The 57,671-nt window shown below is 59.6% G+C and carries 46 protein-coding genes (1 of these 46 running past the window's edge); 20 read left to right on the forward strand and 26 right to left on the reverse strand.

The genetic code is table 11. The annotated features are described in order from the left end of the window. Positions 1 to 159: 159 nt before the first annotated feature. The 5 genes from B0T39_RS15255 to B0T39_RS15270 all read right to left on the reverse strand — a co-directional run bounded on the left by B0T39_RS15255 (position 160) and on the right by B0T39_RS15270 (position 12,122). Positions 160 to 1,200: an IS481 family transposase gene (locus B0T39_RS15255; RefSeq protein ID WP_081548062.1), complete on the reverse strand. Its 1,041-nt coding sequence runs from the start codon at positions 1,198 to 1,200 to the stop codon at positions 160 to 162. Positions 1,201 to 1,339: 139 nt separating this feature from the next. Next, positions 1,340 to 8,083, reverse strand: a complete 6,744-nt coding sequence (locus B0T39_RS15260) for a hypothetical protein (protein ID WP_141111247.1) — start codon at positions 8,081 to 8,083, stop codon at positions 1,340 to 1,342. Between the two features lie 171 nt (positions 8,084 to 8,254). After that, a complete protein-coding gene (locus tag B0T39_RS25150) occupies positions 8,255 to 9,001 on the reverse strand; it encodes a hypothetical protein (RefSeq protein ID WP_141111248.1) in 747 nt (248 codons plus the stop codon). A gap of 241 nt (positions 9,002 to 9,242) precedes the next feature. Continuing rightward, on the reverse strand, positions 9,243 to 9,902 hold the full coding sequence (locus B0T39_RS15265) for a DUF4255 domain-containing protein (protein ID WP_081548066.1): 660 nt from the start codon (positions 9,900 to 9,902) through the stop codon (positions 9,243 to 9,245). Between the two features lie 9 nt (positions 9,903 to 9,911). Continuing rightward, positions 9,912 to 12,122: an ATP-binding protein gene (locus tag B0T39_RS15270; RefSeq protein ID WP_141111249.1), complete on the reverse strand. Its 2,211-nt coding sequence runs from the start codon at positions 12,120 to 12,122 to the stop codon at positions 9,912 to 9,914. A gap of 130 nt (positions 12,123 to 12,252) precedes the next feature. Between B0T39_RS15270 and B0T39_RS15275 the strand changes: the two genes are divergently transcribed. The 14 genes from B0T39_RS15275 (at position 12,253) to B0T39_RS15330 (ending at position 29,615) form a co-directional block, all read left to right on the forward strand. Beyond that, positions 12,253 to 12,702 carry a phage tail protein gene (locus B0T39_RS15275; protein WP_081548070.1) on the forward strand — a complete coding sequence of 150 codons (450 nt, stop codon included), beginning with the start codon at positions 12,253 to 12,255 and terminating at the stop codon, positions 12,700 to 12,702. 41 nt (positions 12,703 to 12,743) lie between these two features. Then, complete coding sequence (locus B0T39_RS15280; protein ID WP_081548072.1) at positions 12,744 to 13,787, forward strand: phage tail sheath family protein; 1,044 nt, start codon at positions 12,744 to 12,746, stop codon at positions 13,785 to 13,787. A gap of 60 nt (positions 13,788 to 13,847) precedes the next feature. Further along, positions 13,848 to 15,542 (forward strand): phage tail sheath family protein, encoded by a 1,695-nt coding sequence (locus tag B0T39_RS15285; protein ID WP_081548074.1) that lies wholly within the window; start codon positions 13,848 to 13,850, stop codon positions 15,540 to 15,542. Positions 15,543 to 15,694: 152 nt separating this feature from the next. Further along, positions 15,695 to 16,909, forward strand: coding sequence for a phage tail sheath family protein (locus B0T39_RS15290; protein WP_081548076.1), 1,215 nt, complete (start codon positions 15,695 to 15,697; stop codon positions 16,907 to 16,909). Beyond that, on the forward strand, positions 16,906 to 17,376 hold the full coding sequence (locus B0T39_RS15295) for a phage tail protein (RefSeq protein ID WP_081548078.1): 471 nt from the start codon (positions 16,906 to 16,908) through the stop codon (positions 17,374 to 17,376). The genes B0T39_RS15290 and B0T39_RS15295 overlap by 4 nt, the downstream gene beginning before the upstream one ends. Continuing rightward, entirely contained in the window at positions 17,373 to 17,546 is a 174-nt protein-coding gene (locus tag B0T39_RS25675) for a DUF5908 family protein (protein ID WP_176219567.1), read from the forward strand. Before B0T39_RS15295 ends, B0T39_RS25675 begins: the two co-directional genes overlap by 4 nt. Next, positions 17,543 to 18,259 (forward strand): CIS tube protein, encoded by a 717-nt coding sequence (locus B0T39_RS15300; protein WP_081548080.1) that lies wholly within the window; start codon positions 17,543 to 17,545, stop codon positions 18,257 to 18,259. The genes B0T39_RS25675 and B0T39_RS15300 overlap by 4 nt, the downstream gene beginning before the upstream one ends. Next, on the forward strand, positions 18,256 to 19,890 hold the full coding sequence (locus tag B0T39_RS15305; RefSeq protein WP_081548082.1) for a phage baseplate assembly protein V: 1,635 nt from the start codon (positions 18,256 to 18,258) through the stop codon (positions 19,888 to 19,890). The genes B0T39_RS15300 and B0T39_RS15305 overlap by 4 nt, the downstream gene beginning before the upstream one ends. 120 nt (positions 19,891 to 20,010) lie before the next feature. Then, a complete protein-coding gene (locus B0T39_RS25155) occupies positions 20,011 to 20,526 on the forward strand; it encodes a hypothetical protein (protein ID WP_141111250.1) in 516 nt (171 codons plus the stop codon). 158 nt (positions 20,527 to 20,684) lie between these two features. Next, the gene (locus B0T39_RS15310) at positions 20,685 to 21,113 is read left to right on the forward strand and encodes a GPW/gp25 family protein (protein WP_081548084.1); all 429 of its coding nucleotides are present in this window, start codon (positions 20,685 to 20,687) and stop codon (positions 21,111 to 21,113) included. Further along, entirely contained in the window at positions 21,113 to 21,532 is a 420-nt protein-coding gene (locus B0T39_RS15315; protein ID WP_081548086.1) for a hypothetical protein, read from the forward strand. Before B0T39_RS15310 ends, B0T39_RS15315 begins: the two co-directional genes overlap by 1 nt. A gap of 23 nt (positions 21,533 to 21,555) precedes the next feature. Then, positions 21,556 to 25,482 (forward strand): hypothetical protein, encoded by a 3,927-nt coding sequence (locus B0T39_RS15320; RefSeq protein ID WP_081548088.1) that lies wholly within the window; start codon positions 21,556 to 21,558, stop codon positions 25,480 to 25,482. Between the two features lie 142 nt (positions 25,483 to 25,624). Further along, positions 25,625 to 28,450 (forward strand): hypothetical protein, encoded by a 2,826-nt coding sequence (locus B0T39_RS15325; RefSeq protein ID WP_141111251.1) that lies wholly within the window; start codon positions 25,625 to 25,627, stop codon positions 28,448 to 28,450. A gap of 118 nt (positions 28,451 to 28,568) precedes the next feature. Next, positions 28,569 to 29,615, forward strand: coding sequence for a hypothetical protein (locus B0T39_RS15330; protein ID WP_081548090.1), 1,047 nt, complete (start codon positions 28,569 to 28,571; stop codon positions 29,613 to 29,615). Position 29,616: 1 nt separating this feature from the next. Here the strand turns inward: B0T39_RS15330 and B0T39_RS15335 are convergent, their stop codons facing one another. Then, complete coding sequence (locus B0T39_RS15335) at positions 29,617 to 30,579, reverse strand: reverse transcriptase/maturase family protein (protein ID WP_176219568.1); 963 nt, start codon at positions 30,577 to 30,579, stop codon at positions 29,617 to 29,619. 409 nt (positions 30,580 to 30,988) lie between these two features. Here B0T39_RS15335 and B0T39_RS15340 point away from each other — a divergent pair, with 409 nt between their 5' ends. The 4 genes from B0T39_RS15340 to B0T39_RS15355 all read left to right on the forward strand — a co-directional run bounded on the left by B0T39_RS15340 (position 30,989) and on the right by B0T39_RS15355 (position 35,216). After that, positions 30,989 to 32,221 (forward strand): contractile injection system tape measure protein, encoded by a 1,233-nt coding sequence (locus tag B0T39_RS15340; protein WP_141111252.1) that lies wholly within the window; start codon positions 30,989 to 30,991, stop codon positions 32,219 to 32,221. 156 nt (positions 32,222 to 32,377) lie between these two features. Further along, positions 32,378 to 33,541 carry a cell division protein ZapE gene (zapE, locus tag B0T39_RS15345; protein ID WP_081548093.1) on the forward strand — a complete coding sequence of 388 codons (1,164 nt, stop codon included), beginning with the start codon at positions 32,378 to 32,380 and terminating at the stop codon, positions 33,539 to 33,541. 12 nt (positions 33,542 to 33,553) lie between these two features. Continuing rightward, positions 33,554 to 34,135, forward strand: a complete 582-nt coding sequence (locus B0T39_RS15350; RefSeq protein WP_081548094.1) for a uracil-DNA glycosylase family protein — start codon at positions 33,554 to 33,556, stop codon at positions 34,133 to 34,135. 184 nt (positions 34,136 to 34,319) lie between these two features. Further along, the gene (locus B0T39_RS15355) at positions 34,320 to 35,216 is read left to right on the forward strand and encodes an alpha/beta fold hydrolase (RefSeq protein ID WP_081548095.1); all 897 of its coding nucleotides are present in this window, start codon (positions 34,320 to 34,322) and stop codon (positions 35,214 to 35,216) included. Between the two features lie 58 nt (positions 35,217 to 35,274). Here B0T39_RS15355 and B0T39_RS15360 read toward each other — a convergent pair whose 3' ends face one another. From B0T39_RS15360 to B0T39_RS15420, 13 genes are all read right to left on the reverse strand, one after another. Continuing rightward, entirely contained in the window at positions 35,275 to 36,549 is a 1,275-nt protein-coding gene (locus tag B0T39_RS15360; RefSeq protein ID WP_081548096.1) for an MFS transporter, read from the reverse strand. A gap of 138 nt (positions 36,550 to 36,687) precedes the next feature. Continuing rightward, entirely contained in the window at positions 36,688 to 37,647 is a 960-nt protein-coding gene (locus tag B0T39_RS15365; RefSeq protein ID WP_081548097.1) for a PDR/VanB family oxidoreductase, read from the reverse strand. A 51-nt stretch (positions 37,648 to 37,698) separates the two neighbouring features. Beyond that, positions 37,699 to 38,721, reverse strand: a complete 1,023-nt coding sequence (locus tag B0T39_RS15370; RefSeq protein WP_081548098.1) for an aromatic ring-hydroxylating oxygenase subunit alpha — start codon at positions 38,719 to 38,721, stop codon at positions 37,699 to 37,701. 19 nt (positions 38,722 to 38,740) lie between these two features. Continuing rightward, positions 38,741 to 38,971: a recombinase-like helix-turn-helix domain-containing protein gene (locus tag B0T39_RS15375; protein WP_081548099.1), complete on the reverse strand. Its 231-nt coding sequence runs from the start codon at positions 38,969 to 38,971 to the stop codon at positions 38,741 to 38,743. Positions 38,972 to 38,995: 24 nt separating this feature from the next. Beyond that, positions 38,996 to 39,970 (reverse strand): VOC family protein, encoded by a 975-nt coding sequence (locus B0T39_RS15380; protein ID WP_081548100.1) that lies wholly within the window; start codon positions 39,968 to 39,970, stop codon positions 38,996 to 38,998. 119 nt (positions 39,971 to 40,089) lie between these two features. Further along, positions 40,090 to 41,568, reverse strand: coding sequence for an aldehyde dehydrogenase (locus tag B0T39_RS15385; protein WP_081548102.1), 1,479 nt, complete (start codon positions 41,566 to 41,568; stop codon positions 40,090 to 40,092). A gap of 8 nt (positions 41,569 to 41,576) precedes the next feature. Next, on the reverse strand, positions 41,577 to 42,401 hold the full coding sequence (locus B0T39_RS15390) for an aspartate dehydrogenase (RefSeq protein WP_217806258.1): 825 nt from the start codon (positions 42,399 to 42,401) through the stop codon (positions 41,577 to 41,579). Positions 42,402 to 42,405: 4 nt separating this feature from the next. Beyond that, positions 42,406 to 44,058: a thiamine pyrophosphate-binding protein gene (locus B0T39_RS15395; RefSeq protein WP_081548104.1), complete on the reverse strand. Its 1,653-nt coding sequence runs from the start codon at positions 44,056 to 44,058 to the stop codon at positions 42,406 to 42,408. After that, positions 44,048 to 44,848, reverse strand: coding sequence for an SDR family oxidoreductase (locus B0T39_RS15400; protein ID WP_081548106.1), 801 nt, complete (start codon positions 44,846 to 44,848; stop codon positions 44,048 to 44,050). The genes B0T39_RS15395 and B0T39_RS15400 overlap by 11 nt, the downstream gene beginning before the upstream one ends. A gap of 12 nt (positions 44,849 to 44,860) precedes the next feature. Beyond that, the gene (locus B0T39_RS15405; protein ID WP_081548108.1) at positions 44,861 to 45,679 is read right to left on the reverse strand and encodes an IclR family transcriptional regulator; all 819 of its coding nucleotides are present in this window, start codon (positions 45,677 to 45,679) and stop codon (positions 44,861 to 44,863) included. Between the two features lie 17 nt (positions 45,680 to 45,696). Further along, a complete protein-coding gene (locus B0T39_RS15410; RefSeq protein ID WP_081548110.1) occupies positions 45,697 to 46,575 on the reverse strand; it encodes an alpha/beta fold hydrolase in 879 nt (292 codons plus the stop codon). Positions 46,576 to 46,586: 11 nt separating this feature from the next. After that, positions 46,587 to 47,342, reverse strand: coding sequence for an SDR family oxidoreductase (locus tag B0T39_RS15415; protein WP_081548112.1), 756 nt, complete (start codon positions 47,340 to 47,342; stop codon positions 46,587 to 46,589). A 46-nt stretch (positions 47,343 to 47,388) separates the two neighbouring features. After that, positions 47,389 to 48,273, reverse strand: coding sequence for a hypothetical protein (locus B0T39_RS15420; protein WP_081548114.1), 885 nt, complete (start codon positions 48,271 to 48,273; stop codon positions 47,389 to 47,391). Between the two features lie 297 nt (positions 48,274 to 48,570). Between B0T39_RS15420 and B0T39_RS15425 the strand changes: the two genes are divergently transcribed. After that, positions 48,571 to 49,119, forward strand: coding sequence for a cupin domain-containing protein (locus tag B0T39_RS15425; protein ID WP_081548116.1), 549 nt, complete (start codon positions 48,571 to 48,573; stop codon positions 49,117 to 49,119). A gap of 88 nt (positions 49,120 to 49,207) precedes the next feature. On the opposite strand, the gene efp is transcribed toward B0T39_RS15425, so the two are convergent. From efp to B0T39_RS15455, 6 genes are all read right to left on the reverse strand, one after another. Then, positions 49,208 to 49,771 carry an elongation factor P gene (gene efp / locus B0T39_RS15430; RefSeq protein WP_048411239.1) on the reverse strand — a complete coding sequence of 188 codons (564 nt, stop codon included), beginning with the start codon at positions 49,769 to 49,771 and terminating at the stop codon, positions 49,208 to 49,210. 61 nt (positions 49,772 to 49,832) lie between these two features. Next, positions 49,833 to 50,978 (reverse strand): elongation factor P maturation arginine rhamnosyltransferase EarP, encoded by a 1,146-nt coding sequence (gene earP, locus B0T39_RS15435; RefSeq protein WP_081548118.1) that lies wholly within the window; start codon positions 50,976 to 50,978, stop codon positions 49,833 to 49,835. A 318-nt stretch (positions 50,979 to 51,296) separates the two neighbouring features. After that, a complete protein-coding gene (locus B0T39_RS15440) occupies positions 51,297 to 52,598 on the reverse strand; it encodes a NupC/NupG family nucleoside CNT transporter (RefSeq protein ID WP_081548177.1) in 1,302 nt (433 codons plus the stop codon). A gap of 280 nt (positions 52,599 to 52,878) precedes the next feature. After that, positions 52,879 to 53,055: a cbb3-type cytochrome oxidase assembly protein CcoS gene (ccoS, locus tag B0T39_RS15445; RefSeq protein ID WP_081548120.1), complete on the reverse strand. Its 177-nt coding sequence runs from the start codon at positions 53,053 to 53,055 to the stop codon at positions 52,879 to 52,881. Then, positions 53,055 to 55,490: a heavy metal translocating P-type ATPase gene (locus B0T39_RS15450; RefSeq protein WP_081548122.1), complete on the reverse strand. Its 2,436-nt coding sequence runs from the start codon at positions 55,488 to 55,490 to the stop codon at positions 53,055 to 53,057. Before B0T39_RS15450 ends, ccoS begins: the two co-directional genes overlap by 1 nt. Before the next feature lie 108 nt (positions 55,491 to 55,598). Beyond that, the gene (locus tag B0T39_RS15455) at positions 55,599 to 56,264 is read right to left on the reverse strand and encodes a 7-cyano-7-deazaguanine/7-aminomethyl-7-deazaguanine transporter (protein WP_081548124.1); all 666 of its coding nucleotides are present in this window, start codon (positions 56,262 to 56,264) and stop codon (positions 55,599 to 55,601) included. A 168-nt stretch (positions 56,265 to 56,432) separates the two neighbouring features. On the opposite strand from B0T39_RS15455, the gene B0T39_RS15460 reads away from it, so the two are divergent. Continuing rightward, positions 56,433 to 57,419 (forward strand): NAD(P)H-quinone oxidoreductase, encoded by a 987-nt coding sequence (locus tag B0T39_RS15460; RefSeq protein ID WP_081548126.1) that lies wholly within the window; start codon positions 56,433 to 56,435, stop codon positions 57,417 to 57,419. 197 nt (positions 57,420 to 57,616) lie between these two features. Here B0T39_RS15460 and B0T39_RS15465 read toward each other — a convergent pair whose 3' ends face one another. Next, positions 57,617 to 57,671: the final stretch of an enoyl ACP reductase FabMG family protein gene (locus B0T39_RS15465; RefSeq protein WP_081548128.1), read on the reverse strand. 1,253 nt of this gene lie beyond the right edge of the window; 55 of the gene's 1,308 nt are visible here — the last part of the coding sequence; its start codon lies off the right edge, out of view; the stop codon is at positions 57,617 to 57,619.

A 57,671-nucleotide genomic window follows, 5' to 3' on the forward strand; every position in this document is an offset into this window, starting at 1 on the left:
CAGCATATTCCATTAGGGGCAGAGGCGACGGCCTCGTCAAAAGCCCGGATGTATGGCTGCAATCCCAACCTTGTTCTTGGCTTAAACAAAAAGATGGCTTGGCAAAAGGGGGCGTCCATGTATGACAGTCTCCCGTTTTGACGGCGCCTGGCTGTCAGATCAATTCAAGTTGTCTACCTTCTCCCTCCATTCCCGTTTGCCATCAATAAAGGTTTGTACGGGTGTGCGACCGCAACACATCTTGCCTTGGTGTGTGCGTTCCTGATTGTAGTAGACCAACCAAGTATCCAGATCGGCCTGTAGCTCATCGAGTTCCAGATAGAGCTTCTTGCGGAATGCCACCTGGTAAAACTCCTGCAAGATCGTTTTGTGGAAGCGTTCGCAGATGCCGTTTGTCTGCGGATGCCGCGCACGGGTCTTGGTGTGCTCGATATCATTTACCGCCAAGTACAGCTGGTAATCATGGGTTTCCGGCTTGCCGCAATACTCGGTTCCGCGATCTGTCAGCATACGCAATACCCCCATCCCATGCTCGGCAAAGAACGGCAACACCCGGTCATTGAGCAGATCCGCCGCGGTGATCGGCGTTTTGGTGGTGTAGAGCTTGGCAAACGCCACCTTGCTGTAGGTATCGACAAAGGTTTGCTGGTAAATCCGCCCGACACCTTTGATCGTGCCCACATAGAAGGTGTCCTGCGAGCCTAGATAGCCCGGATGCGATGTTTCAATCTCGCCATGCGCGACATCATCTTCTTGTTTGCGCTCCAGTGCCGCGATCTGCGAATCGGTGAGCACGATGGCTTGTTCAGCTACCAGATGTTCCAGAGCGCGTAGCCGCTGCTTGAACGATGCCAGGTCATGTCGCAGCCAGACTGAGCGCACACCGGAAGGGGAAACGAACACGCCGCGCTGGCGTAGTTCGTTGCTGACTCGCACTTGCCCATGCGCAGGCTGTTCCGTCGCATAGGCAACGACGGCCGCCTCTATGACGTCGTCTACGCGGTTCTTGGGATTGGGTTTGCGACGATTGGCATCGAACAACGCCTCGACGCCGCCATCAGCCACTGCGTTCTGGTAGCGGTAAAAAGTATCTCGGGACAGGCCCATTACCTTGCAGGCCTTGGAGACGTTGCCTAGCTCAGCTGCCAGGTTTAGCAGGCCAATCTTGTGTTTGATGATGTTCTGGTTGAAACTTGCCATGGGGTTACTCCTGCGCTTTCGCGCTGTCTTGATGAAGATTCGCACCTCTATCAAAACGGGTAACCCCACCTCTCGGCAAGGCCTGACTGTCAGATCAAGTCGGAACTTCTACAATTTAGTTTACCCGGAACACTTACATTCAAACAGCCCTCGGACCTAATACCATGGTTATTCTGTTGTACCCTTGAATACGTATCTCTACTATCTGTCTGTTAAACTCAGAATACGTGCTTAACATACGTGCAGTTGGCTGTACGTTGGGTGTGGTTAGCATTGCGTTAAATGCATCACTTGGCGGCTTAAGTTTTACCACTGCGCCTCCAGCCCATTTACTTTTGGGTAATATCAGATCCATTACTCTTTGCGTCTCCGTATTAGCGATCGTTTCCTGGGTGATATATTTTATGTTCTGCTGTAATTCCGGACTATCCTTTATAAACTCTCCCTGAAGTTCGTTCATGGGTAATGCATCGGGCTTATCTACGAGTTTTATATCCTTATCAAGCTTCCCCCACATCTCGTCCACAACGAGCACTTCGCCATTATCTGATACCCTGAACTCGTAAGCAGGTTTTTCGGCCGACCATACCTTGACATTAATATGCTTTCCAGGGATTTTGCTGACGTCCCCTTTATCATTCATAAATTCTACTGAATCTCTATCACTTTCTGGTGGTTTATACGATTCATATCTACTTGTATATCGTGTTGTAGTGTCTGGAGACACTTGTTTGCCTTGAGAGGTATAAAATTCATCATATTTCAGCTGGCCTTTCGTTTTTATATCCTCCCATTCCTGATAACGAGCACGGAAATGAGTGACGTTGCCGTGGTACCGTCCTTCAGTCGAAGTGAATGTTTTCTTTTTGTCCTCTATTGCACGGATTTCTTCTGCTTTTTCCAACTTTTCTTCCTTTGTGAATGCAGATATTTTTCTCTCTTTGTCCACTATATTACGTATCTCTGCTGCTCTATCTTGCAGCATTCCATTAGGTTCCTTGGGAGATTGCGGCCCAAATGTTAGCTGTTCAGAAACGGGGGGAGCGTGAGCTATGGCTGGCTTAGGTGCTACCATTTTGTTGACTGGAGGAAGAGGAGGTGGTTGTAGCATTTCATTATCGACGCCATTGCCGCTCCCCCTAATATCAAGCGTGAATGTTTCCTCTTCTCCTACTCCAATATGGTTCGTCTCACTCATTACTTTGGGCGATGACTTGAATTTAAATTCGTGAGCCTCTGAATTATAAATCCATCCGTAATCATGGGTAGCGGGGGGCTTAAATGCTGAAGGTATCCTGGCCTCAGCTGCCAAATCTACCGCACCTGTCGCAATGTCGTGCCCAAGCTGCAGGCTCGATATGAATGCTGCAGCATTACCCCCAATACGATCATCCGCGGTCATACCATCGATGCTATCATGTACGCCGATGACAATATTGCCAGCGCTGCCGATAACGGGCAGGTAGCCGAAGGAACTATTCCAAAATCCCTTTGCTGATTTCCAATTTTGCTGAGAAGATCCAAATACCTGAGTTTGATCGGCCCATTTAGCATTCTTTGCGTTAACAGCCTGGTACTTAGATGCAATACCATTGTCACCATCCGTTGCTAGGTTGCCATATTTCAACCCATATTCGCCCCCCCGCGACCTTGTATAATTAAATGTCTCTCTAACCGGAATTTGTTGATCTGAGACGAGATTGTAATACCCTTCGTACCGAACTTCATTTCCTCTAATCAAATTATCAAGAACATCACCCGCTTTGGGCCAATGGACATCTTTTCCTCCTTGGCTATCACTGGCATTGAAACTGTGAAGCAAGTTATCACGATTTTTTTCGGCCCAATTTGCAAAATCATCGTCCCCATGAATTTCGCTAACGGCACCGTTACGCAAATCAATCAACAATCCCTGATTGGGCCTATGCTCATAATTTCCGTCATACGGTGTGTAAGGAATAAATGCATACCCTGCCAGTGGATAGCCATATACGTTGGGAATAATAACTTGTCCATTGTGGTCCAGTGTCCGCGTCACTGCTGCTTGGCCTTCGGAACTCAATTGTTTAAAATTATCCTCATCGCGCAGCAGGCTTCCCAAGGTTGCCCGCAAAGTATGAGCATCCGCCTCCCCGGAGCGCCGGTCCAGTGTTCCCGTAGAGTCCCTCGTCGGTTTTGCTACATCTTCCTCCCAACGAGCTTGCAGTTTTTCGCCAATGGATTCTAAATCCTTGACCTTGCGCTCGTCTTCTGGTGATTTGAATTTCTCAGAAGAGAAATTTACTATGCCGCCTTTTTCTGGCTTATCGTGCACATGGAGACCCGCTGCGATTTCCCATGCCGCGTAGGTGCGCTCGGAGGTACCTTGCAGGTTTTTTGGCGAGTAGAGTCCCGTATAGGTCTTGTATGTGATCACGATCGGTTCGTTTGGATCGTACCCAGCTGCCATCAAGCCACCGCTGAAATAACCCGCGGGTGTTAGGAACGGTCGAGCGGTCAAAAATTTAACGTTTCTTTCAGCTTCGCTACCACTTTCTACGCTCGCCAATTGCGTTCTCACGCGATTGCCATAGGCATCTATACGCTGCTCCCGTTCCTGTTGGGAGAGAGATGAATCTGGCTGCATTTCGCTCGTCCCAAAGATCGTGGAAGCTTGAGATTGAATCGGACCCCACTGCGTTTCCTGAGGTAAGGGATTTTCATATTGCGACACACTTGTCCCGTCTTCCACGAATTCAAATGCCGGCCCTATTGTCCTGTCTTTCGAGAGACCCTCGAATCGCGTCCGGGATGTTTTTGTCCCGTCCTGAAGCAGTGATACAGACAAGACAGGCCGCTTGCCGGACAATTTCAGGAATCTTTCTCTCGCCCGATGAGACTTCAACTCAAGGTCATTGTAGGCGCTTTGCAGGCTCTTCCGCTCATAAAACGGTGTTTGCGGTGTGATTTTAGAATAATAGTCACGCTTATAATCTTCCGCCTTGGCAGCTGCTCGTTCCATCTTTTCTTCAGCCCGATGGATAGCGGACAATTTCAGGAATCTTTCTCTCGCCCGATGAGACTTCAACTCAAGGTCATTGTAGGCGCTTTGCAGGCTCTGCCGCTCATAAAACGGTGTTTGCGGTGTGATTTTAGAATAATAGTCACGCTTATAATCTTCCGCCTTGGCAGCTGCTCGTTCCATCTTTTCTTCAGCCCGATGGATACCGGACAATTTCAGGAATCTTTCTCTCGCCCGATAAGACTTCAACTCAAGGTCATTGTAGGCGCTTTGCAGGCTCTGCCGCTCATAAAACGGTGTTTGCGGTGTGATTTTAGAATAATAGTCACGCTTATAATCTTCCGCCTTGGCAGCTGCTCGTTCCATCTTTTTTTCAGCCCGATGGATATCTGCGTCGGTGATGGTTTTCTTCTTGCCGGACAATTTCAGGAATCTTTCTCTCGCCCGATAAGACTTCAACTCAAGGTCATTGTAGGCGCTTTGCAGGCTCTGCCGCTCATGAAACGGTGTTTGCGGTGTGATTTTAGAATAATAGTCACGCTTATAATCTTCCGCCTTGGCAGCTGCTCGTTCCATCTTTTTTTCAGCCCGCTGGATATCTGCGTCGATGATGGTTTTCTTCTTCTTCGGGGCTGCCGGCCCGGTTAAATCAGCATTATTCTCCGGCGAATAAAGGATACCGCTGTGTTCATCTTTGTCCATGCCATCCAATGGGCTGTCAATGAGTTTGTCACTCAAACCCATTGCTTCGGTCAAGGCGCTCTTCTGCTCCACACCAAGGCCCAGTAACCGGAGAATGAACTCGATCACATTCGACAGAATAGTACTATCCACAGTCCTTATGGATTTCAGGTGATCGATGAAGTCGCTCTCGCCGGAGTATAGCCCGGCCACGAACTCATCCATGCTTTCCAGGTAATGCAAAGTATTTTTATCATTCCCCTTATAAGCGTCCTTTGCTTTCTGGCGTAGGGCATCGATCTGTGCGGTCCATTGACCATGTTCTGATTCCGGATTCTCCCGTGCGTACCACAACTTATGTGCAGTCAGACTGTGGGCAATTTCGTGCATCCTTTCCCAGTCAGGTGAGTTAGCGCCTATCTTGATCGATTGGGTGGATAGATTGTAATGGGCACGCACCTTGCGGTTCGACTGCTCTATCTGAACATCATCATCGCCAAGCTGCGCCAGCAAGCGCTGTGCCATAGTCCGAATCTTTCGGTCTGAGGACTCATTTGCCATACGCTTCAACTCGTCTTTGGCGCTCAACCCAATGATATCCTCATCGCCTTCTTCTTTTTCACTCGCAACCTCCGATGTCGATTCGGGTTTTTCCTGTGCGGCATTGAGCAATGCGTCGGTATAGGCTTCGGCCGCCATTCTGCTTCCCACATCCAGCGCACTCCAGGGAGCTTCTCCTATAATATCCTTCGCTATTTGTTTTGCCGCACCTTTCAGCCCTCCCTCGTAAACATCTAGTGCAATCGAGGCAACCCCCAGCATCTCTGCCAGCCCCGGTGGAAGCGATAGCACTAGTTTGATTGCTGCTGTCTTAACACTCTCCCTTGCATATTCCCATTTCTCATCACTCACATCCCCCTCGCCACTCCGAATACCTTGTTGCCCCCTGCGGTTAATCCATGCCACTTTGGCTCCCGTAATGGCACCTTTAATGACAACTTTCATGGTAATACGCACAGGTAATGTGGCCAGATCCAGTCCCAGCTTTATGGGCAGGAAGGCCGCTGCCATAAAGCCCGTTCTGACCAGTTTTCTTCGCGACCAGTCTCTTATCGCCCGGTCTGTGCTTTTCATCCCTGCCAGTATCTCGGCCATGGTCACGGGGTAAAGTGTCGTGCCTTCAGCAGCATTTCTCACTTCAATTCGTAGCCGCTGAAGAAGACGTTCGCCGTCCGGGTCGGTGTCTTTGGACAACAGGGGAAGATAGTCCTTCAGCACCTCAAAGAACAAGATGTCATATTGCGTTTCGGCCTGCTCCCTGTCTTCCGGTGAAAGCTCTGCCAGATAGAGCTGTTTTTCCGACTCTGACAACACCCCCATCCGTCTTGCCAGCATGCCATGGCGAGAAAAGTTATTGATCGACCGCCCTGTCGCCTGGGTGATGCTGGTTTTCAGCTCATCTTTTACGTGCCCCAGATCCCGCGTCCATTTCACCACCTTCTTGTCTAACTCTTTACCACCCGCCACACCGTGTTCGGAAAGACGCACTGCAACTTGCTTCAGACCCTTTTCGATGCCAGCCAGTGTGTCGACAAACGCTTTTATCTGTGCATCAAAGTCACTGATGATGGACGCCGATTGCGGATCTTGAGGCGCCTCGCTTAATGGCGTTCTCAGCTGCGATAAAAAGGCGTTTTTCCCAGGATCCCCCGCCAGTGCCGTGAGGTTCACTAGCGTTTCCTGCAGCTGCTTTCTTGATTCTTCGGCTTTTTCCTTCCACCTGGCCGATTCAGCCGCCAGCTTCGCATCCAGGATCTGGTTGGCCTTCACCTGGGATAATTCATTACTGAGCCCACTGTCCAGTTCCACCGCATGTTGTAATGGACGGGCAGCCTGTTGCACTTTATATATATTAGATACGGTTTGCTGAATTTTATCCGAAAGGATCATGCCTGCCTGAAAGACCGCCTCGTTGGTTTTACGGGTTGCCTCATTCGTTTCGTAGTCATTGCCGTAGGGCAATGCATGTGCAGCACGGTGCTTATTTTTTTCTGCCTTATCAGACAACATGGCAAAAATATCCTTTACCCCCAGCGCTTTCTTCTTCCCCGCTTTTGCTGCTGTTATCAGGGGGTGGATGGCTTTTTTCGACAAGTCCTTTATTTCTTCTGTTACTTCTTTTTTTTGTTTGGGTAATTTGAAAGCATCGGGAAGCATCGCTGCCGAAGGCCGAATACTTTTCCCTACCACCTTAATGTCTTTGACAACCCTAGGCAAGACTTTACAGACATCACGGAGGTACTCGGCGAGCCTGTTGACCTCGTTGTCTTCATGTGTCTTCTTTGCATAATTATCGACCAGTTTTATGCCGCTCAGCAGTTTCTTCGCCTGGCCCGTCAGCTTCTCGCTCAGTGCTTCACGCTTCTGTCTCTCATCCCAGGTTGCCGAGTTCACTATTCTGCTAAATTTTATGTTCTCGGGATTGTCTTTGGTCAGGTTTCCACGTGTTTGAGCCTTGGCGTAGCTGCCCATGGAGCTGTCTGCATCTATTGGGGAAAGCTTATCGCGGAGATTACGGGAGGATTCCTCCAGAAAATCTTGCCATGATGAAAAATTTTCGTGATTGTCATTGGCGATTTGGATGAGATCCAGCGTCCCGGAGAGATACCCCGCCATCCTGTTGGCATGTTTAATCGCCTCATAATATTCCTGGGCATCTTCATCCCCCCCCTCCTCATGCAGGGCTAACTTGAATTTGACATATTCCAGGGAGTGGGCATACAGCCCTTTCTCTTTCTGGAACAGCCTGAGCTTATCCAAAAAGGCCTCTGCTGGCTGTCGCAGCTGCTCCACCCACCGCTGCAGCGGTTGTCTCAATGTTTGCATCGACCTCAGTTGTGACTGTAATGCATCGATGTCGGCGGCTTTGGGAAACAACATGTTGTGGCCGAACTGCTGAAATTCGAGGAACTCGGGAAGGTATTTGCTGAAAGTGGCCTTTAGGCGCGCCCTCGGCGCTTCCATGTCAGGTCCGGATGCCTCGCCAGGAGGCGTGGGGGGCAATGCCCACGGCCCCCCCCCCGGAGCGGACACCTGCTCAGTAGTGGAAGTATTTTCAAATCCTTCCTCTTCGTCCGATTCGGCGGATATTTTTTTTGATGTAACATCAGGCTTGTTTATAGCCTCATACACGAAATTCATTTAAGTACCTCTCGAGCATTTGAACAATCAATTTGTATTACCAAAAAAACAATTCTTCGAACAGTCCGCATCGGCCTGACTGAATCGCCCCGGCTTCTCTAGACACTTGTGAGCCGTTGGAAATATTGCTTCTCACACACTACTAATGTGTGATCGGGTAATCGAGACATATCAATCAAGCCCCTTCAAAACAGAGACAGTCAAGCCCAGTCTGAGCATCCATACTTTAAATTCATTGATGTCAGTGTCGTCGAGTGGGGTTTCATGGTAATTACTAGCTGACGATGGTTGCTCCGCCTTGTCGACCTTTTTATTCTCCTCGCTTTTGTTGATATTAATTTTCGATTGTAGCTCTTTTTTGTTTTCTGACGTCCAGTGGTTGCCGAGAGCCTGGGACGCTGTAGGTCCAATGTTCGCAGGTGTACTTGCCATTGACGAGTGAATGCTGTTATTTTGCGGAAGCTCATTGTAGAGTTTAAAAGCTGTAGTAGCGTTGCTTGTTAAATTCACGAGTAGCTTTATGAGTGTTGCTTTAGGAGGAGGCGTCGTATATATTTCTTCCGCTTCCCGTGAGCTATTTTTCAGATCATGTATGTTTAATCCCAGCAATGTTTTTTGGTTTTCCATTCGAATAGACGGCATATCATTTTCAATACCCGTGTCGTCACCATAGGCTGGTTGCTCGGATTTGCGTACTGTAGCGAGAAAGGCAGTAATGCCAGCAATGCTAGTGATGATGCCCGCCCACCCTTTTCTACCGAGATTGCAATTTGAAGAGTTGTTGTCGTTGTAGGTGTAGCTGTCGCTATTGATATCATCATCTGTCTCAGTTCTTTTAATATCGATTAGGGTATGGTCGACTTGCTCGTCGTTTTTCTTTTTAGAATCGTCTTCTAAAAGTTTTTTACTATCATGCATTTTGTGGTCTTGGTAAGTGAATGAAGCTGGGTTGAAATTGGCTCTATGTTGTGTTTGTTGCTTAAGATTTTCTCTTGTAAATGGGGAGTCAAGAGTATAAGATGCACGACAAGTTTTGGATGACGTTGTTTTAAAAGTTAGTCATGCATGAGCGCACTAGGGGGTGAGTGGTTATGGCGGCGGCCCGAAACTCTTTGGCCGTATATTCCTGGTTGTACCCTTTGTGCCGGTTTTAATTTGCCTATTCTATATTGTTTATTGCAGAATTTTTTTCTGGTGTCGATTTTTGCAATTCTAACCACCAGCCTGCTGCTTCTAATGTGTCATAGGTCTCATTCAGATCCGTTAGTCGTAGCGGCACCGTCACCGAGTAGTTAAGACAAAGCCGCGGCTTATTGCCCAACGCCTGCCAAAAATGACTCAGATTGCGCAACTCCTGCGGTGTGATCACTCGGGTGTAAGCGCCGGGCATCCCCTTCAATTCCCGATTGTTGACCAATGCATTCAACACCTGATTCATCGTGATCAAAGCCGGGCTGTCGTAATGGGAGGTGATGCCATAGCCCGCCGTTTCGGGTTTGGCTTCCCAATAGGTAATCAAATAGTCGCATTTGATATTGACCTGGCCGGCGGCCATGGCGCCGTTGTTGAACTGTCGGGTGATGCCGGTGCGCAGTTCCAGATCTTCTTGAATGCCATACAGAAATAGGCTGACGGTTGGCTGGGCTGGTGGAGTATCCGGGTCAGGCATATCGAAGCAAATCTTGACGGCGTCTCCGGGCAAGTAGGCTTTGACTGCGGCTTCCAGTTTCTGGTTGAGTGTCTCCAGCACTTTATCGCTGTCGATCCCGGGTTTATCGTTGAATGCGTTGGAGGTAGCTGTTGTGTAATGCGAATTCATGGGGTGTCCTTAATAGCGGGCGAGGCGGCCGGTTTTGGCCAGTTCGCGTTTGAGGGCGTGTTGGATGTGGGGCATGCCGATGTGTGGCTCGCCGGCATCGGCGGCCAGCCAGGTGGCGGCCAGCGCGATATTGCGGATATTGGCGCCAGTTACGTCCGCCATGGTGGCCAAGCGTTCAAAGTCCATGTCTTCGGCCAAGCGTACCTGCGTGGGCCAGGCGGCCTGCCATAGGCGGCGGCGGGTGGCATGATCGGGGTGGTCGAACTGGATGATGAAACTGAAGCGCCGGCTGAAGGCGTTGTCCAGATGTGAGCGATGGTTGGTGGATAGAATGATCAGGCCGCTATGGGTTTCCATGCGTTGCAACAGGTAGGCCACTTCGATATTGGCATGCCGGTCTTTGGCGTCCTTGCTTTCGCTGCGTTTGCCAAATAGGGCGTCGGCCTCGTCGAAGAACAGCACACCGCTATCCAGCGCCGCCAGATCAAAAATGCGCGACAGGTTTTTTTCGGTTTCACCGATGTATCTGTTGACGACTGTGGACAGGTCCACTTTGATCAGGTCCACCCCCAGCACGCTTGCCATCACTTCCGCCGCCATGGTTTTGCCGGTGCCGGAAGCGCCATGAAATAGGGCGCTGATGCCCAGTCCGTAATGCATCTTGTCGCCAAAGCCTTGCACTAGCGCATGCTCGCGTTGCTGGATGGCGGCACGCAATTCACTTAGTTGTTGCTGTAGCGGGACAGGGATGATCAAGTCGTCAAAACCGCGCTTAGGCTCAATACGCTGCGCCAATTCACCAAAGCTCTGCTGGCTGCGCCAGCGGAAAGCCTGGTGCAAGTCTGTGTGGCTGAGAAGAGCGAGGGGATCGCGCTGCTGACGATAGAGCTCCGCTTCTTGCAGGATAGAGGGCAAGCGTGGGGCGAGGATGGGGAAGCGTTGCGCCAGCGTGGTGAGTTCCACGTCGTCGGCTAGTGGGGTGCCCGTCAAGTGCATAGCCAAGACCTCCTGATCTTGATGCAGATTGCGGGGCGGCAGGCTCAACACCATTTGCGGTGCTTCGCCCAGCCAGCATACTGGCGCGGCGGTGTTTTGCAGCACGACAATGGGTGGGGAGCAAGTTTCCGCCAGCCTACCCAAGTGTGCGTAAAGCTTGGGGTGGTCTTTGGCCCACTCTGCTAACCCCTTCAGTACCAAGCATCCTGCGTGCAATTGCACCTCGCGCAAAGCGGCGGCCAGGAGCGGAACGGCATCATTTTCGTTCTTGGGCAAACGGGACAACTCCCACTCCAGCGCCGGCATATCAATGGATTGGGCCGCCTTAGCCACCAAAGCAGATCGGCCGCTGCCAGGCATGCCCTTCAAGCTCAGCCGCATTGACGGTTGTCGCAGTGCGGTTTGTAGTTGTTGCCGGCAAGGTTCCAGCGTACTTGCCAAGTGTGTGGGCGCTTGCAACCAACGACAGCTAGAGCGTAGTTCGGTGGGCAGGTAGTCATGCCCAATAAGATAGTGATGCAGGCTTGGCTCCAGCTTAAGCAAGGCTTTGCTATGGGTTTGCGGGGTGCCATCGCGGGGGTGTGACAGTTGCAATAAGCCATGCCGTAGCAATGGGGCATCCGGAAGCAGGCTAGCGACGTGACGCGCCTGCAATATTGGCGGTGGGCAGAGCACTTCCAGCGCAAACTGCACGGTGGGGAGAATCAGGCGGCCATGTCCCTGTACCTGGGCAAACTGGTCTTGATACTTCGTGTCGATAGCGGGCAATAGCGCTAGTAGCAGTAAATCCCGCTCTAGCGGGTTGAGGCCAAAACGCCTTACTAGCAGGCCTAGCCGAGTGTCGGCCTGCTCATCTTGTAGCTCCTCCGGTGCTTGCCAATTGAGCCGCGCCTCCAGCCACGGAGGTGGGGTGTCTTCATCGTCATATGGCCAGTCTGTTTCTAGGGCTGCGGCTTCTTGCTGTAGTTGTTGGCAGCGGGTTTGCAGCAGATGGTCTATGCGCTGGATCTGCGCCAGCAGCAAGACATAGTTGTGGTCAAACCGCTTATCCGAAGGGGTTTCGGATGTGTGGAAGCTCATAAGCAAGTGCTCGATGTAAAGGGTTGGGAAGTGTTTCATTAGCTCGCTTCTAGCGATGGAGAAAGAAGGGGCTGTGCGATTAGTGTCGGGGTTTAGGTTGGATGAGGGAGAGAGGAAGTCAGATTTCTGAATATTGGGAGGCAAGAGAGGTGATGGGGGCGAAGATGGGGACCGTTCCAATCGCCAAATGATTTGGCAGGCGAATGGACAGGTCGTTACTCCTTAATAAAGGCAAAAAACGACATCACCCACACTCATTGCAAGGAAATAAACTATGGCAACAGCGTCTGAGCAAATTGCAAGCGCATATCCGATTCCAACCTACCGCTATCGTGTGACAGTGGGTAATGAGGAAATGGCTTTCTCGGCTGTGTCCGGCATGGAAATCTCTCATGAAACCATTACTTACAAAGATGGCGTAGGTGGCAAATATTATATGCCGGGCCAACTTGCTCCGGTCAATATTTCACTCAAGCGCGGTGTGGTGAAAAGCAAGAGCCAGCTGTATGAGTGGATTAAGTCCATCTCGCTGAATCAGGTGGAAAAGAAAGATATTTCTATTAGTCTTACCAATGAGTCGGGTAGCGAGTTGCTGATTACCTGGAATGTGGCTAATGCCTTTCCCACCAAGCTCACCGCTCCAAGCCTGGATGCTACCAGTAATGAAGTGGCAATCGAAGAGATGAGCCTGATGGCGGATAGTGTAACCATCCAGTTTCATTGATCCTTCTCTTTAATTATTAATTCTGCTGAAAGCGAATTTTCATGCCTGTTATCCCGACTTATCCCGGTGTCTATATCGAAGAGCTGGCTAGCCAATCTCTGTCCATTGTAGGTGGTGCAACTGCAGTGCCGGTGATTGCAGTTAAAGACGAAGAAAAAAATATTCAGGGTGTAAACAAAATTGCTTCTTGGCTGGAGTTTATGGCCAAAGTGCAGGTCTTTGATCCGAATGATGTCCTGCATGTTTCGGTTAAAACTTATTTCGAAAATGGCGGCGGCTACTGTTATCTGATTCCTGTTAAGGAGTTGGAGGCAGAAGTGCCCAAACTAGACGATGTCACATTGCTGGTGGCGGCTGGCCAAGATATCGAGAGCGCCGCCAGCAAGCTGTGCGTAGCGGGTGCCTGCCGGTTTGCCATTCTGGACGGTAAGAACGACGCGAAGCCGGAGGCGCCGGATTCCGCCATCGGGGCATTTGGCGCTGTGTATTACCCGTGGTTGAAGGCGGATTGGACCGAGAAAGAAATTCCGCCCAGCGCGGCCGTGGCTGGTGCTTATTGCACGGTGGATCGTGAGCGTGGCGTGTGGAAAGCGCCGGCGAATGTGGCGCTTAAAGGCGGCGTTAAGCCGAAGTACAAGGTCAGCGATGCCACCCAGGGTGAGCTCAACAAAGGCAAAGCCTTGAACATGATTCGCGAATTCCAAGGCAGCGGCACGCTGATCTGGGGCGCTCGTACGCTGGAGGACAAAGACGACTGGCGCTATGTGCCGATACGCCGGCTGTTCAACAGCGTGGAAAAGGATGTTGCTAAAGCCATGCAGCCCATGGTGTTTGAACCCAATAGCCAGGCGACTTGGGAGCGGGTGCGTGGCGCCATCGATAACTATCTGCGCAAATTGTGGCAACAAGGGGCTTTGCTAGGAGATAGCGAAAAAGAGGCTTACTTCGTGCAGATCGGCAAGGGTGTCACCATGAGCGACGATGACATCAAGCAAGGCAAGATGATTGTCACGGTAGGTATGGCGGCGGTGCGTCCGGCGGAGTTCATCATTCTGCAGTTTACCCAGAGCTTGAACCAGGGCTAAGCGGCAAGGGCGCGGGAGGACTGTGTCACCCCCGCGTCAACATTGACAAGGAGAGAAGCCATGGGCGCACCAGGCGTGATTGTTAAGGAAACGGCAGCAAGGTCGCTGTCGGTGCAGGCGGGGGCCACAGCGTTGCCTGTGTTTATTGGCAAGTTCAAAACTAAGGATGAGTTGAATAAGCTGGAGGCAGGTCAATGTATTCCTATCCATGATTGGCTGTCATTTAGTCAGAAATTTACCAAAGTTGCTGCTGAAGTTAAGTTTGCAGGCCAGTCCAAAGCTAAAGGACTACGCAATAGAGTTAGCAAGAGTGAAGCGGGAGAGGTGGGCGTAAAAGAAATAAAGGGAGAGGCGTCTGTTTTTAAGGGGGAGGCGTTTTTTTTTGAGATTGTGCTGAATCAGAAGCCTGCTGATGATGGAAATATGTGGGTGGCTTTGGGGAAGGTGGAAAAGGAGGCTGTCAAAGATGCCCGGCTGATTGTTGGCGATAGAGAGCTTGTGCTTGAATTTGCTTCTTCTGCGGGTGGCCTGATTTCTGCGTCTGCGCCGTTGCCCAAGGATATGGGCAATGTCAGACTTCGTCTGAAGCTCGAGACAAAGACAGAAGAGGCTGATTTTTCTATTAAAGCAGCCGTTTCGAAAGATAGGCCGGAGGGTGCGGGTTGGCAAAAAAGCATTGCAGCCAAAGTGGTGCCTGTTGATGGTAATGTGGAAGCCGATATGTGCTTCAACTATTACGCTATCCAGCATTACTTCCAGAACGGTGGGGGCCCGTGCTACCTGCTGCCATTGTTGAGCAATGAAGAAAGTGAGTTGAGTGAGCTTCCTAAGGTTATCCAAACTCAGGCGCCTGATGCTGCTTTGCTGGTTTGCCTGGAAAGCGGAGAAGTCAAGAAGGCAGTTTATTCAAAATTGGATACCTTGTTGAAAAACCAACAAGGCTATTTTTTGATTGCAGATAGCCAAGAGAAAAGTGAGGCACCAAACACTACGCTTTGCCAAACCGCTAGCTACTATCCTGCGCTGCTAACTGATTTCTGTGCGGAGCTGCCGGCCGATATAGACATTACGCTTGATGGCTATAAAAGTAACGAAGGTAAGAAAATAGCAACGCTGGATGGGTTGAAAGTCATTAACCCAGATGCCCATGCCTTTGTTGTTGAAAAATTGGCTACCCAGTTTGGCAACGAGTCCATCACGCTGCCGGCCAGCGCCGCGGTGGCGGGGTGCTATGCACGCAATGATAGAGAGCGCGGTGTATGGAAGGCGCCAGCCAATATTGAGCTGCATGGGGTGCAAGCGCCAAGCGTAGTGGTGACGAATGAGGATCAGGATGGCATGAACGCTAAAGGTATCAATGCCATCCGTGCATTCAACGGGCGAGGTACCTTGATCTGGGGCACGCGTACCTTGGACGTGGATGGTGATGACTGGCGTTACATCCCGGTACGCCGGCTATTCAATAGCGTGGAGCGGGACATCAAGAAAACCGTGCAAGTCATGATGTTTGAGCCTAATAACCAAGCTACTTGGGAACGAGTGCGCGGCGCCATCGACAACTATCTACGCATGCTGTGGCGGCAGGGCGCTTTGCAGGGCAACAGCGAGCAAGAGGCTTATGTCGTGAAGGTCGGCAAGGGTGTCACCATGGATAAGCAGGATATTCAGCAAGGCAAGATGATTATCGAAGTGGGCATGGCGGCGGTGCGTCCCGCGGAGTTCATCCTGTTGCAATTCAGCCAGAATATGCAGTAAGTCGGGCAGGGCGCTGTCCCTGCCCCCCATTTCCTAAACGCTCCCTTCACTAAGCTTGCGAGGCCCGGCCCTGTGTCCGGCATCGTAGGGGTTGCTGCGCGCAGTTTTCATTGCGTGTCCGTGGGTAGGGGGTGTCGAGCAAGGAGTTAATCATGTTGAGGCCCATGCCCGGCGTGGATGTTTCAAATAAGGTGGTGTCCTTGGCCACACCGCAAAGCAACAGCGCGGTGCCAGTCTTCATTGGGTATACCCAGAAAGGAGCGGCCGGACGAATGGTTGCTATTGTCTCCTGGGAGGAGTTTCTGTCCATCTTCTGCGAGAAGGATTTCTCGCAAGAGGATAAGGCGGAACTGGAGGAGTCTGCGCTATACCAATCGTTGCGCTTGTATTTTGACAATGGCGGCGGAGAGTGCCATGTGCTTTCCGCTGGCTTGACCAGCGGTATGGGGGAAAGCGCCAGCGCTATTTCGAAGCAGCTGATCGCGGCGCTGACAGGCCCCGCGCTGACAGAAGACAACTCAGTGACCTTGCTGTGCGTGCCGGACATCCTGTTGCTGAATCAGGAGCCGGATTTTAAGCGCCCGTGGCGTGATGTGTGGCAAGCGATGCTGAATGTCAGCCGCGCCCGGCTAGGTTGTTTCGCGGTGCTGGATTTGCCGGGCTTGCCAACGGATGCCATTGGGGTGTTGGACGGTGCAGAGGCGTTGGATAACTTGGAGTTCGGCGCTACCTACTGGCCGCATCTTGAGTGCATGTATTTGAAAGGCGGGACGCGTGTGCTGGCGCCGCCGTCGGGAGTCATTGCCGCACAGGTGCAGCGTACTGACCGTGAACGTGGGGTGTGGAAAGCTCCGGCTAATGAGGCCTTGCAGCAGGTGCTCAAACCGCAATACACGTTGCGGGAGGGGGGGGAAGTGCTCGAGCAAGCATTGCCGGTCAACCTGATACGTTCTTTTGCCGGCCGCGGCGTACGGGTATGGGGGTGCCAGACCATGACCCCGTCGACTACCTCTCCATGGCGCTATCTCCAAGTACGTAGGCTGCTTGGCTATGTAGAGGCTCAGCTGTCCGCGCTGGCGCGTTTTAGCGTATTCGAACCCAATAACGAGATCACCTGGCTCAAGCTCAAAAGCTTGTGCCGTAGTTGGTTGCGTGAATTGTGGCTGAACGGTGCGCTATACGGCGCCAGTGAGGATGAGGCATTTCGTTTGTTTGTTGGCCTGGGCGAGAGTATGAGCAAGGACGACTTGCTGGCTGGGCGGCTGATCTTGCGCGTGGAACTATCGGCTTTGTACCCGGCGGAATACATCACGTTGAATCTACGCCTCACCATGATGGAACCGCAGGTTAGCAAGGAGCCGGCATGAGCGCATTGGCAAAGCTATTCGAGCCAGAGGTCTCCCACCGCTTCCTGGTCACCTTTTTCTTCAAGGGGCTGCCCAGCCCGCTGGATATCCGCTTTCAGCGAGTGTCTGGCTTGAGCAAGGGTGAGCTAAGCGTGAGCCCGCAGCATCAAGGCGGCGTCAACGCGACCAATCTTTACTTGCCGGAGCGCGTAAGCCATCCGCCATTGGTGCTGGAGCGGGGCGTGATGACGCCAACGCCACTGTCGCTGGCGTTTGACTATGTATTGAGCGGCATGGATACCGCGTATGTCGATGTGGTGATCATGTTGTTGAACCATCAATCGCTACCAGTCTGCAGTTGGACGGTGACCGATGCCTTGCCGGTGAAATGGCAAACCGGTGATCTGGACGCCAATAGTAATGCTCCGCTAGTCAACCGTATCGAACTGGTTTACCGCGACATGCAATGGTTGGGAGCTAAAGCATGATTGAGATTCAGGAGTTGATTATTCAGGCGCGCGTGGAGGACGGCGCTCCGGTTCCGACCGCAGGGTGGCCGCAGGTGGCGGCGACTCCGGCCGAACAGGAGGCCTTGATCGAACGAATCGCGGCACAGGTGCTGGCGAGCCTGAGGGACCAACAGGAGGATTGGGCATGAAAGGTCTTCTAGAGTTTGGATTGTCCAAACTGAAAATATGTGCTTATAAGGACCGTGAGCATCAGGTCAAGCTGGGTGAGATGCAGGTAATGTTTAACCCAGAAGCTTTGGACTTGAGCTATGGCATTGATTACGACGCGGACAACTATCTCAACGGCTCCATCAGCGTCAATCATTTCAAGAAGGTGCGGCCCGGTGAGTTGCAACTGGAGTTGTTATTTGATGCCAGTTTGCCAGGCAATAAGCCATCGGTGGAGTCGCAGCTGGCGGCACTGCAATCCCTTTGTTGTGAGACAGCACCAGGCACCTTGGAGACCCCCTATCTCAAAGTGGAGTGGGGCAAGATGCATTGGCATGGTCGGGATTATTTCGCTGGCCGCGCGGTGTCTTTGCAAACCCGCTACACCCGATTCGATCGCAAGGCCAAGCCACTGCGCGCCACGGTTCGGCTAACGCTGAGCGCAGACAATAGCCAGCCTCTGAAGCGGGCGGAGCTGGCCAAGCTGACCGAGAGGCAGGCCCGTTGCACCTTGTCCGATATGTCCTGCTTGCCTATGGTCGCGGCCACACTGGCCACGGCGGCCGGCACCGCCGGCGCCTATAGCTATCTTGCGGTGGCTAGTGCCAATGATCTGGACAGTTTGGACGCTGCCCAGCCTGGCGATACGCTGATAGCGCCGGCAGAAGTTGATCACTTGGAGACAAGAGCATGAGTGATCTGTACAAGGGCAAGGGGCAATCCGCGCCACCAGACATCAAGCTACTGTTTGGCACGGCCAAGCAGCCGCTGAAGACGTTGGCGCTGCTGAGCCTGAAAACTCGGCTGGCGGCTAATCAGATTCCCAATGCCAAGCTGGTGCTTAAACAACCAGGCGCTGCGATGGGCAATATTGATCAATTTACGGCGGATGCCAAACTCAGCCAGCCTGGTACGCCGGTGGTGATTCAATTTGCGGATGGCCGTGTACTGTTTTCCGGCGTTGTGGCAGAGCAGCACTGCCGTCAAACCCAGGCTGGTAGCGAAATGACTTTGCGCCTGTGCCACCCCTTGCAAGGGGCGCAGTCCAGCCATGCTAGCCAAGTTTTTGTCCAGCAAACTGACAAGATGGTGCTCAAGCAGTTGCTTCAGCGCTACCTGGAGAGTCAGAGCAAGATCAGTGGTCTGCCAGAGTTCACGCACCCGCAACTGGTGCAATATGAATGTTCGGATTGGCAATTCATCAAGGCGCGCCTGTTTGCCAATGGCGTTTGGTTATGGCCGGACGCGGAAGGCGGTGTCGCTATCATGCCGCCACAGTTGTCCGCTGCCAAACATACCTTGGTTCGTGATGTCTCCGCGCAGGCAGGGGTGTCTGGTCATACGCCTTTAGTGGAAGCGGCGGACTGGACATTTAATAGCCGGGAACTGATTAAGAAAATCGACTTCACCACCTGGAATGCGGGCAGGCAGCAAGCGCAAACCCGTCAATCCAGCTCCACACTATTGGGCAGTGGCGCGTGGGATGCCAAAGCCTTGGCCAATTTGGGGCCTCAGGCTCAATCATTTCACACTTCATGCAATCTGCAGGACGGCGAACAGTGCGCTTGGGCGACTGGTCGCCTGTTGGCGCTACAGGCTGCCAGCGTGCGCGGTCGCTTTACCGTCGCTGGCGGCATCGCTTACCAATTAGGCGACACTCTGGAAGTTAAGGGTTTTGGTGGGGCCTTTGATGGTAAGGGCGTGATCAGCGGTATTGAGCACCAACTGACGCCAGGCCGTTGGCGCACCACTCTTGCCGTAGGTTTGGATTTGCCAGCAGAAGCGGACCTGCAACTGCTGCCGGAGGCCCCTGGTTTGCAAATCGGCGTAGTGGCTGACTATCAGTCCGACCCGGACCGGTTGGACCAGCTGCGGATCAAGGTGCCAGCGCTGGGCGAGGAGCTATGGGCCCGCTTTGCCTCCCCTTACGCCAGCAAGGACAGCGGCGTGTGCTTCTACCCGGAACCGGGCGACGAAGTGGTGCTGGGCTTTTTTGGCGCCGACCCGCGCTTTCCGGTGGTGCTGGGCTCCATGCACAACCCTAGACAACCGTCTCCGATCGACCCGTTGAAACACCGCCAGCAGCGCGGATTGATTCTGCAAGCCAACGGCACCGTGCAACAGCTGCTGTTCGACGGCCAGGCCAAAAGCGCTGTGCTGCAGTCTGATCAGGACAGGCTGACGCTGAAAACGGGCATTACCGCGGACAGCCCGCAAGACATACGGGCCAAGGGTAAGAATATGGTCTTACAGGCCGAGGCCAAGCAGGAGTTGAGCGGGCAGCAGGTCAAGGTGAAGGGCAGCAAGGTGGATGTGGGGATGTAGTGTTGGTATAGGGAAATAAGCTGTTTAGAGGATGGGCGTTCGAAATGGATTGGACGATATTTTATAGGCCAAAAATAAAAGTGCTGCTGGGCCGAGCTTGGCTTTGATGGGAGGTGAAGTATGTATGATTTTGATATAAAAAAAGAAGTTTTCTTTACCGCGGAAGAGAGTGATTATGTTACGGCCGATGAGTTGCGTGATCAACCAATTGCCAGTCGGAGTGTGCTAAGTAATTTTCCTACTGTTGATAAAGCGTTGCAGAAAAGAAATAGAAAAAAACGATTTTACAAGGAAAAGGAGGTGAGGCTGCGGGAGGATCAGCCGCCTCAGTCGGATAGTGCCGCATCATGGAGATTTGATGACGACATTCCCCGTAAGGCATTTGATTGTTCCAAAATTAAATCGGTTCCTTCGAGTGCGATGAGAGAATATCACCGTTGGAGGCAGCTGATTCAGCAAGGCAAGCATCCAAAAGAAGCTGCGAATGAGGTGGGTGATACTCATTATGAGATGATAAAGCAAAGAGCGGGTGTTGATATTTTTTCAATTAGATTGTCGCAGCAGCACAGAGTTTATTTCCAAATAAACGATCGTGTTGTTAAGGTGCTAAAAATAGGTGGACATGGCTTTCCTTGATTGGGCTTTTTGATGGCCACATGTAAGAGTATTTCGGAAATAGTTCATTGTTTTGCCGTTTGATTTTACATGGCGTCATGGCTAAATGCTATTTGGTTTTTGTCATGCTGTCACGGTTATATTTTCTCAATTTTTTAGCCTCAATTAGGAATGCTATCATGACTAATGCCACCACCGGCCGTCTTGGCCGCGGTTGGGCGTTTCCGCCTGCCTTTTCCATTTCTGAAACCTATTGCGGTCCCGATATGGCCGTTGACCTGGACGACATTTGCCAGAGCTTGGAGATTCTGTTCAATACCCTGCCAGGTGAACGCATCATGCGTGCAGACTATGGCTGTGACTTGAATGCCTATCTGTTTGAAAACATCAGCGAAGACCTGTTGGCGGATATACGTCGCGCCATCAGTGACAGCGTATTGCGCTACGAGCCACGGGTGGAAGTGCTCAGCGTGGTGGCGGAACAAAGTGAACAAGAACCCACCCGGTTGAGGGTCTCACTCAACTATCGCGTACGTGGCTCGGAGGATGTCAGTCAGTTTACCGGCATGCTGGACATGCTCAATGCCGAGGGAGGGCGCCTCCGGTAATGGATATCGTCATTGTTGATAAGGACCTGCTGCAATTCAAGCCGATGTTCGGCAACCGCAAGGTCATTCCCACTGGAGCAGCGCTGATTCGCGGCAGCGCCCTCCCCACAGTGCAGGGACGCAAGGTGTGCTTGGCGGGCGATGAGAAAAAAGTACAGATCAATGCCATCTACACCACGCCCACCCACACCATCCCCGGTGCCGGCGTGATCACTATTAGCAGCTTGATGCCCAATCAGCAAGCATTGCACGTCAACAGCGGCGCGGCGTGGCTGTTGAAGGGCCAGCAGTTCATCGCCCAGTTCCGCCCCACCAAGCCCGCCCAGATGCCTCCGCCGGCCAACACGCCTGATGTGCTTGATCCCAGTATTTGTCTGGGACAGTTCATCCCCAGCCAATTCGTCGTGCGCGCAGGCTGAAAGCAATAGAAAGCTCACTCATTATGTTGAACCTGAACCAGATATTCGATGGTGCGGCCTTTGCGCTGGACCCGCGCAGCATTGAAGAAACGCTGCGCAATTTCAAAGCCTATGTCGCGTTGATCCCGTTTGACGCTGACAACTATTGGGACAAGGTCTTCTTCCCCCATGGCGACGACGATATTGCCATTCTTGCGGCGCGCTATCGCTCACCCGAACTGGCCGATGGCGAGCTGCCTCCGCAGCAAGGTTTTTTGTTGGCCTTTCTACGGCAATTGGAAACCCCTAAGGCATTGCTCAATGACTTGCCTGACCGACACCGCCAGCTCTACTACCGCGAGCTACTGGGCCTCACTCCGCACACGGCACAGCCCGACCAAGTTGCGGTCTCCTTCGAACTCTCGTCCGGTGTGGTGGAAACCCTGCTGCCCGCCGGCACCGCGCTGGACGGCGGTCAAGATAGCCAGGGCCAGGCATTGCGTTACCTACTGGACGCACCATTACAGGCCAATGCCGGCCGGCTGAGCGGACTGCATTGGGCGCGCCCCGCGAAAGAAGGCGTGCTGCGCCATACCATCCAAAGTGATGCCTTGCCATTTCCTGAGGGCGGTGTGCGCCTGTTTGCCGCTCAAGACCAGGAACAGGTCGCGGCCACCGGCCGGGTCGTCGCGGCGGAGATTCTGGCGCTATCCAGCGGCCAGCGTACCTTCAGCGTCACCTTCGCTGAGAAGGTTGGCGCGGGCGAGTTGCGGGCGGCGGTCAGCACGGATAAGGGCTGGCTGAACCTGCCCACCGTGACGCTGGTCGCGGATGACAACAGCGCTGTCTTTACCCTGGCTGCCGACCAGGCCGCCATCGTTCCGCCACAAGGGCTGGACGGTTTTAACGACCCGGTGCCGCTGCTCAAACTCAGCCGCGCGGATGGCAAGGAGGTGCCGGCGGTCACCAAAATCGAGGCCAGCACCACCCAGCCTAGTGACATCGTCTTTAGCACTCAGGACGGCGTCGCCCAGCCAGACCAACCCTGCCTGCCATTTGGCGCCGAGCCGCTGCAGGGTGCCTGCGTGCGGCTGATGGCGCCGGATTGGTGTCGCAAGTCGCAAGCCATCACCGTGACGCTGACGCCGGAGTGGCAACAGCTGCCCGAGAAGGATTTCAAAGGCTGGTATCAAGGCTACACCGGGCAGCCAGCGAACAATGAGGCTTTCACGGTCACACCGCAGCAACTTACCGCCAATGGGTGGGAGACACTAAAGGGGAGTGAGAGCCTTGCGTTGTTCGAGGCCGGTAACGGCGCACCTAAGGGCATGCCTCTGAGCTTCTGCTTCCCCCCGCTGACGGGCGCCATCGTTGACAGCGCCGACCCCACCCGTTGGAACAGCCAGTTGCGCCTGGTTCTGGAGCCGCAAACCTTTCTGCACCAGGAGTATTGGCAACAAGTCAGCGCGGGCGAAACCAAGTTGAACCCGCCCTACACCCCGCAGTGGGCTGGCTTGGCGATTGCTTATGCCAGCGCTCAAGACATTGCAAGCAGCGCGCAATACCGGCTCACCCCCTTCGGCCACCAGGCCGCGGGCGACACCGTGGGCGCGCCGGCACAGCCACAACTGTATCTGGGCCTGGAGGCGATGCAAGCCGGCCAGCAACTATCGCTGTACTGGAAGTTGCAAAGCCCGCAGCCGCTCAGCATGGACTGGCAATACCTGAACATCGACAACCGCTGGGCCCCGCTCAATGCCAGCGTATTGGACAAGACCGGCGGCCTGTTCGAATCCGGCCTGTGGTCGGCCACGCTGCCGGCCGATGCCAGCGATCAGGCGGCACAGATGCCGGCCGGTAGCCACTGGCTGCGTGCGGTGATGACGCCCTGCGCTCCTTCCGGTGGCGCCGAGTCGGATTATCCACAACTGCAAGGCTTGCTGGCGAATGCCATGACCGCCACGCTGGCCGAGGTGGATACCGTGGCGGTGGACCACTTTGCCCAAGCCCTGCCCGCCGGCAGCGTGACGCAAACCGTCGAGTCCCTTGCCGGCCTGGCTGGCATGACGCAGGCTTGGCCATCGCAGGGGGGGCTGCCGCCGGAAACGCCGGATGATTTCAACCGCCGCGTGGCGAGCCAACTGCAACACCGCGGCCGCGCGCTGCGCCGGAACGACTTGCACGCGCTGTTGAGGGAACAGTTTCCGGAAGTGGGCGCTGTCATTCTTCCCGAAGACGCCGGCACGCCCGGCGAGCAAGCGCTGATTGCGATCCCGGCGGCCGGCCTGCGTGATAACGACGATGCGAGACGGCCGGCTTTCAACCCGGCCCGCCTGGCGCGGATGAGCGCCGCGATGCGGCAGCGCACTTCGCCGTGGGCGGAGATCTCCGTGAAAAACCCGCAATATCGCATCGTGGATGTCTCCTATCAGGTGGAGTTTGTCGCGGCGGTCAGCGACGACTATGGCTATCGCCAACTGAGCGAGGCCTTGTCGCGGCAATACATCCCATGGGCTTGGCAGCAGGGGGAGTCCATCCAGGTAGGCAATCAGCTGGATTACTACCAACTGCTGCACACCATACAGGCACAGCCTTACGTCAAGACCGTCACCGCGTTGACCTTGGATGGCGGGCAGCAAAGCGTGCAAGCCCTGCCGGGCGAGGTATTGCTGCCGGGCATGCCCGAGACGGGCGGGATCTCCGGCTTCAGCCTGACACCGGTGGGCGAAAAGCGGCTGCGGTTTAGCTGGAATAAAAACATGGATGCCGAGCGTTATGCGCTGTATGCCGGGGACAGCTGTTTGGCATCGGACCTGACCGGTCATGAGTATACGCTGCCCTTGGATACTGCCTGGCAATACCCGGAGGGAACCGTTTTTAAACTGGGTGTGGAGAACAACAATATTGAGGCCCCCATACCACTATCTCAACGCCATCTTCGTGGTATGCGCGCTATTTTAACGCCAAGCGATATGGCAATAGATGCAAGTTATGGACAGGCCCTTGCTCTTAGTTCGGATGGATGTGTGGCTGCTGTATCTGCGCCAGCCCTGAAAAATAATTTAGGCGCGGTGTATCTATTTAAACGTGAAAACGATGGCTGGAAGCAAGGGCAGAAATTGGTTGGTATGGAGCCTCAAGGTCGTTTTGGCGAGAGTGTCTGCTTGAGTGGGGATGGTCGACGGCTGGCTGTTTCGGCTGCTGGTGCGTCACAAGGTGGAAGAGTATATATTTTTGATGTGGGTGATGGAGAGGTCTATGTAAAAACTCATGAATGGGACGGCGTGGGAAGTACGCAGGGAAGCTCTCTTTCCATGAGCCGGGATGGCAAAAGAGTGGCCGCTTCCGCTCAAGGTGCGGATGAAAAGTGGGGGGTGTATTTTAGCGATTTTAATGGCGGCGGGTGGAGTGATTTTCAAGGTGTTGATTTAGAAAGTAATGATGCCAGTAATCCAATGGTTCGTATCAGTGGGGATGGCTCTGTTTTGGCGGTAGTGGCCAAAATGGATCAACCATGTACTGTGTATAGAATGTCAGGTAATGACTGGGAAAAAGACAACGAAGAGGATTGGTTTGCAATGAATCATGGCTATTATCCTGGTTCCATTCCAATGGATTTTAGTGGGAAGGGTGTCGTGATTCGTGGCCATGAAGGTACATCGAAAGGGGTAGTTTATATTTATAACAAAAAATCAGATTGGACAGAAGTGAAGTGTAAAAGCCATGAGTGTGACAAGGATTATAATCGCTTTGGTAGCGGTATGAGTGCTATCGCGGATAATGGTTATTTTGCCGTGACATACGATAATGATAACTCCTGGAATGGTTTCGAGATTTGGCATGTGGATGATGCAAAGTTTGTGGCTGCTATTGAAATGGCTGCAGAAAGAAGCCAAGCAGGCGCAGCGGCTCTGGATGGCGCAGGGAAGGTCGTGCTGATTAATACGGGAAAAGAGATTGCCGTTTATTAAAATTGTAATGATTGCTCCTATTGAGTCTCGGCTCGGTAGGGGCTGTCATACAGCATGGCTCATGATTAACTGCACGGCCTCATTATATATATTGTGGCAAATGATTTTTTTGTGTATCACGGACTAACAAATTGGTTCCCACATGACAACGACCAAAACACAAGCTACCGCTACCGACTTTCAATCAATCCACTTCGATGCCCTGTGGTCTCAGGCGCAGGAGACCTTGGCCACGCAGTCCGGCAAAATCTGGACCGACACCGCCGAGCACGACCCCGGCGTCACCCTGCTGCAAGCGCTGACTTATAGCGTGTCCGACCTGGGCTACCGCCACACGCTGCCGCTGGTGGACTTGCTGACCCCCGAGCTGGAGCAGCGGAGCCAGGATGGCCTATTCCCTGCAAGCTTTGGCCCACACCAGGCGCTGACCGTATCACCCATCACCGAGGACGACTACCGCCGCGCGCTGCTGGATTTGAGCGCTGGCGATGCCGAGAGCCCCCAGCTGCTGTTCCGCAATGCGCGCCTGCTGCGCGAAGCCCCGGCTGAGCAATACCGCTACTACTTCGACGCCAAGCAGCGCGAATACCATTTCACCGCCGTGGATGGGCAAGCGCAAGAGCTGGCGGTGCAAGGCGCTTACCGGCTGCAAGTAGAGCTGAACCGCGATATCACCCAAGCCATGGCGGAGCCCGTCTTGCTGACGTTTTTGCACAATCACCGCAACCTTTGCGAAAGCGTGCGGGCGATAGACTGGTTGACCGCGCAAGATGTGGACGTCGACATCACGCTGGAGCTGGAGGACGATTTTCAGGACTACGCCGCCTTGCTGGCTCAGCTGTACCTGGCCGTGGAACACCATATCAGCCCGCAAAGCGAGCGGGCCTCGGCCGCGCAGCTGCGGGCGCGGGGCCTGGACAACCAGGCCATCTATCAGGGCCCTGAACTGCGGCATGGCTGGATCAGCGTTTTGCCACCGCTGGCGGCCTATGATGAGGGGCTTGAGATTCGCTTGAATCCGCTGGTGACAACACTGCAGACCATGACCGGAGTCAAAAGCCTGCAAACGCTGGGGTTCAACAAGGCTGGATGGGGGCTGGCGCTTAAGCCCAAACAATACGCACTGCTGTGGGGCAAGGACCCGCTGCAAAGCCTGGCGGATGGCCAGCGGGTCAAGCTGATGAAGCGCGGCCAGCAGATCAAGGTGACGAAAGCAGCGATTCAGGCGGCATTGCCCGTCTCCGCCGTGCAGTTGGAGGCGCCAGTTACCCTGCCTTATGGCCGCCACCGCCACCCGGCGCGCTACTATCCGGCCAGCGACAAGATCCCGCCATGCTACCAACTGCAAGCCGAGACGGATGATGGCAAGGTTAAACACTTGCACCAATACCTATTGCCTTTTGAACAAGGGCTGGCCAATGCGTGCGAGCAACTGGCGCTGCTGCCCAGCCTGCTGTCGTTCCAACGCGAGGCGGATCAGAGTCCTTACCCCGTGTGGGGCGGCCAATGGCCTTTTGCCGCGGACAGCGTGGCCGATAGCGTGCATGACGAGTATCGAGACCGCTTGCAACAGGAAACCGCAAGCCAAAACGATAAGGAGGCGCAGGAACTGGCCTTGCTCAATCACCAGTTAAGTCTGTTTGGACAGCAACGCGCGGATCGCACGCTCTTGAACGCGCCAGATTACCTGGCCTCGCAGCGCGCCTATCTGAGCCAGAACAGCCAACTGCACTATCAAGCCGGCCAATACCGTGCCGACGTCATCAGCGCCGCGCAACGCCGCATCGCCGCGCGCCTGGGCATGGATCAGGGCGTTTTCGACAACGATGGCGAGTTGAGCAAGCTGCCGTTCTACCTGATCGAACATCGCGCGCTCCTGCCCAAGCAACCGAACCCCGCTTACACCAGTTGGCAAGCTATCAAACGGATAGAGTCGGCGGGGGAGGGGACACCAAAAAGCTTGCAGCTGACCGTTGACGTTAAGCTGAGCGATTTGCAGCCCGGCCAATTACTGGAACTGCAATACACCGCCACGGCAGTGAAGCCGGTGCTGTTGTCCGCCTGCGTGGTGACGGCGGTGGACACCGCGGCCAAGCGCATCACCCTGGAGCTCAACGCGCAATTGCGCTCCTACCTGGACGAACTCATCGATTCAGATAATTGGGCCAAAGTGCAATGGCGCAATAGCTCGCTATGGCTGCAGGACATCAGTTTCCCCTTGCAATACCTGGCTGCGGACGATCCGAAACGCTCGCCCTTATTGGTGCCGGAGGAGGGCCAGCGCATCGTGACCGTGGACAATTTCCCAGCCCAGCTGGCCCCAGGCGACGAGATTATCCTCTATCGCCACAACGGCCCGGATAAGGCGAAGCCCGCCGCCAAGCAAGCGAATGAGGACGTGGCTGCCCGCGTGGTGGAAATCGACGCCTTGCGCCGCCAAGCGCTGATTGAGGTGCTTGACCAGGGGCCGGAGCTGCCGCAGGAAGCGCACCAGACTGCTTATCGCTGGTGTGTGTCGCGCACGGATCTGGCAGACCGTTTCTCCTTTACCGTCAGCGCGGTGTTCAATGAAGCCTTGCTCCTGGGGGAGCAGAGCCAGGTGGTGAACCCCTCCGTCACCGAGGCCTGGGTGCGCCGCATTGTGCAGGATGAACTGCCCTGCCATGTGCGCGCCGAACTGCACTGGTTGGAAGCCGGCTACTTTGGCGGCCTTGGCTACAGCTATGCGGCTTGGGCCGCCGGCGGTGCCAATATGGGCCGGCAAGCGTTTGATTTGCTGTGGCAACTGGCGTTGGGCATGCTGCCGTCCGGTCTGCAAGGCATTAACGCGATGCGCATCGCCACCGCCGCGCAACGCAGCGCCGTGGTGGGGGAAAATGAAACAGAATGGAATACTGGCCCCATCATGGAAAACAGCCTGCTCTATGTGCCTCCGGCGCAGCAGGCACTGCCACGCTCTGAATTCTGAGCATGACGTGGCACGCGGCCTTGCGAATGCCACACTATTCCCGTTCGCTGTGTGGACAGCGCCCACCTCATATCGGGCGGCCCGGAGCCGGACCGCCTCGTTGACAAAGGAAAATTAAATGAGCAAATCCAAACAGAATAATCCAGCCTCCGTCGTCGCCCTTAAGAGCCCCGCGGCGGCGGACCTCAAAACACGGTTCCAAGCCCAGTCCATCCCCTTGGAGAGCGATTTTGCCCAGCTGATCGACATGGCCGATGCCGGCTATCTCGCGGTAGGGAGTGACACGGGTACTCCGGGTGAGGGCTTGGCGTTGGACCAGGGGAAGCTGAAGGTCAAGGCCGGCAATGGCATCACCGTGGCGGCGGGGGGCGTGGAGGTGAAGCCGAACGCGGCTTTGGGTATCACTGTGGATGGCAATGGGGTGGGAATCAAGACAGATAAGAAGCACGGCACGGAGGTCGATAGCAATGACAAGGCCTTGAAGGTAGCCTTGTCGGGGACGTCGGGTTTGACGCGGACCGAGACTGGCCTGGCGGTCAAGACTCCCAATGGTTCCGCCATCTCACTAAGAGCAGAAGGCATTGCGGTGAAGGTGAATACTGCGAAAGGCATCGTCATTGAGGAAGACCAGTTGGCGTTGAAGCCGAACGTGGCTTTGGGCATCAAGGTGGATGGCAGTGGAGTGGGGATCAACACCTCGAAGGGTAATGGCTTGGACGTGGCCTCCAACGCCTTGAAGGTCGCCGTGTCAGGGACGAATCCGGGTTTGGAGTTGAAAAGCGATGGCCTCGCGTTGCATGTACAGAAGGGGAGCGGAGTTACGGTCGGTAAAGATGGACTCGGTATCGACGCGGTCAGACTTTACGGGTTAGCTATAGGTGCTACAGAAGTCGGCGAGATCTCGGGCGCGTATCTGTATGCAGGAAGGTGGTTTACTGGGGGCAGGTGGGTACAGTTTGTGGGAAGGCGTGTTAAGAATGTGGAGGTGAAGGATGCGAGTAGTATGCGGATATGGTGGGGGGCCCCTGAAGGTAAGGAAAGAGTTGCGATGTACATGGAGGTGAAGGACGGTCAATGGGACGACTTTAAACGTGATGCTGATTTTTCGGTTCAAGTGGCATGGGGCGCTAGTGTGGGGGGCAAGGCAAAATGGCGTAATTTGTAGGTCAGAGAGTGCGGGGCGTTGTGGTTCTTTTCCCCATCTCCCATCTCCGCAGATAGGCACCAACGCGCCCATCCGACGCGCCTTGCTCATAAAGCCGGGCTATCCGCTGGTCGCGTCGGTGCAGGGAACTGGCGGTCGGGCGGCATCCGTCCGGGTGAAACTGCCAGCCGAGAAAATCGAAGCCACGGCTGATGCGACCGATGAAGGTTTTATCCGGATGCTGGCGCAGTGTCAAGCCGTTTAGGATCGAGTTGACCCGCGCCACGGCGCGGCGCAGCTGGCCGTGGCTGCGGCACAGGACCACCCAATCGTCCATATAGCGCACGTAAAACACATCGCGCTGGGTCATCGCCTGGTCCAGGCTGTCCAGGTAGAGGGCGCCGATCAGCGGAGACAAGGAGCCGCCGCGGCAGATGCCGCGCCGCATGCTGTGAAACAGACCGCCGTCGCACAGGGTGCAGCTCACATAGTCATAGAGCAGGCGCAGGACTAGGGGGTCGGGAAACGCATCGGCCAGCATGGGGAGCAATAGGGTGTGATCGATATTGGCGTAATAACCCCGGACATCAGTGCGGAAGACGTATTCGTATTCACTCAGCGCCGCGCGCACCCGTCTTAACGCGCCAACGACGCCGCCATGGCCGGCCAGATGGGTGCAATGCGGCGAAGCGCGTGGCCGCCAGGCAGCCCCCAGCGTTTGACTGAGCGCCCGCAGCGTCAAGGCATCGGCGGCGTCCCACCACAGGTGGTCGCCATCCTCGCAGCGCCGTATCTGGAGCGGCCCCAGCCGGTAGGCGCCATCCCGCCACTGTTGCTGGAGACGCGCCTTATGGCGTGGCCAGTCGTGTCGCAGCCACCAGACATCGTCGTTGTGGTGGTAGCGCCGGCGCCGCCGGCACAGCCAGTGATAGGCGGCGTCGATATTATCATCGGCGGCCATGCGCTGGATCAGGGAGAGCGTCATCCCTGGCAGCATAAGCGTTGTTGCTGGGTAGGGCCAGGGTGGTGCGAGTGATATTTTGATCTAAGAGCCAGTTCAAAGTCTGCTGCGCTTCGGCGATACGGCGTTAAAAACAAGCTCAAAATGCTCATGTACCACTTGTACATTCCGCTTTTTCGCTCGTTTTCGTCTTGTCTCGCTCTTGCTCGCGAGACTTTGAACAGGTTCTAAGAAAAGGAAGCATGTGTCCCACTCTCCCGCTCGCATTCAGCGTTTTAGCCTGCAACTGAGCACACCCGCTGTGCTGGCCCAGTCGCTGCTGCCCCGCGGCCGTCGGCTGTTGCAGCCTAGCTTATTGGCTCAAATAGGCTTGCTGTTAAGACGCTATCCGCCGTTCCCCGAGCCACTGGCTTGCCTGAGGCTGGATCTGGGCGTGCTGCAGAATGCGCAGTTTGAAACCGAGCTGCCGCGTAGGTTGCTGGCGGCTTTGCAGACGCAGCTGGATCAGCAGCTTGCCGAGGCTGAGGGCGGGCCGCGGCCGGTCTCCGCGTCCTTGCCGGCCCGGTATTGGTCTGGCGGCGTTGGCACGGAGTGGTGGCCGGAGGGCGAGCGACCGGATCCCTCTTTTGATGGCGCTGCCGATGCGAGGCTGCCGTCATCCGGTGCGGCGCCGCTGCTGAAGCCAGCAGACGAGGGCCATGGCGGTAGCGAGGCGTGGCCGCCTGGCTTGGCGAGCAGAGAGGGCAGCGGAGACGAGCCGGTAAGGGCCGCCGCGTGGCCGGAAGCGCTGTCGCTGGCGGATTGGCGGCAGTATCTGTACAGCGGCTATGCTCCGCCCCCGCTGCGGCAGGTGCTTAAGACAGGTTCAGACCACTGGCTGCGGGCCTTGTTGGCGGCAGACCTTCAGTCCAGCCGTGCTCTGCTGGCCCGCCTGTGTTTGCAAGCTACGCCGCTGGCGCGGATCATCGCGGAATTTGCCGCGCCCGTGTATGAGGTCTTGCTGGCACCGTCAACGGGGGAGCGATTGACAGCAACAGATGTTGACCTGGCCGCCGCTTTGTCGTCAGCGGCATGGTGGCAAACATCACAAGCCGTGTCGCGATGTGAGGAGGTAAGCGATACCACCCAGGGAGACGCGTTATCAGGATGCTTGGCGGCGTTGCCACCGCGGATGGAGGTGGATAACGCGGGCTTGCTACTGCTATGGCCCTTATTACCGACCTGGCTGCGGCGCTGGGGCTTTCTGGAGCAGGATGGTTTTGTCAGCACGGCGGCCCAAGCGCAGGCGATAACCTGTTTGGACGCCTGGTTGTGGCGTGATTCGGCCCGCGCGGAATGGCGTACACCCTTCACCAAATTGCTGTGCGGCTGGCCTTTGGAGCAGCCCTTGGGTCCATGGGCACGGCCGGAGGACGACTGGCTGAGCAGCCTGGATGAGCTGCTGCATGAGGCCTTGGCGATGGTGCCCAGCTGGCGGCGTTGCGGCGTGCAGGATATCCGCCACTGGTTTTTGCAGCGTCCCGGCGTGTTGATGGCGCGGGATGGGCATTGGCAACTGGATATTGAGGCCGAGGCCTATGATATTTTATTGCGTGATTTTCCATGGCCGATTAAGCAACTGAGTTTGCCCTGGATGGCGCAAAGCATAACGGTGAACTGGGGCTGATCGGGAAAACGATGCGGAGTCGCATGGTGTATACCGTGCCGATGCTGGGGCTGGTTTTTATTTGGCGCGGGTCATAGTTTGGGTTTTTTGCCCACAGGTCCAAACGGGGTATGATGTCAGGCCGTACGTTTATTGCGCTTGCACACTCCGCCGCCCATGTCTCAGCACACTTTCTCCCCGGATGGGAACGCCCATCTCAGCCCCAAGGCCTGGTATCAGGCCGCCAGCGAAAAACCCGGTTTCATTCACGACGCGGCCCAGGCCGCGGCGATCGAGGAGCTGGACCTGCTGTGGCACCAGCTGGTGGAGTTCAAGAACAAGCGCAACCGCTTCCTCGGGCGCAGCCTGCGCAGCCCGGACGTGCCCAAGGGCCTGTATTTTTGGGGCGGGGTGGGGCGCGGCAAGAGCTTTCTGATGGACGCCTTCTACGCCTGCGTGCCTTACCGCCGCAAGCGCCGCATTCATTTCCACAATTTCATGGCCGAGGTGCACCGCGAGCTGCGCGCGCTGGCGGGCAGCAAGGACCCGCTGCTGGCCTATGCCGACAAGATCGCGCGCGACACTCGCCTGCTGTGCTTCGATGAATTCCACGTCAGCGACATCGCCGACGCGATGATGCTGGGCCGACTGCTGTCGGCCTTGTTCGAGCGCGGCGTGGTGTTGGTCACCACTTCCAATTACGCGCCGGATAGTCTCTATCCCAATGGCCTGCAACGGCAGAACTTCCTGCCCACCATCGAGTTGATCAAGCGCGAGCTGAAAGTGCTGAACGTGGACGGCGGCAACGACTACCGGCTGCGCGAGCTGACGCGCGAACCGCTGTTCATGGTGCCCGCTGACGCGGCCAACGAGGAGAAGATGGAGCAGCTGTTCCAGCGCCTGAGCCACGGCGTGGAGCAGAAAAAACGCTCCATTGAGGTGCTGGGCCGCGAGATTCCGGTCAAGCGCCTGGCCGCCGGGGTGATCTGGTTTGATTTCCTGGCCCTGTGCGACGGCCCGCGCGCGCAGACCGATTATCTGGAAATCGCCACCGAATACCATACCGTCTTCGTCAGCGGCATCCCCAGGATCACCGCGCGCGAGGCGTCCATCGCCCGCCGCTTCACCTGGCTGGTGGACGTGTTCTACGACAACCGCGTCAAGCTGGTGGCCTCCGCCGCCGCCGAGCCGGAACAGCTGTACACCGAAGGGGTGCAGGCCGGCGAATTCTTCCGCACCGCCAGCCGGCTGACCGAGATGCAGTCGCGCAGCTATCTGGAACTGCCGCACCAGTCCGTCGGCCAGACTCACGACCAGCCGCCGGCCGGCGTGGTGCTGTAAACGGCCGCGGACGTGGACGCCGACGGCCTGCTGCAAGAAGTGCGCGCCTGTCGGCTGTGCGCGGACAGCCTGCCGCATGGCCCGCGCCCGGTGCTGCAATGGCATCCGGACGCGCGCATCCTGATTGCCGGCCAGGCGCCGGGGCGGCGCGTGCACGCGTCCGGCCTGCCGTTCGACGATCCCAGCGGCGAGCGCTTGCGCGACTGGCTGGGCGTGGACAAGACGGTGTTTTACGATGAGACCCGCATCGCCATCCTGCCGATGGCTTTCTGTTACCCCGGCACCGGGAAGTCCGGCGATCTGCCGCCGCCGCCGCAATGCGCGGCTGCCTGGCGCCAGCCCTTGCTGGCCGGCCTGCCTCATCTGCAATTGACGATTTTGCTGGGCCAGTACGCGCAGCGTTATCACTTGCCGGGCCGTTATCCGCGGCTGACCGAGGCGGTGGAGCGCTGGCGCGAGCACTGGCCGGCCTTGCTGCCCTTGCCGCACCCCAGCCCGCGTAATCAACTGTGGCTGCGCCGCCATCCCTGGTTCGAGGCCGAACTGCTGCCGGCTTTGCGGCAGAGGGTGGCAGAGGTGCTGGAGCGCGGCTGAGAACCTGTTTACGATCTGCTGCGCGCTGTGAAACGTGGCTCGGTGAGTGCAACTTCGAAATGCTCATGTACCACGTGTACATTCCGCTTTCTCAGCCGTTTTCGCCTTGTCTCGCGCTAGCTCGCGAGATCGTAAACACGTTCTAAGCACTATTCACCATCAATGGTTTTCCAAGGAGGCTGCAATGTGGCGACGCTGGATCTGGAATGGCAAGCAATGGTTGTTTGACTGGGGCGTGCGCCAGCAGCGGCGCTGGGCCGGGCTAAAGCCGCGGCGGCGCAGGCTGGAGCAGGGTGAGTTGAGCTGGTTGGAGCGCGCGGCGCCGGCCGGCGCGCCGGTGCTGGTGTTGTTGCATGGCTTTGGCGCGGAAAAGGATCATTGGGCGATGCTGGCGCGTCGCCTGCCCAAGATGTTCCGCCTGATCGCGCCGGATTTGCCCGGCCACGGCGATAGCATGTCCGGTCTGGACATCAGCTACCGGGTGGAGGCGCAGGCGGATCGGCTGCGCGCCTTTCTGGATGTCTGGGGCGTGGAGCATGTCCACTTGATCGGCAATTCCATGGGCGGCGCCATCGCCGCCAACTTCACCGCGCGCTATCCGCGGCAGGTGGCCAGCCTGACCTTGTTGAATGCCGCCGGCGCCGGCGACAGCGCCAGTGAAATGGCGGAGTGGTGGCGGCGCAGCGGCGAGAACCCGCTGCTGGGCATGACTAGCGCGGACGGGGTGCGGGCGATGCTGGACTGGGCGATGTACCAGCCGCCGCCGGTGCCCGGCTTCGCCATCGAGGTGACGGCGGCGCGCAAGGCGGAACGCGTCGAGGTGGAGCGCAAGATTTTCGACGATCTGTTGGACAGCGTGGACCAGCGGCCCTTGCTGGCAAGCATTCAGACGCCGACCTTGATCGTCTGGGGCCGAGAGGACCGCATCCTGCACGTGGAGGACGCGGATTGCTTCGCCGCCGCCATCGCCGGCAGCGAGAAGCGGGTGCTGGAGCGGGTGGGCCATCTGCCGATGATGGAACAGCCGCGCCGGGTGGCGGAGTTGTGGCTGGATTTTGCGCGGCGGCAAGCCGGCGTCTGAGAGTCTGTTTCCAAGCGCCGCGAGCGGCACGACTCCCCCGTCTTGACGCCGCCAGCCCTCAAGCCGCCGGCCTGGCTTGTGTTTGAGCCGTCGTGACGGCGTCCCCTCGCAGCAAGGCCAGGCCACAGGCGATCACCACCACCTGGGTGCCTATCAGGCTGGCGAAGCCCATGGTGAAACCGCCGCCGCTGTCGCCGCTGAGGCTGATCAACCAGCCCATGAGCACGGGCATGAAGCCGGCGCTTAGGCCGCCGACGCCGTTGGTGATGCCAAAGGCGCAGGCCACGTGCTCCGGCTGAGCATAGTGCTGAATGGTGCTGGGGATGGCCGGGCTTTGCAGCCCCCAGCACAGGCCGGCGGCGGTGAGGCAGTAAGCGGCCGTGTAACGGTCCGCGCTGTTGATCGCCAGCAGCACCGCCAGCGCCACGCCCAGGCTGGCCAGGATGAAGATCAGCGGCACGCGGCGGCGCGGAATCAGGTCCAGCAGCAGGCCGCCCAGCAGCACGCCCAGCACCACCGCGTATTGCGGCAGCGATGCCAGCCAGCCCATTTCCCGCAGCGAAAAGCCGCGTGCTTGTTGCAGATACGCCGGCAGCCAGTTGCTGCTGCCCCATAAATAGGCGAGGAAGGCGGCGGTGAGCGCGGTCATGGTCAGGATGTGGCGGGTGTGGAAGGCCCCCCGGAACAGATCGGCCACGGTGGCGAGCGCGGCGCGCGGGGACTCCGGCCGCGGCAAGGCGGCGTAAGAGGCGGGCATGCGCACGAAGGCCAGCACCAGCGGCACGCCCAGCAGCACATTGAGCAGACCCAGCAGGTGGAAGGACGATTCCCAGTCCAGCAGCGCCACGGTGTAGCCGATCAGCGGATAGCCGACGGCCAGCCCGAGGCCGGTGCCCATATTGAACAGGGCGTTGGGCTTGCCGCTTTCCCCGCTGTCGAAGTGGGCCTTGATATAGGAGGAGCCCAGCGCGAACAGCGGCCCTTCGGCGAAGCCGAGCAGCGCGCGCGACGTCAGCAACATGCCGTAGCTGTTGAACCAGGGCGAAACAAAGGTGATCAGCCCCCAAAGGCACAGCCCGTAGATCAGGCTGCGGCGCACGCCGAACAAAGCGGCGCAAAATGGGGTGAACAGGATGGCGGACAGGCCGTAACCGGCCATGAAGGCGGTGGCCAGCAGCCCTTGCGCGCCGCGATCGTGCACGGTGATGCCCAGGTGGCGCAGAAAGTCGTTCTGGGTGATCAGCACCGCGATATTGATCCGGTCGACGTAGGAAATGGCGACCACCAGGAACAGCGTGGCCACGCCCAGCCAGCGTTGATTGCGTGTGTTCATTGCTCTTTCTCCTATTGCGTGGGGCGGTCTTGTCGCCGCTCGAGGCGCGCCGGCGGCGGGCGCAAAGGCTCCCCGCCGGCCCGCTTGGGGCCGGTTGTGGTGAAGGGGGAGACCGTCGCGCCCATCGCGGGCGCGCGTTTAGAGATCCAGGACCAGCTGCCGGCTCTTGCAGCCGGAGACGCAGATCATCATGGTTTTTCCGGCCTGGCGTTCGGCCGGGCTCAGCACCGAGTCGCGGTGCTCCGGCTCGCCGTCCAGCACCCGGGTTTCGCAAGCGCCGCAAATGCCTTCCCGGCAGCTGCAGTCCACCTTGACGCCGTGGGCCAGCAAGGCGTCGAGCAGCGATTGGCCGGCGGCCACATTGAGCTTGCGCCCGCTTTGGGCCAGCACCACTTCGTAGGGCGCGCGTTCGGCGGCGTCGGCCTGCGCGGCGGGCTTGGCGGCGAAGCGTTCGATATGGACATGGGGCAGGGCCAGGTCCGCGCATATTTGCTCAAAGCTGTCCAGCATGAGGCCGGGGCCGCAGCAATAGAAATGGCTGTCGGCGGGGAAGCGCTGCAGAAAACCGGCGAGCTTGGGCGGGCAGCCGGCTTCGGCGTCGATATGCCAGTCTATCGGCTGGCCGCCGCGGGCGATGTCGTCGGCCAGGGCCGCCTGTTCGCGGGTGCGGGCGCAGTAGAGCAGGCTGACCGGCCGGCCCAGTTCGCGCATCCGCGCGTACATGCTGTAGATGGGGGTGATGCCGATGCCGCCGGCGATCAGCACGGTTTGGCCGGCGCTTTCTTCCAGCCGGAAATGATTGCGGGGCGCGGAAGCCGGCAGTTCCGCGCCGACGCGCAGCTGCTGATGGATGTAGAGAGAGCCGCCGCGGCTGGCGCGGTCCAGCTGGACGGCCACCACGTAGGCGCGCGGCGCGCAGCGCGGCGTGACCAGCGAGTAGCTGCGCGCCATGCCGTTGGGCAGGTGCAGATCGATGTGGGCGCCGGCCTCGGCTTGCGGCAGCGGGCCGCCGTCCGGCCGGGCCAGCTCCAGGCTGAGCACGCCGTCGGCTTCGCGACGCATCGCCTCCAGGCGCAGGGTGAGCAGGGTTTGAGTCATGGCGGGATCTCGTTGCGGGCGCGGAGCGGCATGGCCGCTCCGACGCGGGGTTCAGCCTTGAGCGGCGGCCATTTGTTCGGCGGCGAGGCGGCGCAGATAGCGGCGCTGACGCACGATGCCCATATCGTGCTGGTACAGGAACTCCCGGTCCCAGGCGTCCAGCTCCATGTTTTCCAAGGCTACACGGTCTTGTTCCAGCACCTGCCAGTGGCGCGCCTCCAGCCGGTTTTTATACAGAAAGCGCCAGGTGTCGCGCTGCCAGCCGCTGACCTTGCGGCAGCGCCAGAACACCACGGCGCACAGTTCGCGGCTGATCGGGGTGTACATGCCGATGATGGTGAAGTTGCCGCCGGGGCCGCCGGTCTTGGGATAGGGGATTTCCAGCCGGTGCCACATCGCCGTGCCGTCGTCTATGAGTTCGGTCCAGTCGAAGTTGACGTTTTTTTGGCCGGTTTTTTCAAAGACGAAGCCTTGCTCCAGGTCCCGGATGGCGAATTCGGCCTGGCTGGCGCCCTCGGACATGGTGTGGGATTGCTTGTGCAGGAAGGCGCCGTGCATCGGGTCCATCACATTGTCGGCCACGTAGCGGTAGTCGTTGCCCCATTCCACATAGCAGGGAAAGTGGCTCCATTCGTCGGAGTTCAGATACTCCGGCAGCCGCAGCGGAGGCGGCGCGTCCACCTCTTGGCTGGCGTTGTAGATGAAGATCATGCCGGCCTGCTCCTCCACGTGAAAAGCGCGAGCGGCCTTGGCGCCTTCCAGCTTGCAGCCGGGGCTGCCCGGCACCCGGGTGACGGTGCCGCGGCAGTCCACCTCCACGCCGTGATAGGCGCAGCCCAGGCGGTCTCCCAGCACAAAGCCCATGGACAGCGGCGCGCCGCGGTGCGGGCAGTGGTCTTCCAGGCAGTGGACCTTGCCGTTGGCCGGCTCGCGCCACAGCGCCAGCTTGTATCCGAGGCGGCGCAGGCTGACGGCGCGGTCGCCGACGAAGCGGGACGGACAGACCATGTGCCAGCGGTCTTTGAGGCCCTTGGCCAGATAGGCGTCGATTTGTTCCATGCTGAAATCGCTCATGATGTTCTCCTCTATGGGTTTATTGAGCCAGGCGCGCCATTTCGGCGCGGAACAGCGCTTCGTTCCAGCTGCCGCCGTTGGGGGCGAACGGGCCAAACTGGTTCAGGTGGGCCACCAGGCCGTCCAGATCGTGAATTTCCTGCGCGTAAGCCCGTTCGATGGCGTCGCCCAGCAAGTCTTCATAGGGGGTGGGTTCGGCGCGGCGGGCCTGGTGCGGTTCCAGTGCGCGGGGCGGGATGACTCGGCTCATGGTGTGCTCCTTTATCAAGAGGGATTAGCGATCGGTTTCGCCGGTTTTGTCGGTGAGAAAGCCTGGGCGCGGCGCGGCGGCGCTTTTGGGGCGGCGGGTATGGCCGTCCAGGCCGCCGGCCACCGCCCATTCGGCGAAGCGTTCCGGGCCCGGTTCGAAGTCGCGCGGCTGCCAGGCCTCGCTTAGCTCGTCTTCGTCGCTGTAGTACTCGACCAGGCCGCCGGCCGGGTTTTCGAAATACCAGAAGTAGGCGGAGGAGATGGGGTGGCGGCCGGGGCCCAGTTCGGTTTTCCAGCCGCAACGGTCCATGGCCAGGCCGCCGCCTATCACTTCGTGGATGTCGCGCACGGCGAAGGCCACGTGATTGAGGCCTTTCTTGCCGCTGGGCAATTGCAGCAGGAAGAGGTCGTGGTGGCCGCCGCGCGGCGCGCAACGCAGGAAGCTGCCGCGCTGCGGGTATTGATCCGACAGGGCGAAGCCCAAGCGGTCGCAATAGAAGCGGACCATGGCTTCGCGTTGGTCGACGAACAGCACCACATGGCCCACTTCTATCGGCTGGGCGTTTTCGTAGACCGGCCCGCGCTGGTCCACGCGCGGCCGATCGCTCCAAGTGTTGAAGCGGGCGCAGTCCAGCTCCAGCGGCCGTTTGCGGCTCACTTGCAGCGCAATGCTCAAACCGCAGGGGTCTTGGCAGTACAAACGCTCGGCTTCACGCCGGTAGCCGGGCAGATTGCGAACCCGAGCGGCGTATTGGTCGAGGTCGCCGTCGTTCTCCACGCCCCACACCACTTCCACCAGCGTGGGGCCGTCCTCCAGGCCCTCGGGCAGACCTGGTCGGTCCGGATGGGCGATGCGCACCACGCCGTCGTTGAGGCTGCGGAATTCCAGCTCCAGCTCGGTCTCGTGGGCCAAGTGCAGTCCCCAATCCAGGAAAAAGCGTTTACAGGTGGCCAGGTTGGCCGCGCGATAGGTCACTTCGTCTATGCCTACTACCGCCATGAGTGAGTCCTCCTCTATCTGAAAAACTTTTTTGCCACGGAAAACTTCAATACTTCTTGAGCCGCGAAACTCGCGAAACGACACCAACGTTTTGTATTGGCCCGCGGCTAAAAACTTCTTTAGCGCGCCCAGGGCAGCGGTTCCGGGTTCAGCCCCCAGTAGAGGCCTTTCTGTTCCATGTATTGCAAGATGCCCTGTCGGCCTTTTTCACGGCCCAGGCCGCTGTCGCGCCAGCCGCCGAAGGGGGTGGCCGCAGAGAACTGTTTGTAGGTGTTGATCCAGACGGTGCCGGCCTGTACCGCGCGAGCCACGTGCCAGGCGCGCTGCGCGTCGCGGGTCCAAACACCGGCCGCCAGCGCGTAGACGCTGTCGTTGGCCTGGGCGATCAAGTCGGCTTCGTTGTCGAAGGGCAGCGCCGCCAGTACCGGGCCGAACACCTCGTCCCGGCACAGCCGCGCCTGGTTGTCCAAACCCTCTAGGATGGTGGGCGGGTAGTAGTGGCCGCGATCGAACAGGCCGCCGCGCGGGCGGGTGCCGCCGCAGAGCAGGCGGCCGCCGTCTTCCAGCGCGCGCGCCACGTGGGTTTCCACTTGGTCGCGGTGGGCGGCGCTGATCAGTGGCCCCATTTGGGTGACGGGGTCGGCCGGGTCGCCCAGGCGCAGTTGCTTGGCGCCGGCGAGCAGCCGCTCCATGAACTCGGCGTACAAGGGACGGGCGATGAAGAGGCGGGAGCCGGCGATGCAGGATTCGCCGGAGGAACTGAAGATGCCGTAGAGCACGCCGGCGACGGCATGATCGAGATCGGCGTCCTCAAACACCATGGTGGGGGATTTTCCGCCCAGCTCCAGCGAGACCGGCATCAGCTTTTCCGCCGCCAGCGCGGCGATATGGCGGCCGGTGGCGGTGCCGCCGGTGAAGGCCACGCGGCGCACCAGCGGGTGGCGCACGATGGCGTCGCCGATCAGCGAACCCTTGCCGGGCAATACGCTGAGCAGGCCCTTGGGCAGGCCGGCTTGTTCGCAGAGCCGCGCCAGTTCCAGCGCCAGCAGCGGCGTGAGCTCCGCGGGCTTCAGTACTACCGCGTTGCCGGCGGCCAGCGCCGGCGCCAGTTTTTGCGCTTCGCTGGCGATGGGGGAATTCCAGGGCGTGATGGCGGCCACCACGCCCATGGGCTCATGCAGGCTCAGGCTGAGGTAATCGCCGCGCGAGGGCGTGACGCTGTCTTCCAGCGTTTCACAGGCGGCGGCGAAAAACTGAAAGGTGGCGGCGGCGCTGGCCACCAGCGCGCGGGTTTCCTGGATAGGTTTGCCGTTGTCCTGCCGTTGGCGCTGGGCCAGTTCTTCGGCGCGGGCGCGGATGCCTTCGGCCACGCGGTAGAGCACCCGCGCGCGCTGGTGCGGCTTCCATTGCGGCCAGCCGCTGGTGTCGAATGCGCGCTGCGCGCCCTGAATGGCGGCCTCCACATCGTCAAGGTTGGCGGCGCGCAAGCTGGCGACGGGCTCGTTGGTGGCCGGGTAGCGGCTGTGGTAGAGCTCGCCGCCGCCCAGACGCCAGTCGCCGGCGATGCAGATGGGCAGTGGAGCAGGTAAGGAGGTCATGTGGATTCCTAAATGGCGATGGCCTGGGCATGGTTGAGCAGAGCTCGCGCCACGCTGTAGACGGTGAGGGCCGAGGTTTTGGGGTTGCTGGCCAAAGGGCGGCCTTGCAGGCTGAGGCTGAGTTCTCCAAAGCCGCCGCGGGCGTCGATGCGGTGCAGGTTGCCGCTGATGGCCGGGTCGGCGTAGAGCTGGACTTGCACCCGGTCCAGGCCCAGGCTGGCCAGCGCCACGGTGGCGGCGACATTGGCGTTTTTGGGGAAACGCCGCGCGGCTTCCCGCGCCGATCCGGAGAAAATCAACTGCGCTTGTTGCAGCGCGGACAGGTCCCAATCCTGTTCGGCCGCTGTGCCTTGCCAGGCGCGCGGCGGTTTGCGGCCGGTGTAGCGCACATGCTCCAGACCGCCTAGGCGGGCGGCGGCCAGCGCGTCGATGGCGCCGACGGCGCCGGACAGCAGCCGCGCTTGCGCGCCGCCGCGCCGCGCCGCGGCCTCCACCCGCTCCAGCATGACGGTGTCCGTCAGCGCGCCGGCGGAGACGATCAGACAGTCGATGCCGCGTTCCAGCGCCGGCAGCACGTGCTGTTCAATGGCGGCGTGGCCGGCGCATTCCACTAGCAGGTCCGGCGCGGGCGCGTCCGGGGCCAGCGCGCGCAGGGACCGCGCTTGCGGGGCGAGCCGGGCCAGGGCGTCGCGGACGCGGGGGGCATCCGGCGCATGCGTCAGCACCTGGCCGACGCGCAGCGCCGGGTCCGCGGCGATCAGTTCCAGCACGCCGGCGCCGATGGCGCCGCAGCCTACCAGGGCGATGTCCAGCATGGGCTTGGGGCGGGCCATGGCTTTATTCCTGTTTATTGGTGGGCGGGCCGGCGAAGACGCTTTTGAAGCGGCCGATCGACAGCATGTCTATTTCCAGCAAGAAGGGGCCGCGCTGTTCCAGGGCGGCGGTCAGCGCCGTGTCCAGGTCTTCCAGCCGGCTGACCTTGCGGTGCTGCAGCCGCAGCGAGGCGCATAGCTGGGCGTAGTCCGGGGTGTGCAGATCGACATAGCACCGGCGGCCGCCGTATTGGGCGTCCTGGATATTCTTGATCACGCCGTAGCCTTGGTCGTTCATCAGGATCATCACCAGATCCGCTTGCTCCTGCGCGGCGGTGGCCAGCTCCCCTAGGTTGAGGATGAAGCCGCCGTCGCCGGCCAGGCCCAGGGTCTTGCGGCCGCTGCCGTGAGCGGCCGCGCCAATGGCGGCGCCTATGCTCATCGCCAGGCCCTGGCCGATGCCGCCGCCCAGCGCGTGGACGCCAGCGGTGGGGGTGAACAGCCGCAGTTGGCGGTTGCCCCAGGTGCTGTTGGACACGGTGACATCGCGCACCCAGTTGAAGTCGCGGCCGATGCGGGCTTGCAGCGTGTCCACCAGCTGGCGGTAAGGGCCTAAGCCGTCCAGCAGGGTTTCGGCGGCGCTTTGGCGCGCGCGCCAGAGGTCGGCGGGCAGCGCGGGGTCGACGCGCATGCGGCCTTCCAGCCGGTTAGCCAGGCCGTCCAGCGTCAGCGCGGCGTCGCCGCAGACAAAGCTGTCGCTGGCGTAACCGCGGCCTTCCGCCTCGGGGTCTGCGTCGACGCGGTACAGCGGGCGTGGAAGCTTGAGTTCGTATTTCAGGGTTTCGTTGCCGCGCAGGCGGGAGCCGACCACCAGCATGGCGTCGCAGCTTTGATAGAAGGCTTCCACCGGCGCCTGCAGATTGTAGGCGCCCAGGCTGCGTTCATCGTCTTCCGGCACGATGCCGCGCCCCTGCGTGCTGCTGACGACGCCAAAGCCCAGCCTTAGCAGCCGCCGCACCGCGTCGCCGGCGCCGCGCGCGCCGCCGCCCAGCCACAGTAGGGGCCGTCGCGCCGCGGCCAGCCGGTTCGCCAGCGCGTCGAGAGCGGCTTCTGACGGCACCGCCGCGATGAGCGGCAGCGGCGCGAGATCGGCCGGCAAGGGAATGCGCCGGGCCTGGATGTCGATGGGAATCTCAATGCTGACCGGGCCGGCGGGCGCGCTCAAGGCGGCGCGCACCGCTTGCTTGAACACGCCGACCGCGGTTTCTGCGCTGCGCACGCGAAAAGCGGTTTTGGAGATCGCCCGCAACATGCTTAGCTGGTCAGGCGCTTCGTGGATGTAGGCCAGGTCTTGATCCAGGTAAGGGGTTTCGATCTGGCCGGTAATGTGGAGTAGCGGGGTGCCGGCGGTGAGCGCCTCGACCATCGCGCCGGCGGCGTTGCCGGTGCTGGTCAGGCAAACGCCCAGCCCTCCGGTGGTGCGGGCGCAGGCGTCGGCCATATTGGCGGCGCCGGCTTCGCCGCGTGCCGGCACAAAGCGGATGCGGCCGCGCTGGTTCAGCGCGTCGAGGATGGGCATGTTATGGATGGAGATCACCCCGAAGGCGGCTTTGACGCCGCAGTTTTCGAGAAAGATCGCCAGCGCTTCGCCAACGGTGACGGTGTGTTTATCTGGCATGACGCGACAGGCCTCCGGAGATGTCGAGATGGCTTCCCGTGGTGTAGGAAGAGAGCGGGGATGCGAGGAAGAACACGGCTTGAGCGGCTTCTTGCGGCCGGCCCAGCCGGCCTAGCGGGATTTGTTTGCGCGCGGCGAGCGCGGCGCTCCATTGGTCCCAGTCCTGCGCCGGATCGTCGCGTTCGGCGAAGCGCCGCCGCCACTGTCCAGAATCGACCAGGCCGATCAGGATGCCGTTGACGCGTACGCCGCGCGGGGCGAATTCAGTGGCCAGCGAGCGCACCAGGTTGAGTACGCCGGCGCGAGCGGCGGAGGTGGCCACCATGTGGGGTTCCGGCTGTAGGGCCAGCAGCGAGTTGACGCAGACGACGGCGGCGGGCGCGCGGCGCTCCAATTGAGGCAGGAAGCTGCGGGTAGGATGGATCACGGACAGGAATTTCAGCCGAAGTTCTTCCAGCCAGGCCTCGTCGCTGGTGTCTGCGAAGGTGGATACCCTGCCTTGACCGGCGTTGTTGACCAGGATGGAGGCCGGGCCCAGCCGGGCTTCCGTCTCCGCGGCGAAGGCGGCTATCGCGTCGCGATCGAGCACGTCGCAGGCGCGGGCCAGCAGCCGGGCGGCGGGGAAGCGTTGCCGCAACAGCGCTTCGGCCTGAGCCAGCCGTTCCGCGCTGCGGCCGCAGAAGGCCACCGCGGCGCCGGCGGCGAGGAATTGTTCGACACAGGCGAGGCCGATGCCGGAGGAGCCGCCGGTGACGACGGCGACGGACTGATCAAGATCGCAAAAGCTCATCGGAGGCTCCATTCACAGGTGGATGACTTTGCCCATGCCGCCGCCGGCGTGGCCCAGCGCGCGGGACAGCTCGGCGGCGGCGGCGCGGATGTGGCCGGCCAGCGTATCGGCTTGGCCGGGCTCCAGCCTGGGCATGGGGAGGGTGGCGCCGATGGCGGCGATGATGGCGCCGCCGTGGTTGCGCACCGGGGCCGCCACGGTGGAGATATTGGTTTCGAAGAAGCCTTCGCCCACCAGGCAGGGGGGCTCCCGGTCTTGCTGCAGCAGGTGGAACAGCTCCAGCGTGTTGCGCGGGGTCTGGCTGGAGTGGATGTCCAGATGCTCTTCCGGATACAGCTCGCGTAGTTTCTCCAGCGGCAGTTCCGACAGCAGGATGCGGCCAAACACGGTGGCGTGAGCGGGCAGGCGGGCGCCGATATTGATGTTGGAGGCGATCCAGGACGGCGGGTTGACCTTGGCGACGTAGACGATGGAGCGTCCGTCGCGCACCACCAGGCTGCAGGCGTGGCCGATCCGGTCACGCAGCCGCCCCAGCACCGGCAGACCTAGTTCGGTCAGCTCCAGCGAGGACAGGTATTCGAAGCCCAGGCGCAGCACGGCGATGCCCAGCCGGTAGTCGCGGCCGCCTTCGGCGCGTTCAATGAAGCCCAGTTGTTCCAGCGTGGCCAGCATGCGGAACACGGTGGAGCGCGGCAGCGCCAGCCGGCGGGCCAGTTCCGGCGCGCTCAGCGTGGGTTCGCTGCGGCTGAACTCGCCCAATAGGCGCAGGCCGCGTTCCAGGGCCGGCACGGTGTAGCGGGCCGGGTCGTCGTTATGGTTCGAGTCATCCATGGCGGTTTCCTTTGCTCTTAGAGAGGGACGGGGGCGATGACGGCGAGCAGCCGCGCCGCCAGCTCGGCCGGCGCTTCGATATGGCAGGCGTGGCCGCAATTGGGCAGCGGTTCGAACGGCGCGTCGAAGACGGCGGCGACGGCGCGGCAGTCCGCGGGCGGGGTGGCCAGGTCGTGTTCGCCGCACCAGACCGCCACCGGCAGCGGGGAGGGCGCGTAGCGGGCGATGTCGTCGCCAGTCAGCAGTTCGACGGCTTGGCCGTAGCCGTCCTCATCAAGCTGGGCCATATTCCAGCGTACCCAGGCGCGCGCGGTCGCGTCGGCGGCGGCGGAGAGCAGGCGGGCGGGCGCTTGCGCAGCCACTTGGACAATGCCTTGGGTGTGCAGCGCGCGCAGCCGGTCTTTGCGGATCCGCATGCCGTCGGCGCGTCGGTCAATGGCGCCGTAGCCGCGGGCGGGGGAGACCAGCAACAGCCGCTCCAGCCGCTGCGGATAGCCGTGGGCGTGGGCGGCGGCCATCAGGCCGCCCAAGGAGTGGCCAACCAGCGCGCAGCGGGTGACGCCGGCGGCTTTAAGAAAGCTTTCCAGCGCCAGCGCGTAATCGCCGGCTCTGGGGCGGGCCTGCTGCAACGGGGTGGAGTCGCCGTAGCCGGGCGCATCCCAAGCCAGTACGCGAGCATGCGGCGCCAGCGCGTCGGCGACGTCAAGCCAGCTGGCTGAGGTGGAGCCGATGCCGTGCAGCAGTACGATGGTTGGCTCGCCGGCGCCGCATTCGCGGTAGGCGAAGACGCGGCCGGCCGCGTTCAGGCGGCGTTCCGGAAAGCTTTGGCGCAAGCGCCGACGCAGGCCGAGCAGAACAGCCTCATCGGCCGCCGCGGGTAGATCCAGTGCGGTCATGGGGTGTCCCTTCAGTGCATGACGAAGCCGCCGTTCACCGCCAGCAATTGGCCGGTGACGAAGCGGGAAAGATCGGACAAACAGAACAGCACCGCGCCGCAGACGTCGTCCGGGGTTTGCGGGCGTTCCAACGCGCGCTGCTCCACATATTGACGATGGCGCGCGGCGGAAACCTGAGCGGTGGCTTCGCCCAGGGTCAGGCCGGGCGCGACGGCGTTGACGGTGATGCCGGCCGCGCCCAGTTCGCGCGCCAGGCTGCGGCTCATGGCGATGACCGCGCCCTTGCTGGCGGCGTAGGCCAGCAGCCGCGGCGCGCCCCATAGCGCGGTGTCGGAGGCGAGGTTCACCACGGCGCCGCGGCCGGAGGCGCCCAGCGCCTGAGCGCAGGCCATGGTCGTCAGCCAGACGCCGCGCACGTTGACCGCCATCACCCGGTCCCAGCACTCAATATCCAGTTCGGCGGCGGCAATGCCGCCGGAATCGGTGACCGCGCCGTTGTTGACCAGGCCGTCCAGCCCGCCCAGCAAGCGGACGGCTTCATCTACGCCGCCGCGGATGGAGGCCGGATCGGCCAGATCCAGAGGCAGCGCCCAGGCGGTATGGCCGGCGGCGCGCAGCTGTTCCGCCTCGGCCTGCGCCAGTTCGTGGCGCAGGTCGGCAATCACCACCGCCGCGCCTTCTCGGGCTGCGCTTTGGGCGAAGGCGAGCCCGAGTCCGCGTGCGCCGCCGGTGATCAGAACGCGTCTGTCTTTGAGGTTGTCCGGCATGAAATCTCCTTGAAAGGGTTGGCGTGGGCGCAAGGCCGTTTGCGGATTAGAAATGCCACTCCAGATTCAGGGTGGGCGTATTGGTGTCCAGGCCCGGCCCGCCGGCGTTGCCGTAGGTATTGCGGCGCAGCTCGTAACCCAGACCCAGCCAAAGCGCGTTCTTGGTCTTGAAGGCCAGCAGGCCGATATCGGCCATCAGCGAGGGGCGGATCAGGTATTCGGCGGCGGTGTCCCGGTTCTGGTAATCCTTGCCTTTTTTGGCGTTGTAAAAGGCGTAGCCCTGGAATTTCAGCGGCAGCCCGGCCCATTGGAAAGGCAGGCCCCAGGCCAGTTCCAGGCGCGGAAAGGGATCGAAGGCGACGCTATTGCTATTGCCCGCCTGGCGGCAGGGGGTCAGACCGCATTCGCCCCATTCCCGCGCGTAGAGCAGGGCTAGATTGAGGTAGCCGGGCACGTCGAACTGCGCGGTGGGGCCGATGACCAGCATGCGTTTGGCCGGGGAAAAGGTGGAATTCTTGGTTTCCACGTCGAAGCCGGCTTGCAGCGAGAAGTCGCGGATCGGGCCGAAGTTGGCGGTGCTGCCGCTGAGTTTTTTCCATTGCAGCTGATGGCGGTAGGCGAGATAGAACTCCGTGGCACCGTTGTCCGGGCCGGAGCTGGACGGGTCGGCGCCGTTGGAGCGCAGGTAATCCAGCACGAAGAAATTGCTGCCTAAGCGATAGGCGGAACTGTGGTTGAGGGTGAGGATCTGTTTGCGGATGTCCCGGTTGTTGCCGGGTTCCTGATAGGCGTTGCCGAAGCGGTAGCCGATAAAGGTGTCGGACCAGTCCGCGGCGTAGGCGGACGCGGACAGGGCCAGGCAGAGCGCGGCCAGCGTCCGGGGGCGTCGGGCGCGGGACGGTCGAGTACGGGGCAAGTGGATAGGGGGCATTGCTGTTTCTCCTCATAAACCTGGTCGTCATTGAATGCGCCGGCTTTTATTTTTGTTCCACCTATAAAACAAGGATTTATTTGTGGAACATGATCGACTTTATGAGGTGAAAACCGAGCAAAATATTAGGGTTTTCCCTAATATTTGGCCTGGGTTCGGCTTGCCTAGGCTATAGAAGATTTCATCAATGAAATCATGTTTCATAGACGGAACAAATGGGGCGCCCAGCGCCGCTCCCAGCGTTCCGGTTTCGACATTCCAGCCTGCGAGCAGGCTGCCCGCCGTTGAAAGACCTCCATGAACAATGATCGTTTGAATGAATTGGTGCGGGAGGCTCTGCCTTCCTTGGCCAGGCCGGCCGACAAGAGCTTTGCCGAGTGGATGGCGTCGCGTTGCGTGTTGCGTTCCACTCGCCGTTACGACTGGGACGCCTTGAAGTTTCAGGCGGATTTCAAGCCGGAGTACGGCCGCGCGCAGATGCGCTATGTCGGCACCGGCGCCACCGGGGTGGCCGCCGACGGCAATACCGTGCCGGCGGTGCACTTCACTTTTTCCACGATGAAGATTCCGCCTGGCCATATCGGCCCCTTGCATCTGCACACCGACGCGGAGGAGATCTTCTTTGTGTTGCAAGGCACGGTGAAGCTGTTTTGCGAATCTTTGGAAGGGGAGCGGTGGGAGGCGGTCGTCGGCCCGCGGGATCTGATCTCGATTCCGCCGGGGATCTACCGCGGCGAAGAGAATGTGGGCGACGACGACGCCTTGCTCTGCGTGATGGTGGGTTCGCCGCGGCCAGCGACGCCCACTTATCGGCCGGACGACCCCTTATCCAGGATCAAGCGCTGATGGCCTGTTGAATTAGACGCGGTCAAAACAAAAGCCGCCCGGCGCATCGGCGCCGGGCGGCTTTGGGCACTGCGAAGCAAGAGGACGCTTAGGCGCGCTTCTTGAATTCGTTGGTGCGGGTGTCGATTTCGATCTTTTCGCCGGTGTTGACGAAGGCCGGAACCTGAACTTCGAAGGTGGTGCCCACCAGGCGAGCCGGCTTCAGCACTTTCCCGGAGGTGTCGCCGCGTACGGCCGGTTCGGTGTATTCCACTTCGCGGATCACGGTAGTCGGCAGTTCAACCGAGATGGCCTTGCCGTCGTAGAAGGTCACTTGGCACACTTCTTCCATGCCGTCGACGATGAAGTTCAGCGTGTCGCCCAGGTTGTCGGCTTCCACTTCGTACTGATTGAATTCGGTGTCCATGAACACGTACATCGGATCGGCGAAGTAGGAGTAGGTGCAGTCCTTGCGGTCCAGCACGATGACGTCGAACTTGTCGTCTGCGCGGTATACGGCTTCGCTGCCGGCGCCGGTCAACAGGTTCTTCATCTTCATTTTCACAACGGAGGCGTTGCGGCCGGATTTGCTGAATTCAGCCTTCTGCACGACCATCGGGTCGCTGCCTACCATGAATACGTTGCCGGCGCGGAGTTCTTGTGCGGTTTTCATTACTAAAAGTCCCAAACTCTTGATTGAAGTCGGAAAAAAGGTTTCCGAAAAACGGCGTATTTTAGCCGATTTCCCGGACAAAGTGCAGCAGTCTGTCGCCTAGATCGCCGTCCGCCAGCAATTTTTCCGGCCAAACGGCGGCGTGCTCGCGCCAGGCGGGCAGCCAGGCGGCCAATTCCGTCCAGGCGGCGGCCATGTCGGCGCCGTGGTTCCAGGCATGGCTGGCGGCTGTGAGTGCTTGCGCCGCTCCGACGGGCAGCGCCGCGCCGTACTGTGACAAAAAGGCATCAAGCTTGGCCAGATGGGCGGCGTCGTCCTGCGGGTAGATGTGCCAGAGAAACGGCCGGCCCGCCCATTGCGCGCGCACGAAGCTGTCTTCGCCGCGCACCAGATTGAGGTCGCAGGACCACAGCAGCAAGTCGTAGCTGTCCTGGTCTGTCATCGGCAATACCTTGACCGTCAACTGGCCCTGGCGCGCCAGCATGCCGGCGCGCAATGGGTAGCCGAAGACGCGGGCCGCGTCCGGCAGCGCCTTGCCTTCCGGCAGCAGGCAGGTCACCGGGCGTTCGCCCAATGCCCAGGCGGCCAGCAGGCTGGTGACGGCCGGGTTTTCATAGGCGAACAGGCTGATGCGCCACTCGTCCGCGGCCGGTTCCGGCAGCTCCAGCAGTTGCCAGTAGGCGCGGCGCGCCAGCGCGTCGTCCTGCCATTGGCGGCGGACGTCGAGCAGGCCCTGTTCGCAGATCAGGCCGCCGGTGTCGGCCTCGAAGCCGGGGAAGAAGAAATGCTTGGTCAGCGGCAGCTGCGGATGCGGCGAGGGCTGGCGGTGGCAGCCACGGGTCCAGTCTTCCGCCGACAGGTATTCCAGATTGATCCACACCGGCTTGATCGCCTTGGCGGCCATCGCTTGCTCGAAGAGCTCCGGCAACCGGCAGCCGAAGGCCTCGATCACCACGTCGGCGGGCACGGTGCCCGCGGGCGGGCCGTCCGCCGGCCAGTGGCGGATGTCGATGTCGGCCAGCCGCTGGACCGGCAAAGCCGGGTCCAGGTCGGGCGCGATGCGGGCGAAGCTGGCCAGGTCGTCCACCCACAGCCGCACTTCCAGGCCGAAGTCGTGGGCCAGCCGGCGCGCCAGCCGCCAGGCGACGCCGATGTCGCCGTAGTTGTCGACCACGGCGCAGAAGATATCCCAGTGTTTGCGTTCCATTGGCGGTGCCGCGCGTGAAAATGGCGGCAGCTTAGCACGCCGCCGCGTGTTCATGAAAAACCCCGCACCGGAGCGCGGGGTGACATAAAGATTAAGACGCCGCGCACAAAGGCCTGAGTTCGTAGCGTGGGCAAGTCCTTTGGGCTTGTCCACGCTACAACTAGATCAAAACGCGGTGATTGCTTTTAGAACCGGTGTACGATCTCGCGAGACAAGGCGAGAACCGCTGAGAAAGCGGAATGTACGCGTGGTACATGAGCATTTCGAAGCGGTTTTCAACGCCGTATCGCCGACGCGCAGCAGATCGTAAACAGGTTCTTAGAAAATGGACATCCACAGGCCGGCGGTGGTCGCCGTCATGAAACCCGCCATCACGGCGGCGGCCAGCGCGCGCATGCCGATCTGGGCCAATTCCTTCTGCCGCGACGGCGCCAGCGCGCCGATGCCGGCGACGCAGATGCCCACCGAGCTGAAGTTGGAGAAGCTGGACAGCGCGAAGGTGGAGATCAGGATGGCCTGCGGCGACAGGGTGCCGGCGGCCTTCATCTTGGCCAGGTCCAGGTAAGAAATGAACTCGTTGACCACGATTTTCTGGCCCAGCAGGCTGCCCACTTCCAGGGTTTCGTGCCAACTCACGCCCATCATGAAGGCGAACACGCGGAAGGCCTGGCCAAACAGGTATTGCAGCGTCAGGCCGTCGAACACGCCGTTAGTGGAGGCTTTGATCATCTCGTTGACGCCCAGCGCCGCGCCGATGCCGTCCTTCACCACGAAGTTGGCCAGCGCGATCATGGAGACGATGGCCAGGATGATGGTGGCCACCGCGGCGGCCATCTTCATGCCGGACATCGCGCCGTTGACGATGGCGTTGATGAAGCTGCCCTGATCGTCGTCCTGGCTGTAGTCCAGTTTGTCGCTGGAGGTGTGGCCGCGATCGGTTTCCGGGTAGATGATCTTGGCGAACACCACGGCTGCCGGCGCGTTCATGAAGGAGGCCATCAGCAGATAAGTGGCGAATTTAGCCTGTTCCGCCGGGTCGCTGCCGCCGAGGAAGGCGACATAGGCGGCCAGCACGCCGCCGGCCAGCGTGGACATGCCGGCAATCATCACGCAGGCCAGCTCGGAGCGGGTCATGTGCTTGATATAGGGGCGGATCAGCAGCGGGGCCTCGGTCTGGCCGAGAAAGATGTTGCCGGCCACGGTCAGGCTTTCCGGACCGGATAGCTTCATGCTGCGTTTCATCACCCAGGCCATGCCGGCCACCACGCGCTGCAAGATGCCCAAATGGTAGAGCAGGGCGCTGAAGGCGGAGAAGAAAATGATCACGGGCAAGACCATGAAGGCGAACAAGAAGCCCATGCTGCCGTTGGGTTTGGCCAGGTCGCCGAACACGAAGGCGGCGCCTTCGCCGGAGAAGGTCAGTACTTTGGCGAAGCCGGAGCCGAAGGCTTCGAACACCGCGCGAGCGGCCGGTACGTAGTTGATGACCAAGAACAGCGTGCTTTGCATGATCAGGCCGATCAGCACGATGCGCCAGTTGATGGCTTTGCGATTGGTGGACAGCGCATAGGCGGTGCCCAGCAGGAACAACATGCCGACGAGAGCTTGTAAGGTATTCACGAACAACCCTGAGATGAAGGTGCGGAAGCTGACCGGCTGGCGCATGGCGCCGGGCCAGGCGGATCCAACGATTATTAGATGATGATTAGCTAATATTGCTCAAGGTGCGCGATTTTACAGCAAAAATCGGAGAACGAAAGCGATTGCAGCGCTTTGTCCTTGATTTTATTCAGTTTGGGTGGGATTTGGGCTTGTGCCGGGACAGATGGGCGCGTAGTCAGGGCTTGGAGAAGCCCCGGCGCAAGGACGCGCCGGGAGCGGTTTGGGCGTGTGGTGGCTCTTAGTCGCCGGGAGGCACGTTGCCGTCGTCCTTGGGCTTGTCGTCATCCATCAGAATGCGGTGAGCCGGGCCTTCCATATCGTCGAACTGACCGTTGCGGGTGGCCCACCAGAAAATGCCGCCGATGACGAAGGCCAGCACGAGGCTGAGCGGGATGAGCAGGTACAGGCTTTCCATCAGGATTTCCGTTTGACCAGTCGGAGGGCGTTGCCGACTACGATGAGAGAGCTGGACGCCATGCCCAGGCTGGCGATCCACGGCGTAACGTGGCCGGCGATGGCCAAGGGCAGCGCCACGATATTGTAAGCGGCGGCCCACCACAAGTTTTGACGTATCACAGACAAGGTCTTGCGAGACAGTTCGAAAGCGTTGGCGATCAGTCCCAGCCGGTCGCCTATCAGCACCATGTCGCCGCTGGCGCGCGCCACGTCGGTGCCGCCGCCCATGGCGATGGACACGTCGGCCTTGGCCAGCACCGGCGCGTCGTTGATGCCGTCGCCCACCATCAGCACGCGCTTGCCAGCGGCTTGCAGGCGGCCGACGTAGGCCAGCTTGTCCTCCGGCGTGGCGCGGGCGATGTGGGCGTCGATGTCCAGCTGGCGCGCCAAGTTGGAGGCAGGGCCGACGCCGTCGCCGCTGAGCAGATGCACGCGCAAGCCGCGTTGTTTCAACTGGCGCAGCAGCGGCGCGGCGTCGGCGCGGACTGCGTCGCCGATGGCGAACAAGGCCACCAGTTCGCTCTCGTCCGCCAGCGCGATCAGGGTTTTATCGCCGTGCCAGTCGGCGGAGGGAAGAGGGCAGTCGCCCAGTTGCGCGGCGATGAATTCCGGCGAGCCTATGCGCCAGTCGCGGCCGTTCAGCCGGCCGGTCACGCCGCGGCCAGGATGGTTGCGCAGCGCTTCCGTCGCCTGGTGAGGGCCGTCGCCGGCGGCGGCGAGCAAGGCGCGCGCCACCGGATGCTCCGAGCCCTGTTCCAGCGCGGCTGCCGTGGCCAGCGCCGCGGCCGCGTCGCGGCCGGGCGCGGTCCAACTGTCCAGCAGCCGCATGTCGCCATGAGTCAGGGTGCCGGTCTTGTCGAAGACCACGTCGCTGATCTTGGGCAGGGTTTCCAGCGCGTGGCCGCGGGTGGTTAGCACCCCCAGCGCCGCCAGGTGGCCGGAGGCGGCGGTCAAGGCCGCCGGGGTGGCCAGCGACAGCGCGCAGGGACAGGAAATCACCAGCACCGCCACCATGATCCACAGCGCGCGGTCCGGCTCGATATAGTGCCAGCCGATATAAGTGCCGGCGGCGGCCAGCAGCAGCAGCGCGACGAACCCGCTGGCGAAGCGGTCGGCGATCACCGCCAGCCGCGGCTTTTCCGCCAGCGCCTGGTCCAGCAGCCGCACGATGCCGGCCAGCCGGGTGTCCTGGCCTGTCTGTTCCACCCGCACCACCAAGGGACTGGCGGCGTTGACGCTGCCGGCGATCACCGCCGCGCCGGCATCCTTGGTCACCGGGCGGCTTTCGCCGGTCAGCAGCGCTTCATTGCTGGCGCTATGGCCGTCCAGCACCAGGCCGTCGGCGGGAATGGTCTCGCCGGGCTTGATCAGGATCACGTCGCCGGGGCGCAGCTGCGCCACCGTGGTTTCCTCGCTCTCGCGCCTATCCGGCCAGCCGGTCAGGCGATGAGCGAAGGCGGGGATCAGCTTGACCAGGCTTTCCGTGGCCTCGCCGGCCTTGCGCCGGGCGATGCCCTCCAGGTAGCGGCCGCCCAGCAGCAGGAACACGAACATCGACACCGAGTCGAAGTAGACGCCGTGTTCCACCTTGTTGATCAGCGCCCAGAAGCTGGACAGGAAGGCGGTGAGGATGCCGATGGTCACCGGAGTGTCCATGCCCACGCGCCGGGTTTTGAGGTCGCGCCAGGTGGCGCGGTAGAAGGGCACGGCGGAGTAGAGCACCACCGGCAGGGTCAGGATGAAACTGGACCAGTGCAGCAGCCACAGGAAGTCCGGCGTGATCTCGCCGTCCGGCGCCAGGTAGATGGGCACCGCGTACATCATCACCTGCATCATGGACAGGCCGGCCGCCCACAGGCGGTTGATCGCCTGTTTGCGTTCTTTCTGGTTCAGCGCTTCCTGGCGCTCGGCGTCGTAGGGATGGGCGCGGTAGCCGATGGCACTGACCGCTTCCAGGATGGTGGACAATTGGACCCGGCTATTGTCCCAACGCACGCGGGCGCGGTGGTTGCTGTAATTGATGTCGACGCTGACGATGCCGGGCAACTGGCGAATGTGCTGCTCGTTGAGCCAGACGCAGGCGGCGCAGGTGATGCCTTCCAGCATCAGCGAGGCTTCCCTCAGATATTCCGCTTCAAAGCGCACGAAGCTGCGCTGAAGCTCGTCGGAATCATAGAGTTTGATTTGCTCCAGCAACTCGCGCGGCACCGGTTCGGCCTGGCGCGCGCCTTCGGTGCGGTGCTGGTAGTAATCGGACAGACCGGACTGGATGATGGTGACCGCCACCGCTTGGCAGCCGGCGCAACAGGTGGGCTGATCGACTTCACGGTATTTGACCGGGAACTGGACGTCGGGCGGCACCGGCAGGCCGCAGTGGAAGCAGTTTTCACTCATGATGGCCGATTGTAATCAATCCGGCCGTGTTTGGCTCGTGTCGGCGCGTTGGAAAAGGCTGTGTCAGCCCCCATTTGCTGGGGGCGTCCGGTCCGAGCTTGGAGTCGTTTAAGCCGCGCGCAATTGAGGCTCCACGCCGCGCAAGCTCAGTTGCTTCAGGATGCGGTTCAGGATCACGCCGTACATGGGCAGGAAGAACAGCAGGCAGATCAGCAGCTTGAAGCTGTAGTCCACCAGTGCTATCTCCACCCAGTTGGCGGCCATGAACGGGTCGCTGCTCTGGTAGAAAGCGATGAAGAAGAAGGCCAGCGTGTCGCTGATATTGCCGAACAACATGGCCGAGGCCGGAGCGATCCACCAGGTTTTCAGCTGGCGCAGGCGGTTGAACACCTGCACGTCCAGGATTTGGCCTAGCGCGTAGGCGGCGAAGCTGGCGACGGCGATGCGGGCGACGAATACATTGAAGCTGGCCAGCGCGGCGACGCCTTGCCAGGCGCCCTGATAAAACAGGGTGGAAATCAGGTAGGAGATCGCCAGCGCCGGCAGCATCGCCGCGAAAATGATGCGGCGGGCCAGCGGCGCGCCGAATACGCGCACGGTCAGGTCGGTGGCCAGGAAAATAAAGGGAAAGGTGAACGCGCCCCAGGTGGTGTGGAAGCCGAACACGGTGATGGGCAGTTGCACCAGGTAGTTGCTGGACGCGATGATGGCGATGTGGAACAAGGACAGCCACAGCAGCGCGGACAGCCGCTGCTGACGGGTAAAGCTAAACATGATGTCGGCCTTTTTATTGGATTGGGGTGAGGGAACCCAATGCAGATTCGGTTGGCCCTGTCCGGCGAGGCGGATCAGGGCAAGGGCCGAAATAATACTCGCCCTTGCCTAGCTTGGCAAAGGTATTTGGTATTGCGAATCAGTCGCTTGAGCGTGAAAGGAGAGGGTATGTTGGCAGTTGTGCAGTCGGCTCCGGGCGGAGTCGACACCCTGCGGTTGGATGAGATCGCGGCGCCGGTTCGCGGCGCCGGGCAGTTGCTGCTCCGGGTGATGGCGGCGGGCATCAACCGCGCCGATCTGGCGCAACGCGCCGGGCACTATCCGCCGCCGCCGGGCGCTAGCCCGATTCTGGGTTTGGAAGTGGCGGGCGTGGTGGAGGAGGCGGACGCGGATTCGCGCTTTAAGCCCGGCGACGCGGTGTTCGGCCTGATTGGCGGTGGTGGCTATGCCGAATACGCGCTGCTGGACGAGGCACTGGCCATCGCCAAGCCGGACTGGCTGTCCTGGGTGGAGGCGGCCAGCCTGCCCGAGGCCTGGATGACGGCCTGGTTCAATCTGGTGGAAAAAGCGGGCTTGCAGGCCGGCGAGACCGTGCTGGTGCACGCTGGCGCCAGCGGCGTGGGCGCGGCGGCGATCCAACTGGCCGGCTTGTTGGGCGCGCAGGCCTTCGCCAGCGTGGGCAGCGAGGAGAAGGCGGCGTTTTGCCGCGAGCTGGGCGCGGCCCAGGTGTTCAACTACCGGCAGACAGCGGCCTTCGGCGCCGTGGTCAAGGGCTGGGGCGGCGCCGATGTGGTACTGGACCCGGTGGGCGCCAGCTATCTGAACGACAATCTGGCGGCCTTGAAGCCGGATGGGCGGCTGGTCAATATCGGTCTGCTCGGCGGGGCCAGGGCGGAGTTGAACCTGGGCGCGCTGCTGATGAAGCGCATCGCCTTGATCGGTTCCACGCTGCGGCCGCAGCCGCTGGAGGTGAAGGCGCGCTTGGCGCGGGCTTTGGAAACCCGGATCTTGCCGGCGCTCGAGCAGGGCCGCTTGCGTGTGACGCTGGATTCCAGCTACCCCTTGGCTCAGGTGGGCGACGCGCACGCCTATGTCGAGGCCAATCGCAATCTAGGCAAGGTGGTGTTGACCTTGTTTCCGGTGTTGGCGGGCTGAGAGCCTGTTTACGATCTGCTGCCCGTTGTGAGACGCGACATGGCGAGTACCGCTTCGAAATGCTCATGTACCGCATGACCATTCCGCTTTCTCTGTGGTTTTCGCCTTGTCTCGCCTTGGCTCGTGAGATCGTGAACAGACTCTAATAAACAAAAAAGCGCGCCCGAATGGGCGCGCCGCTTTGTATCGGAGGGGGGTTAAGCGTGCATCCGGTTCAACTGGCGCGCGATGATGTCATGGTTCAGCCACAGC

Source organism: Chromobacterium haemolyticum (assembly GCF_002081825.1).
Classification (GTDB): domain Bacteria; phylum Pseudomonadota; class Gammaproteobacteria; order Burkholderiales; family Chromobacteriaceae; genus Chromobacterium; species Chromobacterium fluminis.

What these genes read in the sequence shown, in the direction of transcription:
- B0T39_RS15255 (WP_081548062.1), bottom strand. Translation starts at nt 1,200, where the DNA reads ATGGCAAGTTTCAACCAGAACATCATCAAACACAAGATTGGCCTGCTA.
- B0T39_RS15260 (WP_141111247.1), bottom strand. Translation starts at nt 8,083, where the DNA reads ATGAATTTCGTGTATGAGGCTATAAACAAGCCTGATGTTACATCAAAA.
- B0T39_RS25150 (WP_141111248.1), bottom strand. Translation starts at nt 9,001, where the DNA reads ATGCATGATAGTAAAAAACTTTTAGAAGACGATTCTAAAAAGAAAAAC.
- B0T39_RS15265 (WP_081548066.1), bottom strand. Translation starts at nt 9,902, where the DNA reads ATGAATTCGCATTACACAACAGCTACCTCCAACGCATTCAACGATAAA.
- B0T39_RS15275 (WP_081548070.1), top strand. Translation starts at nt 12,253, where the DNA reads ATGGCAACAGCGTCTGAGCAAATTGCAAGCGCATATCCGATTCCAACC.
- B0T39_RS15280 (WP_081548072.1), top strand. Translation starts at nt 12,744, where the DNA reads ATGCCTGTTATCCCGACTTATCCCGGTGTCTATATCGAAGAGCTGGCT.
- B0T39_RS15285 (WP_081548074.1), top strand. Translation starts at nt 13,848, where the DNA reads ATGGGCGCACCAGGCGTGATTGTTAAGGAAACGGCAGCAAGGTCGCTG.
- B0T39_RS15290 (WP_081548076.1), top strand. Translation starts at nt 15,695, where the DNA reads ATGTTGAGGCCCATGCCCGGCGTGGATGTTTCAAATAAGGTGGTGTCC.
- B0T39_RS15295 (WP_081548078.1), top strand. Translation starts at nt 16,906, where the DNA reads ATGAGCGCATTGGCAAAGCTATTCGAGCCAGAGGTCTCCCACCGCTTC.
- B0T39_RS25675 (WP_176219567.1), top strand. Translation starts at nt 17,373, where the DNA reads ATGATTGAGATTCAGGAGTTGATTATTCAGGCGCGCGTGGAGGACGGC.
- B0T39_RS15300 (WP_081548080.1), top strand. Translation starts at nt 17,543, where the DNA reads ATGAAAGGTCTTCTAGAGTTTGGATTGTCCAAACTGAAAATATGTGCT.
- B0T39_RS15305 (WP_081548082.1), top strand. Translation starts at nt 18,256, where the DNA reads ATGAGTGATCTGTACAAGGGCAAGGGGCAATCCGCGCCACCAGACATC.
- B0T39_RS25155 (WP_141111250.1), top strand. Translation starts at nt 20,011, where the DNA reads ATGTATGATTTTGATATAAAAAAAGAAGTTTTCTTTACCGCGGAAGAG.
- B0T39_RS15310 (WP_081548084.1), top strand. Translation starts at nt 20,685, where the DNA reads ATGACTAATGCCACCACCGGCCGTCTTGGCCGCGGTTGGGCGTTTCCG.
- B0T39_RS15315 (WP_081548086.1), top strand. Translation starts at nt 21,113, where the DNA reads ATGGATATCGTCATTGTTGATAAGGACCTGCTGCAATTCAAGCCGATG.
- B0T39_RS15320 (WP_081548088.1), top strand. Translation starts at nt 21,556, where the DNA reads ATGTTGAACCTGAACCAGATATTCGATGGTGCGGCCTTTGCGCTGGAC.
- B0T39_RS15325 (WP_141111251.1), top strand. Translation starts at nt 25,625, where the DNA reads ATGACAACGACCAAAACACAAGCTACCGCTACCGACTTTCAATCAATC.
- B0T39_RS15330 (WP_081548090.1), top strand. Translation starts at nt 28,569, where the DNA reads ATGAGCAAATCCAAACAGAATAATCCAGCCTCCGTCGTCGCCCTTAAG.
- B0T39_RS15335 (WP_176219568.1), bottom strand. Translation starts at nt 30,579, where the DNA reads ATGACGCTCTCCCTGATCCAGCGCATGGCCGCCGATGATAATATCGAC.
- zapE (WP_081548093.1), top strand. Translation starts at nt 32,378, where the DNA reads ATGTCTCAGCACACTTTCTCCCCGGATGGGAACGCCCATCTCAGCCCC.
- B0T39_RS15355 (WP_081548095.1), top strand. Translation starts at nt 34,320, where the DNA reads ATGTGGCGACGCTGGATCTGGAATGGCAAGCAATGGTTGTTTGACTGG.
- B0T39_RS15360 (WP_081548096.1), bottom strand. Translation starts at nt 36,549, where the DNA reads ATGAACACACGCAATCAACGCTGGCTGGGCGTGGCCACGCTGTTCCTG.
- B0T39_RS15365 (WP_081548097.1), bottom strand. Translation starts at nt 37,647, where the DNA reads ATGACTCAAACCCTGCTCACCCTGCGCCTGGAGGCGATGCGTCGCGAA.
- B0T39_RS15370 (WP_081548098.1), bottom strand. Translation starts at nt 38,721, where the DNA reads ATGAGCGATTTCAGCATGGAACAAATCGACGCCTATCTGGCCAAGGGC.
- B0T39_RS15375 (WP_081548099.1), bottom strand. Translation starts at nt 38,971, where the DNA reads ATGAGCCGAGTCATCCCGCCCCGCGCACTGGAACCGCACCAGGCCCGC.
- B0T39_RS15380 (WP_081548100.1), bottom strand. Translation starts at nt 39,970, where the DNA reads ATGGCGGTAGTAGGCATAGACGAAGTGACCTATCGCGCGGCCAACCTG.
- B0T39_RS15385 (WP_081548102.1), bottom strand. Translation starts at nt 41,568, where the DNA reads ATGACCTCCTTACCTGCTCCACTGCCCATCTGCATCGCCGGCGACTGG.
- B0T39_RS15390 (WP_217806258.1), bottom strand. Translation starts at nt 42,401, where the DNA reads ATGGCCCGCCCCAAGCCCATGCTGGACATCGCCCTGGTAGGCTGCGGC.
- B0T39_RS15395 (WP_081548104.1), bottom strand. Translation starts at nt 44,058, where the DNA reads ATGCCAGATAAACACACCGTCACCGTTGGCGAAGCGCTGGCGATCTTT.
- B0T39_RS15400 (WP_081548106.1), bottom strand. Translation starts at nt 44,848, where the DNA reads ATGAGCTTTTGCGATCTTGATCAGTCCGTCGCCGTCGTCACCGGCGGC.
- B0T39_RS15405 (WP_081548108.1), bottom strand. Translation starts at nt 45,679, where the DNA reads ATGGATGACTCGAACCATAACGACGACCCGGCCCGCTACACCGTGCCG.
- B0T39_RS15410 (WP_081548110.1), bottom strand. Translation starts at nt 46,575, where the DNA reads ATGACCGCACTGGATCTACCCGCGGCGGCCGATGAGGCTGTTCTGCTC.
- B0T39_RS15415 (WP_081548112.1), bottom strand. Translation starts at nt 47,342, where the DNA reads ATGCCGGACAACCTCAAAGACAGACGCGTTCTGATCACCGGCGGCGCA.
- B0T39_RS15420 (WP_081548114.1), bottom strand. Translation starts at nt 48,273, where the DNA reads ATGCCCCCTATCCACTTGCCCCGTACTCGACCGTCCCGCGCCCGACGC.
- B0T39_RS15425 (WP_081548116.1), top strand. Translation starts at nt 48,571, where the DNA reads ATGAACAATGATCGTTTGAATGAATTGGTGCGGGAGGCTCTGCCTTCC.
- efp (WP_048411239.1), bottom strand. Translation starts at nt 49,771, where the DNA reads ATGAAAACCGCACAAGAACTCCGCGCCGGCAACGTATTCATGGTAGGC.
- earP (WP_081548118.1), bottom strand. Translation starts at nt 50,978, where the DNA reads ATGGAACGCAAACACTGGGATATCTTCTGCGCCGTGGTCGACAACTAC.
- ccoS (WP_081548120.1), bottom strand. Translation starts at nt 53,055, where the DNA reads ATGGAAAGCCTGTACCTGCTCATCCCGCTCAGCCTCGTGCTGGCCTTC.
- B0T39_RS15450 (WP_081548122.1), bottom strand. Translation starts at nt 55,490, where the DNA reads ATGAGTGAAAACTGCTTCCACTGCGGCCTGCCGGTGCCGCCCGACGTC.
- B0T39_RS15455 (WP_081548124.1), bottom strand. Translation starts at nt 56,264, where the DNA reads ATGTTTAGCTTTACCCGTCAGCAGCGGCTGTCCGCGCTGCTGTGGCTG.
- B0T39_RS15460 (WP_081548126.1), top strand. Translation starts at nt 56,433, where the DNA reads ATGTTGGCAGTTGTGCAGTCGGCTCCGGGCGGAGTCGACACCCTGCGG.